The organism is Archangium sp., from assembly GCF_045802675.1.
In the GTDB taxonomy this organism is placed as follows: Bacteria; Myxococcota; Myxococcia; order Myxococcales; family Myxococcaceae; genus Archangium.
Window position 1 is genome coordinate 1 of record NZ_JBJMQO010000108.1, and the last position, 55,593, is coordinate 55,593.

Genomic DNA, 55,593 nt, shown 5'->3' on the forward strand with positions numbered 1-55,593 from the left:
CCGGAGTCCCCCGCGAACAGCCCCCGGCGCGGCACTGAGGAAGTCTGGGAAAGCGTCTACCGGGTGCGAGACTTGTCCCGGGCGAGCGCGGCGGCGGTGAGCGGATCCTTCAGGTGCTCCAGCTCCGCGGGGAGGAGCCAGTCCACGGGCTCCACCTCGTAGGCCTCCCGAGCGGCGTCATAGCCGAGGATGAGCGCCTTCTCGCCACGCTTGAGCTGATTGTCCTTGTCGCACACCACGTGGAGGAGGAGGCCGGCGCCGCCGTCCTCGAAGGTGGCGTGGCCGAACTTGCCGTTCACGCTGCCGCTGGAGATGACACAGACGCGGCCCAGGAGCGCGGCGCGGCGAGGCGCCTGGTGCACGGCGAACATGGGCCGCAGGGGCCGCACCGCGAGGCCCGCGAGCACCAGCCCCACGACGAGGCACAGCGCGGCGAGCCCACCGCTCACGAGAGCGCTAGGCAGCGCGCCGAGCGCCTCCTTGGCCGGCCGCGCGAACCCGAGCGACAGCAACCAGGAGAGGAACACCACGAAGCTGACGGACACCGTCACGGGCACGCCGCCGAAGCCCAGCACCTCGAGGAAGGAGCTCCCGTGCTCGGCGCTTCCGTCGTGGCCCGCGGCGTGCGCATCCGCGTGAGCGTGAGCGTGAGCGTGGCCATGGCCCTCCAGCGCGCCCTTCAGCCCGCCCTCCACCGCGCCCTTCACGCCGCCCTCGATGGCTCCGGCCTTGGCCCCGAGCGCGAAATCTCCGAGGTCTCCGTCGAGCAGATCGACTCCCACAGCCCCCACGATGACGGTGAGCCAGTAACCGACGACGACACCGAGCGGGATGGTGAAGAGGACGGTCGGGAAGGCGAGGATGGCGGCGAGGAACTCGGTCATCGGGCCTGCAAGCAAGAGGGTGACTGGGACTCTATTCCAGGATTGCTGGATGGGGACAGGGCAGCCCGCCGATTCTGGCCCGCCTGGTCTCCATGCGGGCGAGGCGGGGCTGCGTTGACGGGGTGCGTCCGGCTGCACAGCCATTGCAGAGACGGCGCACGGGGCGCACGTGGGAGCAAGGGCACGGCATGACGCACATCGAGAGACTCCGGGAGAACGGAATCCGCCGGCTCGGGAGCCCCAAGAGCGGCTTTCGCTACAAGCTGGCCAATGGCAGGCCGCTGCCGGCGAAGGAGCGCGAGCGCATCGACGCGCTGAAGCTTCCCCCGGCGTGGACGGACGTGCTCATCAGCCCCTCGGCGACGTCGAAGCTGCAGGCCCTGGGAAAGGACGGCGCGGGGCGGTGGCAGTACCGCTACCACGAGTCCTTCACGAAGCGGCGCGAGGCGGAGAAGTACAGGCGCATCGTGGCCTTCGCGCGCTCCCTGCCGAAATTGCGTCGGAGGGTGGCCGCGGATCTGCGCAAGCCGGGGCTGGGGCGCGACAAGGTGATGGCGTGCCTGCTGCGGATTCTGGGCACGTGCTTCATCCGGGCGGGGAGCCAGCAGTACGCGGACGAGAACCAGAGCTTCGGACTGGCCACGCTGCGGGCGAAGCACGTGAAGGTGAAGGGGGACACGGTCATCTTCGACTTCCCGGGCAAGAGCGGGAAGCAGCAGCACCGCGAGCTGAGGGATCGGCAGGTGGCGCGCATCGTGCGCGAGTGCCTGAAGCTGCCGGGGCGCGATGTCTTCAAGTTCCAGCTGGATGACGGGTTCGTGGTGGACGTGCGGCGGCGCCACATCAACGAGTACATCCAGGAAGTGATGGGGGCGCAGTACAGCGCGAAGGATTTCCGCACGTGGGGCGGGACGCTCATCTGCGCCTGCGCGCTGGCGCGGGCGAAGGAGCGGGTGCGCAAGGCGGCCGAGAAGGACGGGCCGAAGGCCGCGAAGAAGACGATGGTGGCGGCGGTGAAGGAGGTGGCCGAGCACCTGGGGAACACGCCCGCGGTGGCGAGGGACTCGTACATCTACCCGTCGGTGCTGGCGATGTTCGAGAAGGGGCGCGTGGTGGAGCGCTACTTCGACTCGGTGGAGGAGTTGGCGGCGCACGAGAAGCCGGGGCTGCACCGCGCGGAGAAGGCCCTGCTGGAGATGCTCGACGAAGGCAAGCAGGCATGCGAGGGCGGGTGCGCCACGGTGTAGTCCCCTCCTCTTCCAAGCCGCTAAGCTCGGGCGCGTGAGCGAGTACGTCACCCACCGGAGCGCCCTGACGGGGCCGAAGCTGGAGGCCCTGCGAGAGGCCCTGCTCTCGTCGCGCTTCGTGGCGCGCAGCCCGCTGATGGGAACGTTCCAGAGCAGCCGGGGCTTCGCGTTCATCTTCACGGACGTGGGACGGGCGAAGCTCGAGGAGCGCTTCCCCTTTCTCCGGGACTACCTGGCGCTGGCGATGGATCCGGCGAGCTCGCGGGGACTGCTGCCCTGGCGCGAGCGGCTCTTCGGCTCGAAGCAGGAGCGGCGGAGGCCGAACGCCTTCTATCTCAACCTGCTGCTGCTGGAACCCGGGCGGAGCGTGGGCCGGCACATCGACGCCACGCTGCAGGAGCCGAGTGGCGTCCCGGGCGCGACCCCCGAGCACGTGAGCGTGCTCTACCTGAACGTGCCCGAGGGCGCGAAGGGAGGCGCGCTGGTGTTCTCGCGGGGACAGCGGCCCGCGGGCGAGGTGCGCCCGAAGCCGGGGAAGCTGGTGCACTTCCGGGGAGACCTGACGCACGAGGTGCGGCCCTTCACGGGAGGCCCGGAGAACGCGCTGCGGGCGAGCCTCGTGTGCGAGCAGTACGCCTTCGAGCCCGAGGTGCTCGCACGCCTGCCCGAGCTCCGCATCCAGTCCAAGGCGGGCTTCGCGGCGTACCTCGAGGAGCACCGCGCGCGCGGCACGTAGGCGCTGCCCGCGAGCCCCCTACCTCAACCGGGCCGCCAGCGAGCCCAGCTCGCGCGCTCTGTGGCTGTCCGTCCGCGTCACCTGGAGCGCGAGTGCCTCGGCCCTCGCGGCCACCTCCCGCCGCACGTCCGCCGCCAGCTCCGCCTCCACCAGCAACTCGGGCACCTCCGCGAAGCGGCCATGCTCGTCCGCCACGTAGGCCGCGAGCAGTTCCTCCGCCACCGCGCGCGCCGCTCCGGCCACCCGCGAGGCCAGTCCCAGCGTCACCCTCGCCAGCTGCGCGCAGAAGAGCGCCAGCTCATCCTCGTCCGCGACGCTGTCGAACACCCGTGGAAGCGTCCGCACGAAGTATCGGAGCACCGTCACTCCCTCCGCCGGATAGCCCTCGGCGAAGGAGCGGATGTCTCCGAGCAACCGCTCCAGGCGGCCGATGTAGCTGGGGACCTCGCGCCAATCGATGTACCGGACCGACACGGCCTCGTCGATGCTCCGGCGCAGCTGCCGGGACAGGTCCGACTCGGCTCCAGGGGGGCCCTCGGGCCGCGCCAGCAACCGCCGCAGCTCCGGATCCACCAGGAGCCGCTCCACGGCGAAGTCGAGCAACCGCTCGCGGGGCCACGCCTCCAACTGGGCCCGGAGCGCCGCCCGCAGCGCTGGCACTCCTCCGTCCTGGCCATGGGGCTTCCGGTTCATCGGGCCAAACATAAGCAGCCCGACTGCGGAAGTCACCTGCGGGAGCTGACTCCGGAAGTGGCGTCGCCCCGGCGCGAGCGCACGCGAGAACGCGGGAGCCCGGAAACGACAAAGCCCCGCCGACTCATCGTCAGCGGGGCTTCCTCTACGAGTTGCGGGGGCAGGATTTGAACCTGCGACCTTCGGGTTATGAGCCCGACGAGCTACCAGGCTGCTCCACCCCGCGATACCGTTTACGGCTGCTGCTCTATGTCAAACACCAGAGACCCTGTCTATCATTTCCAACAGGGTCTCTGGCCTGTTGAGTTGCGGGGGCAGGATTTGAACCTGCGACCTTCGGGTTATGAGCCCGACGAGCTACCAGGCTGCTCCACCCCGCGGCGAAGTGGGAGGGTAAGTACCGCCCTCCCCCGGGAGCGTCAACTGTTTTTATCGAACGCCCGGAGGCGCGGTTTGCATTCCCCGCGCCTCCGCGTGCGAGCGATTCGGACGCCTTACTTGCCCTGCTTCTGCTTGAACAGATCGGCGAAGGTTCCGAGTCCCTTCTTGCCACCGCCGACCGGCTGCTGGGTCTTGGTCCACGCCTCGACCTCGGCGCGCTCCTCGGCCCGCTCGGCGGCGGTGATGGAGAGGCGAACCTTGCCGGACGCGTCGATATCGACGAGGGCGACCTTGAGCTCCTGACCGAGCGAGAACTTCTTGCGCAGGTCGGTGCCGCGCTCGGTGCCCGTCTCGGCGGCGGGGATGAGGCCCTTGCCGCCCGGGAACACGAGGAACACGCCGTAGGGCTCGATGCGGTCCACCTTGCCCACCACCACCTGGCCCACCTTCGGGCGAGACGCCGCGGGCTCGGCGGGCTTCTTCTCCTGGGCGGCGGCGGCGGCCGGACGCTCTTCGGCGGGGCGCTGGGCCTCCTCCTCGGTGATCCGGCGCAGGCCGATGCGCTTGTCGCTCGGCTCGATCTTCTCCACCTGCACCCAGATCGTCTCTCCCACCTGCACCACGTCGCGCGGGTGCGCGATGCGGCGCTCGGAGAGCGCGGAGATGTGCACCAGGCCGTCCACGCCCGGACGCAGCTCCACGAAGGCGCCGAAGGGCTGCAGCCGCACCACCTTGCCCTGCAGGCGGTCGCCCTCCTTGATCTCCGCGATCGCCGTCTTGAAGGGGTCCTCCTGACGGGCGCGCATGGAGAGCGTGATCCGCTCCTTCTGCTTGGCCTTGTCGGGCGAGTTGGGCTGAGCGGCCTCCATGCGGAGGATCTCCACCTCGACCTCGTCGCCCTGCTTCACCACGTCGCTCGGGTGGGCCACGCGCATGTAGGACATCTCGGAGACGGGAATCATGCCCTCGATTCCGCCCAGGTCCACGAAGGCGCCGAAGTCACGCACGCCGGTGACCTTGCCCTTGACGACCTTGCCCTCGGCGAGCGTCTCGCGCGTCTTCGCGGCCAGCTGCTTCTGCTCGTCCTCGAGCAGCGAGCGGCGCGAGAGCACCACGTTGCGATCCCTCACCTCGGTGACGCGGAACGTGAGCTTCTCGCCGATGAACTGGTCCGGCTTCTCCACGAAGCGGATGTCGAGCTGGCTGATGGGGCAGAAGGCGCGCACGTCGCCGATCGCCACCTCCACGCCGCCCTTGTTCACGGAGAGGACCATGCCCTCCACGGGCATGCCGGAGGCGCGGGCCTCGGCGAGCATGGCCATGTTGGCGCTGCCCTTGGCCAGCGCGCGGCTGAGCAGGATGCCCCGGGCGCCCGCCTCGATGACGTGCGCCTCGATGGTGTCACCCACGCCGTAGCGCAGCACACCCTCGTCGTCCTTGAGCTCGCGCAGCTCGATCATCGCCTCGCTCTTGGCGTTGGACAGCGTCACGAAGGCCGTGTCCGCGCCGAGCTGGAAGATGGTGCCGGAGACCTTCTCGCCGATGCGCACCGAGCGCCGGGCCGGCACGCCGCCGTCCTTCTGCTGCGCCTCGAACATCTCCGCGAAGGACTGCGACTCGGCGACCTCCTCGAAGAGCGCGCTGGGAGCCGGCGCGGGCGTGGGCCTGGGCGTCGGGGCCACCGGAGCGGCCGCCTGCACAGGAGCCTCGGAGGAGGCCTCCGCGGGCTCGGCCGGAGCGGTCGACGCCGCGGGCGGGGTCACCGGACCGCGCGTCTCCACCGCGCCCGAGGCGCGCTTCACCACCACCATGGGGCCCGAGGGACGGCGCTCGCCGCCCTTGCCACCGCGCTCGCCACCACCGCGGCCACCCCGGTCGCCACCACCGCGCGGCGGACGCTCCTCACGCGGAGCGCCCTCGCGGGGAGCAGCCTGCTGGGCCGCACCCTCGGGCTTCGCCGGACGGGCCTCACGCTCGCCGCTCCGCTCACCGCGCGGGCGATCCGAACCGCCGCGGTCCCGGCCACCGCGCTCCTCGCGCTCGCCGCCACGGCCCGCCGGGATGCCGAGCATCACGTCGCCAAAGGTGGCCTTCGGCTTCTTCGGACCGAAACCCCCCGGACCGCCGCCGCCACCAGAACCCACGGAACCGTTCTTGTCGTCGCTCACTGCCAGGACCTTCCTGAACGAAAATCGGAATCCAGCGCCGGGAGACCATGCTCCCCCCGCTGGGGAAAAAGGCGGCGCACTCTATACACGCGCAATGCTCGGACGGAAGACGCATGTCGTCATCTTCCGTCCGGTTCGCCCGGATCCCCTCCATAACGCGACACGTCGGATGTGCCATCCCCCCCCGGTCCCAGGCAGGCACGCCCGCCTGCTCCCGGGTGGAGTCATGGGTCAAACTGGCAACGTTTGGAGGGAGGGGAACCCCTTACCGGGGACGGGGAGCGGATGCCCGGCTAGCGGGCGGGCCTGCGGCGCAGAACCCGTTGGAGGACGGACTTTGCCTCGGGGACACCCAGGGCGCCGGTGATGCCGAAGTAGACGGCCCCGAAGGGCAGCACCACCGCCAGGAACAGGAGGATGGGGTGCAGGTGGGGAGGCGCCAGGAAGCCCCCACCCCACTCGGCCGTGACCCCGGGCATGGGGCCGAGCACGTGCGTCAGCGCCAGTTTGATCCCCAGTCCCGTCAGCCCCGCGGCGACCGCCGCGCCCCACAGCTTGCCCATGCCCTCGGGCAGCCGCAGGTGGCCGATCTTCACGGAGAGCATCCGCCGCAGCATGGTGGACTCGAACCAGGCCATCAGCCCGCCGGAGATGGGGAAGAAGGCGGTGCCCAGGTGGGCCGGCAACCCCAGCAGGCCGGGCAGCTTCAGCGCGAGGAAGTAGGCCAGCGTCGCGTCCATCACCACCCGAAGGGCGGCGAAGCGCAGGGGCGTGCGCGTGTCCTTGAGCGCATAGAAGGCCGAGGCATACAGGCGCCCGAGCGCCGCGCCCACCAGGCCCACCGACGCGCCCATCAGCACGTACCAGAGGAAGCGCGTGTCCGCGGAGGTGAACCGACCCGTCTGGAACAGGCCGCCCGCCACCACGTCGCCGATGAAGAGCAGCGCCATGGCCGAGGGCACCACGAAGAAGGCGATGCGGCGCGAGCTCGCTTCAATCCGGGAGCGCAGCCTGGTGGCCACCGCCTCCCCGGCTCCGGCCGCGCGCGACATCTCCGGCAGCTCGGCCGCGGACACCGCCGCGCCGAAGAGACTCACCGGGATGAGGTAGATGGTCTGCGCGTACGTCAGCGTGGACAGCGCCCGGTCCGCGATGAGCGACGCGTACGAGGTATCGATATAGGCGCTGACCTGCACCACGCCACGCCCGATCACCACCGTGCCGAAGCTGCGCAGCACCTGGCGCACGGACTCGTTGGCGGTGGACAGCGCGGGCCGGAAGTGCCCGAGCACCTTCATCACCGAGGGCACCTGCACGAGGAACTGCAGCGCGCAGCCCGCCACCACGCCATAGGCGAGCACCACCGCGAGCGGCTCCTCGGCCATCCCGCGCATGCCCGCCACCACCAGCGTGGTGATGATGGCCACGTTCCACACCACCGGCGCCAGGTACGACAGGAGGAACTTGCGGTGGCTGTTGAGCACGCCCAGGCACCACGCCGACATCACCAGCATGCCCGTGCCCGGGAAGAGGATGCGCACCAGCCGGATGGCCATGCGCCGCGCCTCACCGTCGAAGCCCGGGGCGATGGTGTCCACGAAGAGCGGCGTGGCCAGCATGCCCACCGCCACCATCACGCCCGTGGCCAGCGCGAGCAGCCCGAACACCGCGCCCGCGACCCGGTCCGCCTCCTTCTCGTCGCCCTTGCCCAGCAGCCCCGCGTACACCGGGATGAACGAGCCGGAGAGCACGCCCTCGCCGAAGAGGTTCTGCAGGAAGTTGGGGATGCGCAGCGCGGCCTTGAACACGGCGGCGGCGACGCCGTTGCCCAGGTAGTGCGCGAAGACGCGCTCGCGCACCAGGCCCACCAGCTTCGAGGCGAGGATGCCCGCCGCGACGAACAGCGCGCCCCCGCTCTTCGCGGAGCCTCGCGGCGGAGAGCCCGCGGGCGGAGCGGGAGGTGTGTCGGAAGCGGGAGAGGCCTCGGGACGTGCGGACGAGACGGTCAAGGGGCTCGCACTCTACGCGGAGCGTTCACCTGCTTGAAGCTTCAAGGCGCTGGCCATGGTTTCCCTTGACGGTCCCCCCTGCGGGCCGCAATGGTCAGCGCTCCCATGGCCGGTCCCCCAGACAACGACCTCTCGACCGATGTGGCGCTCGTCCGCCGCGTGCTGGCGCGTGAGCTGGAGACCATCAACGAGTACGAGGCCCATGCCCGCGCCGCCTCCACCCCGGAGCTGCGCGACTTCTTCCAGCACCTGGCCGCCGAGGAGAAGGAGCACGTCGCCGAGGCCGTGCACATGCTGCGTCTGCTCGATGCTGGACAGGAGGCGCACTTCAACAAGCCCGTGACCGAGGGGCACTTCCAGGGAGCCCTCGAGGGCCGTCCCTCCCCCACTCCGGCCCGGGCTCCCGCCGCCGCGCCCCCGCCTTCCGCGCCCGCCCCCGCCGAGCCCGCCCGTCCCGCGGGCCCTCCGGCGCGTGGCGGACGCAATGGCCCGGCCGCCGAAACGCCTTCCCTGCTTCCCCCCGAGCGCGTCCTGTATGGCGTGCCCGCCCCGCCGCCCAGCCCGGGCGCCCAACCCTTGACCGTCGGCTCGCTGCGGCGCAGCCGCTGAACCCATACCTCCCCTGGAGCTTCCCCATGCCTGACTTCCTTGGACATGCCGAGAACCCGCTGCGCGAGGACGAGTGGGCTCGCCTCAACGAGACGGTGATCCAGGTCGCCCGCCGCTCGCTGGTGGGCCGCCGGATCCTCGACATCTACGGGCCGCTCGGTGCCGGCGTGCAGACCGTGCCCCATGACGAGTACACCGGCGTCACCCCGGGCGCGGTGGACATCGTCGGCGAGCAGGAGACGGCCTCCGTCTTCACCGACGCGCGCAAGTTCAAGACGATCCCCATCATCTACAAGGACTTCCTGCTGCACTGGCGCGACATCGAGGCGGCGCGCCTGCACAACATGCCGCTCGACGTCTCCGCCGCCGCCGGCGCCGCCGCCCTCTGCGCCCAGCAGGAAGACGAGCTCATCTTCTACGGCGACCCCAAGCTCGGCCACGAGGGGCTGATGAACGCCACCGGCCGGCTCACCGTGGGGCTCGGTGACTGGACCACGCCCGGCGCCGGCTACCTCTCCATCGTCGAGGCCACCCGCAAGCTCAACGAGTCCGGCCACTACGGCCCCTATGCCGTGGTGCTCTCGCCCCGCCTGTTCTCGATGCTGCACCGCATCTTCGAGAAGACGGGCGTGCTGGAGATCGAGACCATCCGCCAGCTCGCCGCCGATGGCGTCTTCCAGTCCAACCGGCTGCGCGGTGACTCGGGTGTCGTGGTTTCCACGGGCCGCGAGAACATGGACCTCGCGGTGGCCATGGACATGGTGGCCGCCTACCTGGGCGCCTCGCGGATGAACCACCCCTTCCGGGTGCTCGAGTCGCTCATCCTGCGCATCAAGCACCCCGACTCCATCTGCACCCTGGAATCCCAACAGGCCCGGCTCTAGCCCGGCCGGAGCGCCCGCCAGCACCCCATGGCGAAAATCCTGGTCATCGACGACGAGGCGAACCTCCGCAAGGTGCTCGCCGCCATGCTGCGCCGTGACGGCTTCGACGTCACGGTCGCGGAGAATGGCGAGCAGGGACTCGCCGAGTTCAACAAGAACGGCGCCGACGTCGTGGTGACGGACCTGGTCATGCCCAAGGCCGGCGGCATGGAGGTGCTGCGCTCGGTCAACGCCGCCAACCCCGACGTGCCCGTCATCATCATCACCGCGCACGGCACCGTGGACTCCGCCGTCGAGGCCATCAAGGCCGGCGCCTTCGACTACGTCACCAAGCCCTTCGAGCAGGCGGAGCTCTCGGCCGTCATCGCCAAGGCCACCAAGGCGCACGACATCGCCCAGCGCTCGGTGCGCGCGGACGCCAAGGCCCGCGCCGCCATCATCGGCGAGTCGCCCCAGCTCCACGAGGTCTTCAAGATCATCGACAAGGTGGCGGACACCCCCTCCACCGTCCTCATCACCGGCGAGAGCGGCACGGGCAAGGAGCTCGTCGCCTCGGCGCTGCACGGCGCCTCCAGCCGCCGCGACAAGCCGTTCATCAAGATCAACTGCGCCGCCATCCCGCACAACCTGATCGAGTCCGAGCTCTTCGGCTACGAGCGCGGGGCCTTCACCGGCGCCGTCACCTCCAAGCCCGGCCGCTTCGAGCTGGCCGACGGGGGCACGCTCTTCCTCGACGAGATTGGTGAGATTCCCGTCGAGATGCAGGTGAAGCTGCTGCGCGCGCTGCAGGAGGGCGAGTTCGAGCGCGTGGGCGGCATCAAGACGACGCACGTGGACGTGCGCCTCATCGCCGCCACCAACCGCGACCTGCAGGCGGAGATCGAAGCCGGGCGCTTCCGCAAGGACCTGTACTACCGGCTGGCGGTGGTGCCCCTCGTGCTGCCGCCGCTGCGCGAGCGCCGCGGGGACATCCCCATGCTCGCGGGGCACTTCGTGGAGAAGTACAACCGCAAGCTCAACAAGAAGATCGAGGGCATCGCCGACGACGCCCTGGCGCTGCTGCAGGGCTACAACTGGCCCGGCAACATCCGCGAGCTGGAGAACCTCATCGAGCGCGTGCTGCTCTTCGCGGACGGCCCCTCCATCACCGCCAGGGATCTGCCCGAGCCCGTGCGGCAGGGGTCCCCTTCGGCGCCTGCTCTCTCGGCCGCTCCGCTCGAGGCCTCGACGAGCGAGGGAGGGCTCAAGGACATCGTCCGCATGAAGGCGGCCGAGCTGGAGAAGGACCTCATCACCAAGGCCCTGGAGGAGACAGGCGGCAACGTCACGCGCGCCGCCAAGCTGCTGCAGATCAGCCGCAAGTCCCTCCAGACGAAGATGAAGGAATTCGGCCTGCGTGACACAACCGCCCAGGACGGGCGCGACGAAGCCGCCGACGACTGAATCCCGGTGGAATCACGACGGCGAAATATCGCCGCGAAACCATCGGTTCGGTCCCGGCCACCACCCCTTTTGACTCTGGGAGCCTGAATGCGGCCGCCTCTTCCCACCCTCGGACCACAGCCGAAACGGCGCCCTGCCGGGCCGGTGATGGTCGTCTCCTTGCTGCTCGGCCTGAGCGCCGGAGGCGTGTGGTGGTGGAAGCAGCGACTCGCCTCCGAGACGCCCTCCACCACCCCCGCCGCTCCTGTCGCCACCGCGCCCGCGGCCCCCGGTTCCGAGGCCCCTGGCGCCACCGCCGCGGCCCCTGCCCCGGGTGCCACCGCCGCGGCCCCGGCTCCGGGTGCCACCGCCGCGGCTGCTCCGACGGCCGCCGCTGCCCCCGCCGCCGCGGATCCGCTCAAGGCTTCCGGGCTGTCCCACGCCTCCATCCGCATCGATGGACCGCTCGAGACGGCCATCACCACCGCCGCGGGCCCCTCCGTGGGCCCCGCGCTCGCCCAGGTGGTGACGCGCACGCTCGTGTGGTGGATCGACGTGCCGGGCGACATCCGCCGCGGTGACACGCTCGACGTGCTCTACGAGGTGCGCTCCAACGAGGAGCCCCTCGTGTACGCGGTGCGCTTCACCAGCAACAAGACGGGCCAGACGCACCGCGCCTACCGCTTCCAGGCCGAGGGCGACAAGAACCCCCGCTACTACCTGCCCAGTGGCGAGGAGCTCGAGCTGCGCCTGGAGAACTCGCCCCTGGACGACTACGAGCAGGTGACGTCGCTGCTGCGCGATGGCCGCCGGCACAAGGGCGTGGACTTCAAGACGCCCGTGGGCACCGCGGTGAAGGCGCCCTTCACGGGCATCGTCCGCCGCAAGAACTGGAGCTTCCGCTTCAACGGCAACTGCCTCGACCTCGAGGAGGCCGGTGGCAAGGGCCGTCACGCCCTCATGCTGCACATGGAAGAGCTGCCGCGCTCACTGAAGGTGGGCGATCGGATCGCCGCGGGCACCGTGCTGGGCCGCAGCGGCAACAGCGGCCACTCCTTCGCGCCCCACCTGCACTACCAGCTCGAGGCCGCGGACGAGCGCGTGTTGGATCCCTACGAGAGCCACCGCACCTACCGCCGTTCCTTGGTGCCCTCGCAGCGCGCGGCCTTCGAGGCCGAGATGCGCCGGCAGGACGGACTGCTCGGCACCACGGTCGCGGGCGGTTGAGCCGATCCGTTTATTGACACCCCCGCGAGCGGCGGATAGCGTCCCCCGACAATTTCTCAACATTTCTCGGGGGTTGGGTGGTGTGGGCCGGGCGCCCGAGGGTGTGGTTCCGGAGGTCGGATGTCCAGGCTTCGCGCTGTTGTCGCCGCGCTGACGCTGGGTGCGCCGTTCGTCGCCACCGCGGCGGATATCACCCGGGTCGCTTCGTCCTTCGAGGACGACAAACCGTTCGGGATGTTCATCGATGTGGGCTTCGAGCACTCGCAGCGGCGCGCGAAGATTCTCCGTGAGGTGCTCCCCACGGGCACCTCCACGCAGCCGAGCGACACCCGGCAGCTCGTCCCCGAGCTCTGGTACAGGGGCTACGACACCCGGCTGAACATGGACCTGGCCATCGGGATCTCCCCGGATGTGGAGCTCTCGTTCGGCCTGCCCATCGTCCTGGCGAGGAACGAGAACCTGAACTTCGTCGCGGGGCGCACCGCGGAAAACTCGTCCATCACCACCAACCGCGTCCGCAACGACTGCGCCACGTCGCCGGGCCAGCCCTGTGTGGCCTCGGCCGCGGAGCCGCTCTTCGCCGTGCCGCTGGAGACGTTCCGCGGGGGCCTGGGCAACATGCGCTTCGGGCTGTCGTGGGCCGCCTTCAACCAGCGCAACGACGAGACCAAGCCCACGTGGGTGCTGGGGTTGGACTACGAGGCGCCCACGGCGAAGCAGCTCGACCCGAGCCTGCTGACGGCCTCGGACAACCGGAGCCCCGTCGGGGACCGGGTGCACAAGTACACGCTGTACACGGCGCTCTCGCGGAAGATCGGCCTGGCCGAGCCGTACTTCAAAATCCACTACACCATTCCGGTGCGGGGCCCGGGCTACTACTCCAACTGCGACAGCCGCAACGTGGAGCCGCAGAACCTCGGCCGGCCGGAGAACTGCGGCATCGACGGGTGGGATCGCAAGACGACGGGCATCCAGCCGGCGCACGTGGCCGGGGTGACGTTCGGCACCGAGTTGCAGGCGATCGACACGCCCCGGCGCAAGATCAAGTTGGACCTGCGCGCCCTCACCCAGTACGTGTCCGAGGGCCGCTACTACAACGAGCTGAGCGGCGCGCTGCGCAAGCTGCTCTACACGGGGGACTACCTGCAGTTCGGCGGCCAGTTCGGCCTGACGCTGCAGCTCTCCGACGTGTTGTCCGTCCGGGGCTCGGGGATGATGCTCTACAACACGGACCACGTCCTCACCGACGAGAAGATCGGCAAGGACATGGACGGCAACGGCACGGTGGACATCTCGGCCAACCCGGGGGAGCTCAACCCCAACTTCGACTACCGCACGGACTTCGTCTCGCGGCGCTTCTACGCCTCCGAGAGCAAGGACTTCCGCCTGGACGTCACCGCCACCCTGAGCTTCTAGGGTGGCGCACGGTGGCCGGGCTCACCGCTTCTTGAGCCCGAGCCCCAAGCGGTACACGTCCTGACCGGACCAACCGGCGCGGCGGGCCAGCTCGGTGCTGAGCACCTTGAGCTTCTCGCCGCGCCCCAGTCCCTCCTCCAGCGCGCGCCGCAGCTCGTCCTCGGACCAGCGGTGCTCGCCGGTGCGGCCCTCCACCAGCACCACCACCTCGCCCCGGGGCTCCTCGGAGGCGTAACGCCCGGCCAGCTCGCTCAGCGAGCCGCGCACGAACTCCTCGTGCACCTTGGTGAGCTCCCGCGCCACCACCGCGCGCCGCTCTCCCAGCACGTCCTTCAGGTCCACCAGCGTCTCGGCCAGTCGGCGCGGGGACTCGTAGAGGGCGATGGTGGCGGACAGCGGGGCCACCTCCTCCAGCATGGCCTGGCGCTCGGGGCCCTTGCGCGGCAGGAAGCCGAGGAAGTGGAAGCGCGCGGTGGGCAGCCCCGAGGCGCTCAAGGCCGCCACCAGCGCCGTGGGCCCCGGCACGGGCACCACCTTCACCCCGCGCTGGAGCGCCTCGGCCACCAGCTTCTCACCGGGGTCGCTGATGCCGGGACTGCCCGCGTCCGTCACCAGGGCGCAGTCCTCGCCGGCCTCGAGCCGGTCCAGGATGCGGCCGGCGCGCTGGCCCTCGGCGAAGGCGGGCAGGCTCACCGTGTCCGCGGCGATGCCGAAGTGGTCCAACAGCACGCGAGAGTGGCGCGTGTCCTCGCAGGCCACGAAGGACACCTGCCGCAGCGTCTCCAGGGCTCGCGTGGAGATGTCCCCGAGGTTCCCGATGGGCGTGGCCACCAGGTAGAGCGTCCCAGCCATTCGTGCCTCACATGCCGGCGTCGAAGGCGCCCGGCAGGTGCTCCACCGTCGCGCGCTCGCCGCGGCCCACCACCGAGATGACGTCGAAGCGCAGCATCTTGTCCCGCAGCCGGTGGGCCACCAGGAAGTGCAGCGCGGCCTTCACGACTTTGCGCTGCTTGGCGAAGGACACCGTGTGCGCGGGGTCTCCCCACACGGCCGTGGAGCGCATGCGCACCTCCACGAAACAGACGGTGTCCCCGCGCTCGGCCACCACGTCCAGCTCCCCGTGGCGGCACGAGTAGTTGCGCGCGTGCACCCGGTAGCCCCGCCCCTCCAGGAATCGCACCGCCGCCTCCTCGCCCTCGTCCCCGTACTCCTTGCGATCCACCTCCGCCCCTCGCCGTCCCAACCCACCCCTCCCCGGGCCCCCGGCACGGAGGCCCTCTCGCTACAGGGTGACAGTCCCGTCCGACATCGGCGGGAAGCTGGCGAGCGGGGTGACGTGCAGCACCTGCGTGAGCGTGCCCAGGTGCTTGAACATGCGCCCGAGCAGCGGCAGCCGGGCCTCGTCCACGCCCACCAGCGCGTCCTCCACCAGCAGCGGCAGCTTCACCCGGGGGCTCACCTTCTCCACCACCGTCAGCCGCAGGCTGAGGAAGAAGAGGTCCACCTCGCGCGGAGGCAGCTCGCCCACGGGGATGCGTCGGCCCGAGGCGCCCACCACCATCGTCCGCCCCTCCTTGTCCCATTCCACGCCCACGTAGCGGCGCTCGGTGAGCGCGCTGAAGTACTGCACGCAGCGGTCGCGCAGCATGCCCACGACGGAGGACAGGTCCGTGGCGAGCAGATCCGCCGCCAGGCCGATCACCATCGGCGAGGGATCCTCCAGCGCCTCCATTCCAGCGGCCTCGGCGCCGGGCATCACCCCCATGGCGGCCAGCTGCGGATTGCGGGCGAACGCGATGGACTCCTTGAGCCGGAGGAGCTCCCGCTCCACCTCGCGCACGTCGCGCACGAAGTTGCCCTTCTCGGCGATCTTCGCGTTGAGCAGCTCGATCTGCTGGCGGAGCACCGGGAGCTGCTGGGCGGCCTCGACGAACTCCGGATGATTCTCCATGGAGAGAAGCTCGGCGCGCAGCCGGGCCACCTCGGCCCCGAGCTGCTCGCGGCGCTGCAGGCGGGGGGCGATCTCCCGGGGCGTGTCCACGTCGAACACTTCCAGCGCCTTGCGCACCGGCCCGGCCTCGGCCTCGAACTCCTCGAGGATCTTCTTCTCGCGCGCGGCGAACTGCTCGCCCCGGCGGCTCAGCCGGTCCTTCTCCTGGAGCTCGTCCACGTAGCGCAGGGCGAGCACCGCGGCGAAGCCGAACGCGGGGATGTCCAGCAAGCCCACGTAGCGGGCCGCGTTGGTGAAGAAGAAGCTGGCGATGAAGCTCACCACGCCCGCGGCCACGGCGATCCAGAAGTTCTGGTTGCGCACCAGGGGCTGCACGTCCGGCAGCCGCTGCGCCTGCTCCTCGGCCACCTCGCGGTCCGAGTTGAGACGCGCGAGCGCCTCGTCACGCCGGGCGAGCGTGCGCGGGTAGCGCTCCGCGCGGGCCACGATGTCCTGGGGCAGGCCCATGGACTCGGGCGTGGGCTCGGTGTTCCAGGCCGCCTCGGCCTCGCGCACCTTCGCTTTCATGCCGTCGGTGCCGCGCAGCTTCGACTCGAGGTCGAACACCTGGGAGTTGAGCCCGTCCACCTCGAACTGGAGGTTGTCGACCTCCTTGCAGAACAGGAGCTCCTTCTCGAGCTCGCGCAGCTTCGCCTCGGCGGCGGGGATGTCCGAGACGGGCATCACCGTCTGCAGGCCGCCGAGCCCCGTGCCGGAGACCGCCATGCCCGGGGACGACGCGGGCATGCCGGGCGACGAGGCCGTGCGCAGCGCGGGCATTCCGGGAGAGGAGCCCATGCCGGGAGCCGTGCCCCTGCGCAGCCCCGAGATCGAGGCCTGGCCACCGCCGCGGGGCTTGCGCGAGGGCAGCTGCGCGGCCTGGAGGCAGAAGAGCTGCTCGAAGGTGGTGCGGGGCGGAAGGCCGGCCTGGCCGCGGAGGAACTGGTTGGCCTCGGCGGTGTCCTGCGTCACCAGCTCCGGCTGCTTCGTGGCGGGATTGAGCCGGTGCAGCGAGCCACCGCCACCCAGCTCACGCAGGATGCGGTAGGTGACGGAGTCCTGCCCCACGAAGGTGAGCGCGGCCTTGGCCGGCTTCTGCGTGGAGGCGGCGAGGGACGCATCCCCACCGCGCCCATCCGCGTAGAGCAGCGCGAGCGACAGCGTCGCCAGCGGGCTCATATCCGCGGGGGGATTGAGCACCAGATACCCAGGCTTCAGGGCGAAACGGCCCGCCGGGGAGAACCCGCGGACGTTCTGGACGGCAACCTCGACGAAGTGCATGCGCTCCCCATTCTAGCGCGCATGGGCATGAAAAAAGGGAGCGTCCTCGAAAGGAACGCTCCCCGGAACCAGCACCAGCCCCAGAGGGCTGGCGAGGGCTCAAGCGTTGGCCTTGCCCGCGGCGGCGTGGTGGCTCGCGGCGGCGCGGCGCATCTCCGCGTCCTCCATCGTCTCCACGCGGGAGGCCTTGCCCTTGAGGGCGCGGAGGTAGAACAGGCGGTTGCGGTTCACGTTACCGCGGCTCAGGACCTCGATCTTCTCGTAGCGGGGGCTGTGTATCGGGAAGATGCGCTCCACGCCCACGCCGAAGGAGACCTTGCGGACGGTGAAGGAGGCGCGGTTGTGGCCCTTCTTCTTGCGGATGACGGTGCCCTCGAACGCCTGCACGCGCTCCTTGTCGCCTTCCTTGATCTTCCAGTGGACGCGAACGGAATCACCGGTACGGAACTCGGTGATGTCCTTGCGAAGGTTCTTGGCCTCCACGTACTCGATAGCGCTGCGACGCATGACTTGACTCCAGTAATCCCGTGAAGCTCGGACTCGGGGTACGAAACTTGAGAGCGGGCCGTACTACCAGAGAGCCGGGGGTCGGACAAGCCCGCAGAACACCGACCCCAGGCCCAAAAACCATCGGAGGGGTTACAACTCCTCCTCTTTCTTCGCCAACAGCTTCGTGTCCGCCTTGCCGAGCTCCAGGCGGGCGTACAGGTCCGGGCGCCGTTCCCGGGTGAGTTGCAGGGCCTTCCAGCGGCGCCAGCGGGCAATCCGCGCGTGGTCTCCGGACTGGAGGGCGGCGGGCACCTCGGCGCCGCGGAAGACGGGGGGCCGGGTGTAGTGGGGGTGCTCCAGGAGGCCTTCCTCGAAGCTCTCGGTGACACTGGAGGTCTCGTTGCCCAGCACTCCGGGCAACAGCCGGGCCACGGCGTCCACCACGGCCAGGGCGGCCACCTCGCCCCCGGTGAGGATGAAGTCCCCCAGGGACACCTCCCCGTCCAGGTAGGGCATGACGCGCTCGTCCACGCCCTCGTAGCGGCCGCAGACGAGGATCAGCCCGGGCTCCTTCGCCAGCTCGCGCGCCTTCGCCTGGGTGAAGGCGGGGCCGCGGGGGCTCATCAGCAGCACCTTGGCGCCAGCAGGAGCACGGGCGCGGGCGGCCTCGATGGCGGCCACCAGGGGCTCGGGCTTCATCACCATGCCGGCGCCGCCCCCATAGGGCGTGTCGTCGGTGACGCGGTGCTTGCCCTCGGCGAAGTCCCGCACGTAGGTGACGGTGACGCCGAGCAGCCCCTTCTCCCGGGCCTTCCCGAGGATGCTCGCCCCGAGGTAGCTCGAGACGCTGTCCGGGAACAGGGTGATGACCTCCACGGCGTACATCAGCCCTCGCCCTCCTCCCCGTCCTTGCCTTCCCCGCCCTGCTCGCCGCCGGTCTCGAGGTACTCCGGAGGCTTCACCACGAGGCGCCCGCCGGGGATGTCCACGGTGGAGACGAAGTCGTCGGCGAAGGGCACCACCAGCTCTTCCCTGCCCTCGGCGCGGATGACGAGGTTGGGCACCTCGCCGGTGGCCCAGAGCTCCTCCACGCGGCCGAGCACGTTGCCGGCCTCGTCCACGGCGGTGAGCCCCACCAGGTCGCCCTGGAAGTACTCGTCCTCGGCGGGAGGCTCGAGGTCCTCGCGGAAGGCCAGCACGGTGGCTCCCACGAGCGCCTCGGCGGCGGTGCGGCCGTCCACGTCCTCGAAGACGACGAGCATCTCCTTGGGGGTGGGGCGCACGGACTCGATCCGCAGGACGCGCTCCTGGCCGGAACGCGGACGCACGAGCACCCGCTCGACGTAATCGAGCGTCTCGGACTCGGGGTCGAAGGGGCGGATGGCCACTTCGCCCTGGAGACCGTGGGCGCGGGCCACGTAGCCCAGCTCGAGGTGCGGTTTGAGGTTCACTGGCCTTCGGGGGCGGTGGTGGACGCGGGGGTCGGCTGGCGCCGGTCGTCCTGGATTTCCAGGCGGACCTTCTGGCCCTGCTTCTGGGCCGCGGCGCCGAGCAACGTCCGGAGGGCACCCACGGTGCGCCCATCACGGCCGATGACCTTGCCCACGTCCTCGGGGGCGACCTTCAGCTCATAGAGCCGGGCCCCCTCCACGTCGGACGCGCGCAGGCTCACCTGGTCCGGTGAATCGACCAGGGCCCGCGCGAGATAGATGATGAGTTGCTCCACGCGGTCCGCTCAGCCGGAGAAACTAGGCCTTGGGCGTGGCGGCGGCGGCGGCGCGCTTGTGACGCTTGATGAGCTCGCCCACCGTCTCGGACGGGGTCGCGCCGGACTTCAGCCAGTACTCCAGGCGGTCCGCGTCGAACTCGACCTTGGCCGGGTTGAGGTTCGGATCGTAGGCGCCCACGGCCTCGATGAACTTGCCATCCCGGGGGTTACGGGAGTCGGTGGCCACCACGTGGTAGTACGGCTTCTTCTTGGCGCCCGCGCGGGCAAGACGGAGAACAACGGCCATTTCTGATGCTCCAGGTGAAAACTGAAGGTGAGACGAAGGTGATCAGCTTGGAGGGGGGCGCTCTTAACGCCCCGCGAAGCGGATTGTCAAGGAAGCTCGGGGCTTTGGGGCGATTCTGACGCGTTTTCCCCACCCCGGTTGGCCAGCTGGCCACACGCTCCGGCGATATCCCGGCCCCGGTTCTGCCGGATGAAGGCCGCCACGTGGCCCTCGCACAGCAGCTCCCGGAAGCGCTCGGCCCGCTCGTCCATGGTCGTCTTGAAGCCCAGCCCCGGGTTCTCGTTGTAGGGGATGAGGTTGACCTTGGCGGGGATGTCCTTGAGCAGCTCGATGAGGCGCCAGGCGTCCTCGTCGCTGTCGTTGAAGTCGCGCAAGAGGACGTACTCGAAGGTGATGCGGCGGCCCTGGCGCAGGGGGAACTTGCGGCAGGCGTCCAGCAGCGCCGCGATGTTCCACTTGCGGTTGACGGGCATCGTCTTGGAGCGCTGCTCGTCGGTGCTGGCGTTGAGCGAGATGGCCAGCTTCACGTCCGTCTCCTGGCCGAAGCGCTCGATCATCGGCACCAGGCCCACCGTGGAGACGGTGATGTGGCGGTGGCTGAAGTTGGGCCCGTCCTCGGACTGGAGGATGGAGAGGGCCGTCTTCAGGTTCTCGAAGTTGTGCAGGGGCTCGCCCATGCCCATGAAGACCAGGTTGGAGAGCGGGCGCAAGGTCTCCAGGTGCTCGTTCTTGCGCACCTCGCGGTTGACCGCGTGCACCTGGGCGACGATCTCCCCGGGGGTGAGGTTGCGCTTGAGGCCCAGGGTGCCCGTCATGCAGAAGCTGCACGCCATGGCGCAGCCCACCTGGGTGGACACGCACAGCGTCTTGCGGTCCTCCGAGGGCATGTAGACGGACTCGATGTAGCGGCCGTCGCGGGTCTTCCAGCGGTACTTGATGGTGCCATCCACCGAGCGCTGCTCGGCGTCCTTCACCAGGGGGACGATCTCCGCGCGCTGCTTGAGCTTCTCGCGCAGGGCCTTGGAGAGGTCCGTCATCTCGTCGAACGAGGTGGCGCCGCGCTGGTGGAGCCACCGGTACAGCTGGCTGGCGCGGAACGAGCGCTCACCGAGCTGCTCGGTGAAGAAGCGGGTGAGGCCCTCCAGCGTGAGGCTGGAGACCTCCACGAGCTTGGCGGGCGCGGGGGCCGGCTCGGGCGCGGGCGGGGCCGCCTGGAGCTCGGCGATCGCGGCGGGGATGTTGGAGGACTCGGGCTGCATCGTCATGGTTCCAACGGGGGGAAGGACGGTGTCCCTTCCCACAAGAGAGGACGCGGAGTCAAAGGAGGGCTCGTTCCCTCCCCTGCCCTGGCGCGGGAAAGACGACGGCCCGACCCCGCGGAGGAGCGCGGGAGCCGGGCCGTATCCCGGGCCATGAGGCCCTGCCAGCTACTTCTTGCTGGTGTACTCGTAGGGGGCGAGCTCGGTCTCGCGGAAGAAGTACGCGATCTCGTTCTTCGCGTTCTCCAGGCTGTCCGAGCCGTGCACCGTGTTCTGGTCGATGCTGGTGGCGAAGTCGCGGCGGATGGTGCCCGGGGCGGCGTTGGCCGGGTTGGTGGCGCCCATGATGTCGCGGTTGGCCAGGACGGCGTTCTCACCCTCCAGCACCATGAGGACCACGGGGCCGGAGATCATGAAGTTCACCAGGTCCTTGAAGAAGGGGCGCGCCTTGTGGACGGCGTAGAACCCCTCGGCCTGGGCCTGGGACAGGTGCTGCAGGCGGATGGCGACCGGCTTGAGACCCTTCTCCTCGAAGCGGGAGATGATCTTGCCGATGACGCCCTTCTGGAGCCCGTCGGGCTTGATGATGGACAGCGTACGCTCGATGGCCATGGTGATGGTCCTCGGTATGTCGGGTGTGGGTGGGACTAGCGCTTCTTCTTGGGAGCGCCGCGCTTGACGGCCTCCTGCAGCGTGGTGCCGAGCTCGGCGGGGCTGGCGGCCATGACGAAGCCCGCGGCCTCCATGGCCTTCATCTTCTCCGAGGCCGTGCCCTTGCCACCGGAGATGATGGCGCCGGCGTGGCCCATGCGCTTGCCCGCAGGGGCGGACTGACCGGCGATGAAGCCGGCGATGGGCTTGGTGAACTCGCGCGCCACGTACTCGGCGCCGCGCTCCTCGGCGTCGCCGCCGATCTCGCCGATCATGATGACGGCGTCCGTCTCGGGGTCGGCGTTGAAGAGCTTGAGCACGTCCACGAAGTCCGTGCCGTTGACCGGGTCACCGCCGATGCCCACCGCGGTGGACTGGCCCAGGCCCAGCTGGGTGAGCTGGTACACGGCCTCGTAGGTGAGCGTGCCCGAGCGCGACACCACGCCGATGCGGCCCGGCTTGTGGATGTGGCCCGGCATGATGCCGATCTTGCACTTCGCGCCCGGGGTGATGACGCCGGGGCAGTTGGGGCCGATCAGGCGAACGCCCGGCTTACCCTGGAGGTAGCGCTTGGCCTTCACCATGTCGTTGACGGGGATGCCCTCGGTGATGGTGATGATGAGGGAGATGCCCGCGTCGGCGGCCTCCATGATGGAGTCGGCGGCGAAGGGGGGCGGAACGAAGATGACCGAGGTGTTGGCGCCGGTCTGCTTCACCGCGTCGGCCACCGAGTTGAAGACGGGGACCTTGCCCTCGAAGTCGGTACCACCCTTGCCCGGCGTGACGCCAGCAACGAGCTTCGTTCCGTACTCCAGCATCTGCTTGGAGTGGAACGAGCCCGCCGAGCCGGTGATGCCCTGGCAGAGGACCTTCGTGTTCTCGTTGACGAGGATGCTCATGGCTTGAACCTTTCTCTGCCTGGACTACTTCAGCGCCGCGACGGCCTTCTCGGCGGCCTGGCGGAGGTTGTCGGCGGGGGTGATGGCGAGGCCGGAGGTGCGCAGCAGCTCCTTGCCCTTCTCCACGTTGGTGCCCTCGAGCCGCACCACGAGCGGAACCTTGAGTTGCACTTCCTTCGCCGCGGCGATGATGCCCTCGGCGATGACGTCGCACTTCATGATGCCGCCGAAGATGTTGACGAGCACCGCCTTCACCGCCGGGTCGGCGAGGATCAGCTTGAAGGCCGCCGTCACCTTCTCCTTGCTCGCACCGCCGCCCACGTCGAGGAAGTTGGCCGGCTGGCCGCCCACCAGCTTGATGGTGTCCATGGTGGCCATGGCCAGACCCGCGCCGTTCACCATGCAGCCGATGTTGCCCTCGAGCGCGATGTAGGCCAGGTCCCACTCCTTGGCCTGGGTCTCGCGGGGCTCCTCCTCGGAGGTGTCGCGGTACTCCAGCAGATCCTTGTGCCGGTAGAGCGCGTTCTCGTCGAAGTCCACCTTCGCGTCGAGCGCCACCACGCCGCCGTCCTTGAGGATGACGAGCGGGTTGATCTCCACCAGGGAGGCGTCCGTCTCCACGAACATGCGGTAGAGCGCGGAGCAGAACTGGACGAACTTGTTCACCGTGGGGCCGGAGAGGCCCAGGCCGAAGGCCAGCTTGCGGCCCTGGAAGTCCTGGAAGCCCACGGCCGGGTCCACCCCCTCGCGGAGGATCTTCTCGGGGCTGTGGGCGGCCACCTCTTCAATCTCCACGCCACCCTCGCGGGAGGCCATGAAGGTGATGCGCGAGGTGGCGCGATCCAGCGTCACACCGAGGTACAGCTCCTGACCGATGGCCAGGCCCTCCTCGATGTAGACCTTGTGGACCGTCTGGCCCTCGGGCCCGGTCTGGATCGTCTTGAGCTTCATGCCCAGCATCTGCTTGGCCAGATCCTTGGCCTCGGCGGGGCTCTTGGCGAGCTTCACGCCGCCGCCCTTACCGCGGCCACCGGCGTGGATCTGCGCCTTCACGACGACCACCGGCGTGGCCAGCTGCTTGGCGGCCGCCTCGGCCTCGTTGGGCGAGAGCGCGAGGATGCCGCGCGGCGTGGGGACGCCATACTTCCGGAAGAGTTCCTTGCCCTGGTACTCGTGGATCTTCATCGAAGCTCCGGGTGACGCGAGTGACGCGAAACTGGCACCCGGGAATCAGCCCCGGGGCGGGACGGTGCGGGTGCCTCTCTCGCGCAGAATGGCCCGATTGGCAAGGCCCTACTGTCAAGGGCCAAACCCATGGACCGGAAACGAACCGAGGCCCCGGCCCGGCGAGGAGCAGCCGGACGTGGGGCCTCATGAAACGGGGGTGTGACGGGGACGGCCTTCTACCCCGGGCCGCTGGACGCCTTCTTCTCGGCGCTCTGGTCGAAGAAGATGTCCTTGATGATCTGCTTGGTCACCTCGCGGTTCATCACCGCGATGGAGGTGGTCAGCGGGATCTCCTTCGGGCACACCTTCACGCAATTCTGCGCCTTGCCGCAGTCCTGGATGCCGCCCGGCCCCATGAGCCCCCGGACACGCTCCTCGGCGTTCATCTTGCCGGTGGGGTTCATGTTGAAGAGGCGGGCCTGGCTGATGGCCGCGGCACCGATGAAGTCGTTGTCGATCGTCACCTGCGGGCACGCCTCGACGCAGCTGCCGCACGTGATGCACGTGGACAGCTTGTACATCACCGTCTGGTCATCCGGGGACTGGCGGGGACCGGGGCCCAGGTTGTGCGTGCCGTCGATGTTGATCCACGCCTTCACGCGCTTGAGCGCGTCGAACATGCGGTCGCGGTTGACCGCCAGGTCGCGCGTGACGGGGAACTTCTTCATCGGCTCCAGGGTGATGATGGGCTCCCCGTCACCGATGATGCGGTCGATCAGCGCCGAGCAGGCCATGCGGACCCGCCCGTTGATGTTCATGGCGCAGCTGCCGCACACCTCCTCGAGGCAGGCGGCGTCCCAGATGACCGGGGAGACCTTGCGGCCGTCCACGGTGACCGGGTTGCGCTGGATCTCCATCAGACAGGAGACGACGTTCGCGCCCTTGCCGTAGGGAACGCGGAACTCGTCGTAGTGCCCCGCCCCGTCCGGGCCGATCTGGCGCCAGACGCGGAAGGTGACGTGCTTGGAATTGGTGCTGACAGGCGCCTGCGCGGTCGCGTTGTCCATGTCGTTCCCTCCTGATCAGGCGTACCAGCGCGGCTCGGGATCGAGCACGGGCGTGGGGATGTCCTCGTAGCTGATCTGCGGGCCCTCCACCGCGTACTTCGCGATGGTCGTCTTGGCCCACTTCTCGTGACGCTTCTTCCACAGGCCCATCCAGTTGGGATCCTTCGTCGGATCCTTCGAGGCGGGCTCGGGCAGCGAGAACTCCGGCTTGTAGTGGGCGCCGCGGCTCTCGTCGCGCAGCAGCGCGCTCTTGGCGATCACCTCGGCCAGCTCGAACATGTTCCAGAGCTGGTTGACGTACGAGATGCTGCGGTTGGCCACGTTGCCGGTGTCCAGGGCGTTGATGTTCTTCCACCGCTCCTTGAAGTCGCGGATCTTCTCCACCGTCTTCTTGAGCCGGTCGTTGTAGCGGACGACGGTGCAGTTCTCCGTCATCAGGTCGCCGAGCTCGCGGGTGAGGCCGTACGCGTTCTCCTTGCCGTCCATCTTCTTGATGGTGGCGAAGCGGTCCTCCCAATACTTCTTCGAGTCGGCGAAGTAGGGCTGGTGGCTCGCGTCGTCGGCGCTCTTGGACTGGCTCTTGGAGAAGGCCACCATGGCCGGGCCGCCGATCATGCCGCTGTAGATGCAGGACAGCAGCGAGTTGGCGCCCAGGCGGTTCGCGCCGTGGTAGGCGTAGTCCGCCTCGCCCGTGGAGTACAGGCCGGGGATGTTGGTGGACTGGTTGACGGGGCTGCCGACGAGCGGCGTCTGCGTCTGGGAGTCCGCCTCGAAGCGCACGTACAGGCCGCCCATCGAGTAGTGCATGCCCGGGAAGATCCGCATGGGCACGTAGCGCGGATCATCGCCCACGAACTTCTCGTAGATCTCCATCACGCCGCCCAGCTTGGCGGTGAGCACGTGGGCCGGGATGTGCGTGACGTCCAGGTACACGGCGTCGCCGCCGTCGAGCCCCAGGCCCAGCTCGCGGCACACGCTGAAGATCTCGCGGGTGGCCACGTCGCGCGGCACGAGGTTCTTGTACTTGGGGTACTTCTCCTCGAGGAAGTAGAAGCGCTCGCTCTCGGGGATGTCCTTGGGGCTGCGGTTGTCGCCCTTCTTGCGCGGCACCCAGACGCGGCCCCCCTCGCCACGCACCGACTCGCTCATCAGGCGAAGCTTGTCCTCACCCGGGATGGAGGTGGGGTGCACCTGGATGAACTCGCCGTTGGCGTAGATGGCGCCCTCCATGAAGGCGCGGCCAGCGGCGGTACCGGTGTTGATGATGGAGTTGGTGGAGCGCCCGAAGACGATGCCCGGACCACCGGTGGCCAGGCACACGGCCTCGGCCGGGAAGGTGCGGATCTCATTGGTGCGCAGATCCATGGCCACGCTGCCGATGACGCGGCCCGCGCCGTCCTTCACCGTGCCCAGCCACTCCCAGTACTCGTACTTGGTGACGCGGCCCTCGGCCTCCCAGCGGCGCACCTGCTCGTCCAGCGCGTAGAGCAGCTGCTGGCCGGTGGTGGCGCCCGCGAAGGCCGTCCGGTGGTGGAGCGTGCCGCCGAAGCGGCGGAAGTCCAGCAGGCCCTCCGGCGTGCGGTTGAAGGTCACGCCCATGCGGTCGAGCAGGTAGATGATGCCCGGGGCCGCGTAGCACATGCCCTTCACGGAGATCTGCTCGGCGAGGAAGTCACCGCCGCGCAGCGTGTCCTTCACGTGGATGTCCGGGGAATCCCCCTCACCCTTCGTGTTCACCGCGCCGTTGATGCCTCCCTGGGCGCAGACCGAGTGGGAACGCTTCACCGGCACGAGCGACAGGATGTCGACCTGATGGCCGGCCTCGGCAAGCTTGATGGTGGTCATCAGCCCGGCGAGTCCGCCGCCCACCACCGTGAACCGCGCTGCTGCTGCCATGCTGCGTCTCCTTGGTGACCGGAAGTCCAGACGCGTCCTGGACGTGACCGGTGCGCCACCCGACTTCGCGAGTGCGCGACCCGGCCCCCCGGTGCGAATGCGTCACACTAGTTAACTGGCGAATTCAGCGAGCCGCAAAGATTACCGGAATGGAGGGATAAGAGCGCTCCATCTCCGGCATCAGCCCCGCTCAGTCCGGCCCGCGCGGCGGCAAGCACCGCGCGGGACCGGGCCGGCTCGCGGCGGGAAGGACTACAGCTTCACTTCGCCGACGGTCTTCTTCACCGACTCGAAGGACTTGGTGAGCTCGGCCTTCTCGGCGTCGTTGAGCTGCACCTCGACGACCTTCTCCACGCCGCCCGCGCCGATCTGCATGGGGACGCCGAAGAAGAAGCCGTTGATGCCGTACTGCCCCTCGAGCAGGGCGGCGCCCGGCATGACGCGCTTGCGGTCGAGCAGGTAGCTCTCGGCCATGGCGATGGAGCTGGCGGCGGGGGCGAAGTAGGCGCTGCCCGTCTTGTAGAGGTTCACCAGCTCGGCGCCGCCCTTGCGGGTGCGGTCGATGATGGCGTCCAGCTTGTCCTTGGCGATGAGCTGGGTGAGGGGCACGCCGCCCACGGTGCTGTGGCGCACCAGGGGCACCATGTCGTCACCGTGGCCGCCGAGCACCAGGGCCTCGACGTCGCGGATGGAGCAGCCGAGCGCCTCGGCGATGAAGCACTTGAAGCGGCTGGTGTCCAGCACGCCCGCCATGCCGACGACCATGTTCTTGGGCAGCCCGGAGATCTTGTGGAGCGCGAACACCATCGCGTCCAGCGGGTTGGCCACGTTGATCACGAAGGCGTTGGGGCAGTGCTGCTTGATGTTGGCCGCCACGTCCCGCATGATCTTGAGGTTGACCTCGAGCAGGTCCTCGCGGCTCATGCCCGGCTTGCGGGGCACGCCGGCCGTGATGATGACCACGTCCGAGCCGGCCACGTCCTTCCAGTCGGTGGTGCCGGTGACGCGGCAGTCGTAGCCGTCCACGGCGGAGAGCTGGTTGATGTCCAGGGCCTTGCCCTTGACCAGACCCTCGGCCACCGGGATGTCGTAGAGCATGACGTCGCCGAGCTGCTTCTGCACCGCGAGCAGGGCCAGGTTGCCGCCGATCTGACCGCCGCCGATGAGACCGATCTTCTTCTTGGTGTGAGCCATGTGGGTTGTCTCCCCGTGACGACTACATGTTCTTGATGATGGCCTGGCCGAACTCCGAGCACTTCACCTCGGAGACGTTGCCCTGGCTTTCCTGGCGCATCAGGCGGGCGAAGTCGTAGGTCACTGTCTTGTTCGCGATGGCCTTGTCCATGCCCTTGATGATCAGGTCCGCGGCCTCGTGCCAGCCCATGTGGCGCAGCATCATCTCGCCGGAGAGGATGACCGAGCCCGGGTTCACCTTGTCCTGGTCCGCGTACTTGGGCGCGGTGCCGTGGGTGGCCTCGAAGACGGCGTGGCCGGTGACGTAGTTGATGTTGCCGCCCGGCGCGATGCCGATGCCGCCCACCTGCGCGGCCAGCGCGTCGGAGAGGTAGTCACCGTTGAGGTTGAGCGTGGCGATGACGTCGAACTCGTCCGGACGCGTCAGCACCTGCTGCAGGGTGATGTCCGCGATGGAGTCCTTGATGACGATCTTCCCGGCGGAGACCGCGGCCTTCTGCTCGGCGTTGGCGGCGTCCTCGCTCTTGGCGGCCTTGGTGGCCTCCCACTGATCCCAGGTGTAGACCTTGTCACCGAACTCGCGGGCCGCCAGGTCGTAGCCCCACTTGCGGAAGGCGCCCTCGGTGAACTTCATGATGTTGCCCTTGTGCACGATCGTCACGCTCTTGCGCTTGTGCGCGATGGCGTACTCGATGGCGGCACGGACGAGGCGCTCGGTGCCCTCCCTCGACACCGGCTTCACGCCGATGCCAACGCTCTCGGGGAAGCGGATCTTGCCGAAGTCCTTCGGGAACTCCTTCTTGAGGAACTCGAGGACCTTCGCGGCCTGGGCGCTGCCGGCCTCGAACTCGATACCGGCGTAGATGTCCTCGGTGTTCTCCCGGAAGATGGTCATGTCGACCTTCTCGGGGGTCTTCACCGGGCTGGGCACGCCCTTGAAGTAGCGGACGGGACGCAGGCAGACGTACAGGTCGAGCATCTGGCGCAGCGCCACGTTGAGCGAGCGGATGCCACCGCCCACCGGCGTGGTCAGCGGGCCCTTGATGCCCACGAGGTACTCGCGGAACGCGGTGACCGTCTCGTCGGGCAGCCAGTTGTTGACCGTCTTGAACGCCTTCTCGCCGGCGAGCACCTCGAACCAGGCGATCTTCTTCTTGCCCTTGTAGGCCTTCTCCACCGCCGCATCGAAGACGGCCTGCGAGGCGCGCCAGATGTCGCGGCCGGTGCCATCACCCTCGATGTAGGGGACGACCGGGTTGTCCGGCACGAACAGCTTGCCGTTCTTCAGGGTGATCTTCTCGCCGCTCGGAGGGGCCATGGACGAAGCTCCTGACTGGGAAGGGTGTGACCGTGTGCGTTTGGGCGGCGGATGCTTCGCAACACCGGCCCCTCGCGTCAAGGAGTTTGGCTACCCTCCGAGCGGCCTGACTTATCGGATCCAATCGCCGAGGGCCCTCCCCCCTCGCGTACGGCACCGTGGCCCCTCTCCCACCCTACCTCCGAGGACACCCGGGGTCGGCCGTTGGCTCAGCGACGCTCCACGTCCCACCAGCCGAAGTGCATCGTCCGCTGTTCGCTGAGCTGCACCCAGCCCGGCGCGTGCGTGTAGGCCCGAGGGAGGAGGCCCGCGGCCTCGAGCGCCCGCGCCGTCTCCTCGAAGGAGCTGAAGTACAGCGCCACCTCGTGGTCCGCCGTCTGGATCCGACGCCGTGCGTCCTCGTGCCCCTCCAGCCCCGGGCGCCGTTCGAGCACCGTGAAGAGCAGGCGCCCCCCGGGCCTCAGGGCTTCGGAGACATGGCGAAGCGCTCGCGGCAGGTCATCGCAGAAGTCGAAGCACCCCACCGCCAGCGCCACATCGAACCGGCCGAGCTCTCCGGGAATGGGATCGCGGTAGCTGTGCACGCGGTACCTGCCCGAGGGCCGGCCCTCACGCGCCCGGTCGATCATCTCGGGGGAGAGATCCAGCCCCACCACCTGTACGGTCGGCTCCAACTCGCGCGTGAGCTGCCCCGGGCCACATCCCACGTCCAGCACCCGACAGCCCCGCGTCACCGTCTCCTCGAGGAACCGCTCCACCCTCCCCTCGTACCGGTGCAGCGAGGGGAAGAAGACCTCGTAGACCCCGGCGATCTCCCCGTATACCCGCCGGACCCGCTGCTCCTGTTCGTCGTCGATCGCCATCGTGAGCGGCAGCGTAGGATACTCCCGGCCGTTATTGCGCCGGGGAGGCCGTGGAGCCGTTGGCCGGCTCGATGCCTCCGAGCTTCAGCAGCTCGGACACCGTCACGAAGCGGTAGCCCTGCTCGCACAGCCGGCCGATGACGATGTCCACCGCCTTCAGCGTCCCCGGTTTGTCCTGCCCTCCATCGTGGAACAGGATGATCGAGCCCGGCTTCACCGCGTCCATCACCCGTGACGTCAGCAGCTCCACGTCCTGCGTCTCGTCGTCCCGGGACACCGCGTCGAAGGTGATGTGCTTGCGCCCACCCTGCTTCAGCAGCCAGGGCAGCACCAGCAGCTTCTTGCCGTACGGCGCCCGGAAGAGGAGCTCCCCCTCCACGCCCAGCCCGCGCAACAGCGCATCCGTCTTGTCGATCTCCTCGCGCACGTAGGACGGCGATTTGAAGATCAGCCGGTGGTGCGAGTACGAGTGATTGCCCACCTGATGGCCCTCGGCCAGCACCCTCGCCGCGAGCTCCCGGTGGCGCTCGATGTTCCGCCCCACCATGAAGAAGCTGGCCTTCACCCCGTGCCGCTTCAGCAGCTCGAGCACCGCCTCCGTCTGGCCCGGCCTCGGCCCGTCATCGAACGTCAGCGCCACCACCTTCTCAGACGTCTCCACCCGCGGGTAGAGCTCGCCCATCAGCTGGAAGGTCCACGACCTGGAGAGCAGCCACAGCCCCACCAGCACCCCGAGCACCACCAGCGGCGTCCCCACGGCCCATCGCATCCATCGCTTCCGGCTCATGCCGGGCCCGCCCTGCACGGAGCGCGCCGGAGTGCTCGGGACCTCGGACGCAGTGCCGTGTGGCGTCAGGGACGCACCTCGCGCGGATTCGGGAACGCCCCGTGGCGCCCCGCCCACGCCCCGCTCACTCGAACTCGAGCGCGCGCTGGAAGTCCGCCGGGTTCGTCGCCGCGCTCTGCGCCGTCTCCAGGGTGATGATGCCCTGGCGGTAGAGCTGGCTCAGGTGCTGATCGAAGGACTGCATGCCGAACATGTCGCGGCCCTTCTCGATGACGTCCTTGAGCTCGTTGGCCCGGTCCTCGCGGATGTACTGCTCCACCGACTTGGTCTGGACCATGATCTCCAGCGCCACCGTGCGCCCCTTGCCGTCCGCCTTCGGCAGCAGCCGCTGCGAGATCGTCGCCCGGAGGCTGTCCGCCAGGCGCATGCGCACCATCGACTGCTCCTCGGCCGGAAACACCGAGATGAGCCGGTTGATGGTCCGCGAGGCGTCCGTCGTGTGCACCGTCGAGAGCACCAGGTGGCCCGTCTCCGACGCCTTGAGCGCGATGTCGATCGTCTCCGTGTCGCGCATCTCGCCCACCAGGATCACATCCGGGTCCTGACGCAGCGCGGCCCGCAGCGCGATGGCGAAGTTCTCCGTGTCCGGGCCAATCTCCCGCTGCGAGATGGAGGACTTGTGGTTCTTGTAGATGAACTCGACCGGGTCCTCGATGGTGAGGATGTGCAGGTTCTCGGTGCGGTTGATGTGATCGATCATCGACGCCAGCGTCGAGCTCTTGCCCGAGCCCGTCGCCCCCGTCACCAGCACCAGCCCGCGGTCGTTGCCGGCGATCGTCTTGAGCACCTGCGGCAGCCCCAGCCCGTCGATGGTGGGGATCTCATCCGGGATGATGCGCAGGATGCACGCCAGCGTGCCCCGCTGCCGGTAGATGTTCACGCGGAAGCGCGCCACCCCGGGCAGCCCGTACGAGGTGTCGTACTCCTGCAGGCTGTCGACCTGGGTCTTCGTCAGCGGATCGCTGATGATGTGGAGCGCGACCTGTTTGGTGTGGTCCGGATGGAGCTTCTCCATCTTCAGCGGCCGCAGCACCCCGTTGACCCGGTAGATGGGAGGGTCACCCGGCCGAAAGTGGATATCCGAAGCGCCGTTCTGGACGCCGACCGTGAGCAGCTTGTTGAGCGTTGCCTGATCCAGGGGGATGACCTCTCTCGCCGGCCACGGATTCTAGGCGAAAGCCCCCCGGGCCAGCCAACAACAAGACGCGCCCCCTCCCCTCCTCCCCGGCTTCTTTCACCGCACCGTCACACCCCAGGCCCCTGGCACGAGGTGCGGAATCCGGGTAGAGAATTCCGTTCCCGAGGCTCCGCTCCACCGAGGTTTCCCCTGTTCCAGGTCAAGGTCGATCAGTCGAACGCGCTCGTGGAAATCACCCTGGAAGGTTCCATCCGCGCCGAGGAGATGCAGCAGTTCGTCGAACAGGCCGTCGAGGCCGTGCGCTCCGCCTCCCAGGGCGGCCGGACCGTCCGGGCCCTCGCCGACCTGCGCCAGCTGAAGACCACCTCGCCCGAGGCCGCGGAGATCCTCCGCCAGGGCCAGCAAGCCGCCATGCGAGAGGGCATGAAGCGCATCGCCGAGCTCGTCGGCAGTGAGCTCACCACGCTCCAGCTCAACCGCGTCGCGCGCACCAGCGGCATGGACCGCATCCTCCGCCGCTTCGACGACGAGGCGGCCGCCCGGCTCTGGCTCTTCTCGGAAGGCGACGCGCTCGACGCGGCCTGAGCTCAGGCCACCCGCTGGCGCAGCACCGTGCGCTCCACCTTGCCCATCGCGTTGCGCGGCAGCGCCTCGATGGCCAGGAAGCGCGCGGGGACCTTGAAGCCCGCCAGCGACTCGCGGCACCACGCCCCCAGGTCCTCCGGCAGCGGCGCCCCGTCGCGCGTCGCCACGAAGGCCACCGGCACCTCGCCCCAGCGCGCGTCCGGTACGCCCACCACCGCCACTTCCTGGACCGCGGGGTGCGAGGCCAGCACCGCCTCGAGCTCGGCCGGGTAGATGTTCTCCCCGCCCCGGACGATGAGGTCCGTGCGCCTCGAGAGCACCTTCAGGCGCCCCCGCTCGTCCAGCATCCCCACGTCCTTCGTCCGCAGCCAGCCGTCCCGGACGGTCTCGCTCGTGGCGTCGGGGCGGTTCAGGTAGCCCGCCATCACCGTGGGGCCCCGGACCTCGATGTCCCCTTCCTTCCCCGGGCCCACTGGCGTGCCCTCGGGGCCCAGGATGCGCACCTCCAGGCCCGGAAGGGGCCGGCCCGCCGTGCGTCCATCCGCCTCGTCCGGGTGCTCCGTCGTCACCTGCGAGCACGCCTCCGTCAGCCCGTACGTCTGAAGCGACAGGATGCCCGCCGCCCTCGCCCTCGCCAGCAGCGGCGCCGGTACCGGGCCTCCGCCAATCAGCGCCAGCCGGAACGTGGCCGGCACCGGGCGGTCCTTCCGCGCGTCCAGCACCCGCTCCAGCGTCGTCGCCACGAAGCTCGCGTGCGAGACGCCTTCTTCGTCGATGGCCCGGTTGGTGTCCTCCGCGTCGAAGCGCTCCCTCAACACGAGGCAGCCTCCGTCGTACGCCGTGCGCGTGAGCATCGCCAGGCCGCCCACGTGGAAGAGCGGCAGTGTGCCCAGCCACCGGGGCGAGGGGTGCGCTCCCAGGTTCGCCTCGGAGCAGCGCGCGGACGCCCGGAAGTTCCCCTCCGTCAGCACCGCCCCCTTCGGCCGCCCCGTCGTTCCCGACGTGAAGAGGATGACCCGCGGACTCTCTGGCCGCAGGGGGACACAATATGAAGACGTTGTGTCCGCCCCGTCCATGAAGGACTCCAGGGTCTGCGCTTCCGGGAAGAAGCGATCGGCTACCCCTGCCAAGCGCAACGTGAGCTTCGGGGCCACGTCCTCCAGGAGCGGCTGAAGCTCCGCCCGGGTCAGTCGGGCATTGAGCGGCGCCAACACCGCCCCCAGCCTCCCGAGCGCGAAGAAGAGCTGCGCCACCGCCGCGTGGTTCGTCGCCAACAGCGCCACCCGGTCTCCCGCCGTGACGCCTCGGGACTGGAGCGCCGTCACCCACCGGCCCACCTCCGCGTCCAGCTCTCGATACGTCCACCGCTGGCCCTTGAAGGTCAGCGCCAGTGCGTCCGGCCGCGTCTCCGCGCCAGTCCGGATGGAGCATGTCCACTGCATCAGCTCACTCCCTGGCCCGGTATCCGTGGGAGCTCGATGCGGCCCCTCACCGGGCGGAATGGATGGTTCCCGGGCTCGTCCTTGAAGAGGTGCCCCACTCCGAGCCCCGACGCGTATCGGCCCGACGGCAACGCCGCCGCCAAGTGCGCCGCTCCCGCTCGGGCGATCACTCCGTCCAGCGAGCTCGTTACGTACGCTTCCAGGCCTCGGCTCGCCGCCTCGCGCGCCACCGCCAGCGTCGGCAGCAGGCCTCCCAGTACCATCGGCTTGAGCACCAGGACCTTCACCGTGCTCGGGCGGTCCAGCAGCACTCGGAGGACCTCGGGGATTGCCAGTGACTCGTCCGCGGCCAGCGGGCATGGGGCTCGCTCGCTCAGGCGCGCGAGGGCCTCGTACTCCTCGGGCGCTACTGGCTGCTCGCAGAGCTCGAGGCCGTAGGCGCTCAGGGCTTCCAGCGCCGCTCCCGCCTCGGATTCCTTCCACGCTCCGTTCGCGTCTACTCGCAGGCGTACCGCTGGGCCCACGGCTTCGCGCACCGCCTGGAGTCTCGCGATGTCCTCGGACAGTGGGCGGCCCGCGACCTTGATCTTCAGCGTCTCGTAGCCTTCCGCCACGGCTCGCTGGGCTTCTTGTGCCAGTGCTTCCGGAGATGGGGCTCCGAGCAGCGCGTTGACGTGCACCCGCGCACGGGCTTCAGCCGACAGCAGTTGGCAGAGTGGGATTCCCTGGCGCTTTGCTTGGAGCTCCAGCAGCGCTTGCTCCACCGCGTGTCTCGCCGCCGGGGTCCTGAGTGACAGGCCCACGGATCCCAGATCCAACCCGGGGCCCTCGCTACCCTCACCCCGTCCCTCTCCCGGAGGCAGAGGGGTGCTTGGGGGGAGTGGGTTCCGGAGTCTCTCGAGACTCGACTTCAGCACTCGTTCGCAGTCGCTCGGCGTTTCCGTTCCGAACTCCTGCAACGGCATCGCCTCGCCCTGCCCGAGACGGCCCTCCTCGTCTCGCAGGCGCACCACGAAGCCCTCTCGCGCCCCGTAGGTGCCCCTCGCCGTCTTCAGCGGGTTCACCATCTCCAGCCGCAACGGATGGAGCGTTACCTCCGTGAGGCGCATCAGCTCACCTCAGCAACAGCCCCACCGAGAACAGCAGCCCGAACACCAGCTGCAGCCTCGCCGTCCCGCCCAGCGCCGGATTCAACGCTCCACCCTGCGCGCCCAGCACCCGCTTCAGCGGCGGCACCGCCACCGGCATGCTCAAGAGCGCCAGCAGCACCCACGGGCTCGCCAGCTTCAGCGCCCACATCGCCACCGGCGTCACGTAGGCCGCCACGAGCAGCACCACGTACTCGGCCTTGCCCATCGTCGTGCCGAAGCGCACCACCAGCGTCCGCTTGCCCGCCTTCACGTCCGTCGACGCGTCTCGCAGGTTGTTCACCACCAGCAGCGCCGTGCCAATCGCGCCCACGGGAATCGCCGCCCACCATGCCGCCGGTCCCACCGTCAGCGTCTGCACGTAGAACGTCCCCGGCACCGCCACCAACCCGAAGAACACGAAGACGAAGAGGTCTCCCAGCCCGTTGTACCCCAGCGGGAACGGGCCTCCCGTGTACGCGTACCCCGCCATCACCGACGCCAGCCCGATCGCGACGATCGGCCACCCGCCCACCACCACCAGGTAGATGCCCGTCAGCACCGCCAGCCCGAAGCACAGCAGCGCGCTCGCCAACACCGTCCCCGGCGCGATCAGCCCGCTCTGCGTCACCCGCTTCGGCCCCAGCCGCTCCTCGGTGTCCGCGCCCTTCTTGAAGTCGTAGTAGTCGTTCGTCAGGTTGGTGCCGATCTGGATGAGCATCGCGCCCACCAGCGCCGCCAACGCCGGCAGCCACCGGCCCACGCCCAGTCCGTACGCGAGCGCCGTGCCCACCATCACCGGCACCAGCGCCGCCGTCAGCGTCTTCGGCCTCGCGGCCATCACCCACGTCTTCAAGGTGGGGCGAGGCGCCTCCACCGCGGGAGCAATCGTGTTCATGTCTAGTGATGGCCCCCGGCCGCGTTCTTGTCGGGCACGGAGCTCTCGAACTCGGGGGATTCGTACCAGGGCGTCTGCAGGAAGGAGATGACCTCGCGGGCGTACTCCTCCGGCACTTCCAGATGCGGAGCGTGGCTGCACTCGTCGAACGTGCGGCGCCACACCACCGGCAGCTCCGCCGCCATCCGGCGGGCGATCTGCGTGAACTTGTCGTCCAGCGCTCCCGTCAGCAACAGCGTGGGCAGCCGCTGGCGCTGAAGCTCCGGCCAGTAGTCCGGCTGCACCCCGAGCCCCAGGCAGTCCAGCGCCCCCACCAGCCCCTCCACCGTGCACCCCTGGCGCCGAGCCCGCAGCGACTCCTGGAGCTCCGCGGGCAGCTGGCGCAGACCCACGAAGAGTGGCAGCGATTCCCAGTGCGTCACGAAGGCGTCCACGCCCTTCTGCCGGATGAAGGTCGCCAGCTCCCCGTCCTTCGCCCGCCGCTCCGTCCGCTCCTGGCGGCGATGCAACCCCGGCGAGCCACTCTCCATGATGAGCCGGCCAAAGCGCTCGGGCCTGCTCAGCGCCGCCGCCAGCGCGAACCGCGCTCCCTGCGAGTAGCCCAGCAGGTTCGCCTTCGCCACGCCCACCTCGTCCAGCACGCGCATCAGCGCGTCCACCGTCTCGAGGAAGCCCTCCCGGCCGGTGCGCGAGGGCAGCGGCGTCTGGCCATGCCCCGGCAGATCCACCGAGATGGCCCGCACCTTGTCGCTCATCAGCGGGCGCAGGTGATCGAACGACGAGCGGTTGCCCGTGAATCCATGCAGGAAGAGGAGCGGGTGCGAGCCCTCTCCCCACGTCTCGTATGCCAGCTTCAGAGCCATGGGCCCTCTCCCAGCGAGGCGGCCATCCTCGCGAACAGCTGCCGGTGCAGATCCACGTTCCGGGCGCGCTCGGCCACCTTCACCTCGATGAGGTGCAGGCCGCCCTTGAGTCCCTCGGTCACCGCCGAGCGCAACGCCGCCGGTGAGTCCGGGCGACGGAACCGCGCCTGGTAGAGCGCGGCCGCGTGCGACAGGTCCACCCCGTGCGGCGTGCCCCACAGGGTTTCGTACTGCGAACGGGCCGCCTCGGACTGCGCGATGGGCAGGAAGGAGAAGATGCCTCCTCCGTCGTTGTTCACCACCACCACCGTCAGCGGCACCCCGCTCCGGCGCGCCGTGAGCAGCCCGCCCACGTCGTGCAGGAAGGCCAGGTCTCCCGTCAGCAGCACCGTGGGACGGCTCGAGGCCGCCGCCACTCCGAGCGCGCTCGAGACGATCCCGTCGATGCCGTTGGCGCCCCGGTTCGCCAGCACCCGCAGCCCCCGGCCCATCGACGGCGCGAAGGCATCCACGTCCCGGATGGGCATGCTGCTGGACACGAACAGGTTCGCCCCCTCCGGCAGCGCCGCCACCACGTCGTGGGCGATCCGCATCTCCGTGAGCGACGGATCCTCCGAGAAGGCCGACTCCAACGCCGCCCGCGTCCACTGCTCGGCCCACAGGAAGCTCCGGGCCCAGGGGCCCAGGCCCCTCGAGAGCCCGTGCGCCAGCGCCTCGCACGCCGCCACCGCCGAGCCCTCCACCACGCGCGCCGCGCGGTGCGCCGGATCGAACAGGGCGCCCTCGTCACTGAAGAGCACCACCTCCGCGCCCGAGCCGTCGATCCACGCCTGCGGGCCCTTCGGCGTCAGGCCTCCACCGAAGCGCAGCACCAGCTCCGGGCGGTGCGCCTTCGCGAAGGGCTCGTGACGGAGCATCGCGTCGTAGAGCGACACCGTGGCCGGGCCGCCGCCATAGCGCGCCTGGGACGTGGCCTCGGCCAGCACCGGGTAACCCGTGGCCTCGGCCAGCGAGGCGATGGCCTCCAAGAAACCGTCGTTCTCGTCCCGGGGGCCGCAGACGATGACGCCCCGCTCGGTGGCCGCCACCTTCGCGCGGACCGCCTCCAGCACCTTCGCCTCCGGCTGGCGCGAGGGCGGGCTGACGCGCGTGAGGGGCGCTCCCGGCCGGCCTTCCCGGGCCAGCGAGGACAGGTGCTTCGCGTCGAAGCTCCCCGGCGTGGGGGCGAGCGGCTCGCGGAAGGGCACGTTGAGCTGCACCGCGCCCCTCGGGGCCCGCCAGGCCTGGGCCACGGCCCTCGCCACGGTGGCGCGCAGGTGCATCAGCGCCGCGTCGTCCGCCTCGGGCAGCCCCACGTCCGCGAACAGCCGCGCGAAATCCCCGAAGAACCGCGCCTGCGGCACCGTCTGCGGCGCGCCCCACCCCTGCAACTCCAACGGCCGGTCCGCGGTGAGCACCACCAGCGGCACCTGCGACATGGCCGCCTCGATGACCGCCGGGTAGAAGTGCGCCCCCGCCGTCCCGCTCGTGGCCACCAGCACCACCGGCGTCCTCGACTGCTTGGCCAGGCCCAGGGCGAAGAAGCCCGCGCTGCGCTCGTCGATGATGGACCAGGTGCGCATCCCCTCGGCCTTCGCGCACGCCAACGCCAGGGGCGAGGAGCGCGAGCCCGGACACACCACCGCGTGCCGCACGCCGCTTCGAACCAACTCCTCCAACAATGCCCGCGCCCAGAGTTGGTTCAGGTTGGCGTCAGACATGTCCTCCTCCGAGGGCCCGTAGCATGGCCAGACTCTTCATCTCCGTCTCGCGCCATTCCGCCTCGGCGCTGGAGCCCGCCACGATACCAGCACCCACGAAGAGTCGGGCCTTCGATCCTTTGATGCGCGCCGAACGCAGCGCGACCATCTGGTGCGCCCGCCCGGGTCCTACCCAGCCGACCGGCCCCGCGTACCAGCCCCGGTCCAACGCCTCGTGCTCGACGAGGAACTCCAGTGCGCGCTCCCGGGGCGTTCCCCCCACTGCCGGTGTGGGGTGCAGCGCCGCCACCAGCTCGGCCACCCCCACGCCCTCGCGCAGCTCGGCCCGGATGCCGGTGCGCAGGTGCACCACGTTCTTCAGGGTGAGCAGCGCCGGCTCCGCGTCCGAGTCGATGCTCTCCGCCAGCGGCTTGAGCGCCTTGAGGATGTAGCGCACCACCGCCTCGTGCTCGCGGCGATCCTTGTCGCTGCCGCCCAGCATCCCCGCCTGCGTGGGCGACGCGGATCCGGCGAGCGCCTCCGTCTCCAGCCGCCGCCCCTCCCACCGGCACAGCGTCTCCGGCGTGGCCCCCAGGAAGGCCGTCCCGTCCGGCGCCCGGAAGAGGAAGGTGGCACAGCGCGGGTTCTGCTCGCGCAACCGGGCCAGCACGTCCACGCGATCAAAGGTCCGCTCGCCCTCCACCTCCACCGCCCGCGCCAGCACCACCTTCTGGAGGCCCCCGGCGTTGATCGTCTCCACCGCGCGCTCCACCCGCCCCTCGAAGCCCTCCCGGGACGAGGACATTCGCAGCGCCTGGGCTCCCGTGCCCGCGGCGTGGCGGTACCCGGCCGGGAAGGACGCGGCCACCCGCGCCAGCCGCGAGCGCACCATGTCCTCGGCTCCCGGGCCCTCCGGCGCGAAGGCCGCCGCCGCCAGGCCCGCCCCCTCCCGCCACACCATCACCTCCGGCAGCGTCCACCGCCCGAAGCCGAACGGGCTCCAGCCCTCGTCACCGCCGTCCGTGGCGAAGCGCATGCCTCCGAACCAGGGGCCCGGCAATGACGTGGGGGCCTCGCCCAACCACCGCACCGAGTCCGGCGCCGACAAGTCCCGGAGCACCGCCTGCACCCGCGAGGCGCTCGAGGCCTCCACCGACGCCGCCTCGCCCCAGCCCGCCATCGCCTCGCGCGCCAGCGGACGCTCCCAATAGACGGAGGGCTCGCCCAACACCTCCGCGCCCGCGAGCGGATCCACCGCCGCCAGGGGCATCATCCCCGCCACCCAGCGGCCTCCTTCAGTGGGTCCGAGCGTCGTCATCAGCGGTCCTCACGAGGCCCTGCCACCAGCCGGGGCAGCAACCTCTTGTTGTTCTGTACGCCGGTTTGGCTATACAAGCATCACGGGGTTCAAAACAACGTGAACTCCACATGGGATGGGAGGCGCCCGTGAGTGGCAAGCCAGGTGAAGCGGGCGGGAGTACGCCCCGTGAAGGTACCCCTCGGGTGACCCGGGCCTGGAGGCCCGAGGGCACGCGCGTGCGGGTGGGACGGGTGGAGATTGGCGGCCCCGGTTTCGTGGTGATGGCCGGCCCGTGCGCCGTGGAGGGCATGGAGCAGACGGAGCAGACCGCCGCCGCCGTGGCCCACGCCGGTGCCCAGGTGCTGCGCGGGGGGGTATTCAAGCCGCGCACCAGCCCCTACTCCTTCCAGGGTATGGGCGAGCCGGGCCTGCGCGTGCTGGCCGAGGCCGGGCGCAAGGTGGGCCTGCCCATCATCAGTGAGGTGATGGAGTCCGCGCAGATTCCGCTCATGGCCGAGCACGTGGACATCCTCCAGGTGGGCGCGCGCAACATGCAGAACTTCCCGCTGCTGCGGGCGCTGGGGAAGGTGCGCAAGCCGGTGCTGCTCAAGCGCGGCCTGGCGGCGACGTTCCAGGAGTGGCTGCTGGCCGCCGAGTACCTGCTGGACGGCGGCAACGAGCAGGTCATCCTCTGCGAGCGCGGCATCCGCACCTTCGAGACGGCCACGCGCAACACGTTGGATCTGGCCATCGTGGCGCTCGCGAAGCAGCGCACGCACCTGCCGGTCATCGTGGACCCGTCGCATGCCACGGGCGAGCCGGAGCTGATTCAACCGATGGCGCTGGCGGCGGCGGCGGCCGGGGCGGACGGGCTGCTCATCGAGGTACACCCTCGGCCCGAGCAGGCCCTGTGCGACGGGCAGCAGGCCCTCACGCCCGAGCGTTTCCAACAACTGATGCGGCGGCTGCCCGGTGTGCTACACGCGGTGGACCGTCACCTTTGGCGGCCGGAAATCCCGGCCCATGTCGCGGGGGCTCGATGAGCACCGAAGTCCGTCAGATGTTCTCCTCCATCGCCACGAAGTACGACGTGACGAACGAGGTCATGTCGTTCGGCATCCACCGGCTGTGGCGGCGCGCGGCCGTGCGGCTCAGCGGCGCCCAGGAGGGCAGTGCCGTCCTCGACTGCGCCACCGGCACCGGTGACCTGGCGCTGGCCTTCAAGCGCAAGGTGGGCGCCTCGGGCCGGGTGGTGGGCACCGACTTCTGCAAGGAGATGCTGGACAACGCTCCGGCCAAGGCCGCTCGCGAGGGCCTGCAGCTCGAGTTCCAGGTGGCCGATGCCATGGATCTCCCCTTCGCGGACAACTCCTTCGACGTGGCCTCCATCGCCTTCGGCATCCGCAACGTGGATGATCCGGTGAAGTGCCTCGAGGAGATGGGCCGCGTGGTGCGCCCCGGCGGCCGCGTGGTGGTGCTCGAGTTCGGCCAGCCCACCGGCCTCTTCGGCGCCCTCTTCCGCCTCTACAGCAAGGTCGTCATGCCCACCATCGGCGGCCTGCTCACCGGCAACCGCGCCGCCTACGAGTACCTGCCCCGGACCTCGGCCGCCTTCCCCGCGGGGGACAAGTTCCTCGCGCTGATGGATCAGTCCGGCGCCTATCAGGAAAGAGTGGCCCACCCGATGACGTTTGGAACATCCTACGTCTATGTCGGGACCGTCCGCTGATCAGAGGCGTCAGCTCATCGAGAGCATCCTCGCGTCCGTGGATCCACGGCTCGCACCCTCGGTGCGCGAGGAGCTCGGCCGCCCCGGTCCCCGTCCCCTGCCCGCCGAGGGACAGACCGTCGTCCTCGGTGGGCACCGGGCCGCGGGCAAGACACGGCTGTTGCCCCTGGTGAGCGCCCTGCTCGGCAGGCCGGGGTTGGACCTGGATGCCGAGCTGGAGCGGCGCTCGGGCCGCTCGCTCCGGGATTGGGTCGCCGAGGACACCGCCGGTTTCCGTGCCGCCGAGCGCGGCCTGCTGCTGGAGCTGCCTCGCGGCTCCGTGGTCGCCGTGGGCGGTGGGTTCCTCTCGAATCACCCGGACGCCCTCGCTCCCTGTTACACCCTGCTCGTGCCCGTCTCCTTCGAGACCTACCGCGAGCGCCTTCTCGCCGACTCCTCCCGCCCCCGGTTGCATCCAGGCATGTCCCTGGAGGAGGAGCTGCACTCCATCTACAACGAGCGACAGGAGCTCCACGCTCGCGTCCCCACCGTGAGCCTCGCCGAGTTCCTCCGCGCCTTCGCCGCCCTCGGGAGCCAGCCATGACGCAGGCCCGCCGCGTCGTCACCCTCCCCCCGAGCCTCCGTGGCCCCGAGGCCCTCCGCTTCGCCACCGAGGCCCGGAGCCGGGGCGCCGAGGTGTTGGAGGTGCGGACGGATCTGCACCCGGCGGAGGCGGTGGACGCGGCGGCGCTCGCGGGAGTCATGGAGCTGCTGGTGTCCGAGCGCGGCACGCCCCTGCCTCCCGCGTGGGTGGCCGCCGCCCGGTGGGTAGATCGGGATGTCGTGCATGCCGGAGCGCTGGATGCTCCCGCGGGGAAGTTGCTGGCCTCGCACCACGCCGAGCGCGCCTTGTCCACCGAGGAGGCCCTGCGCCTGTGGGACGTGACGCTCCCGAGTGGGGCCCTGGTGAAGCACATCGAGCCGCTCGGGGAGGTGTCCCGTGAGCGGATCTCCGTGCTGCTGGAGACCCAGGCGCGGCTGCGCTCCCGGTTCGGTGAGGGGCGTGTCACCGTGCTCGCGATGGGTCCGGTGGCACTGCCTGTTCGCGCCGTGCTCGCCCGGCGCAACGTGCTCGATTACGTCGCCCTGGGTGGTGACTGGAAGGCGGCGCCCGGACAGAGGCTGCTCGCGGATGCAACCCGGGAGGCGAAGTACCCTCACCCCGTCCCTCTCCCGGGGGGCGAGGGGACATCGGGCAGATTGGGGATCCTGGGGACCTCGATCGTTCATTCGCGCTCCCCGCGCATCCACCTCCAGCCCTTCGACCGCATCGACATTCCCGAGGACGCTCCCGTCGAGGCCCTCGTGGATGCCCTCCTGCCCCACTACCGCGGCTTCGCCGTCACCAGCCCCTTTAAAATCCGCCTTGCCCGCCACACCGGCTCGCCGCTCGATGCCATCAACACGCTCGTGCGCCGCGGCGACCGCTGGGAGTCCTTCAACACCGATACCGAGGGCGCTCGCACCGTCCTCGAGCGGCTCGGCGCCAAAGAGGCCTTCGTCCTCGGAGATGGTGGTGCCAGTGCCGCCATCCGCGCCGTGGCCCCCGAGGCCGGCTGTTCGCTCCGCTTCCTGCGGCGCGCGGAAATCTCCGGGCCCCTCGGCGGTTCGGGTCTCTGGACCTGGCCCGATCGCATCACCCCGCCCGACGCCCTCCGCTTCGACGGAGCCCGCGTCGCCGTCATCGCCTACGGAGCCCCGGCACGCCGTATCGCCGCCGACATCACCCGCCGCGGAGGCACGCCCGTGTTGCTCGGCGCGGCATGGTTCATCGCACAGGCCCGCCGGCAGCGCGCCCTCTGGGAGACTGCTTCATGAATACGCTCGGCACCCTCTTCCGCCTCACCACCTTCGGCGAGAGCCACGGCCCCGCGCTCGGCTCCATCATCGATGGTTGTCCCGCGGGCATCCCCCTCGAGCGCGAGCTCATCCAGGCCGCGCTCGACCGGCGCCGTCCCGGCCAGTCCGCCATCACCACCGCGCGCGCCGAGCCGGATCAGGTGGAAATCCTCTCCGGCGTCTTCGAGGGCAAGACGCTCGGCACCCCCATCGCGGCCATCGTGCGCAACACCAACCAGCGCTCCGGTGACTACGAGAAGCTGAAGACCGAGGACCGTCCCGGCCACGCGGACGCCGTCTGGCGCGAGCGCTTCAAGCACCGAGATCATCGCGGGGGCGGACGCACCAGCGGCCGCGAGACGCTCTGCCGCGTCATCGGAGGCGCCGTCGCCGAGGCCTACCTCGCGCAGGCCTTCCCCGCGATGCGCACTGTCGCCTGGGTGTCGCAGGTGGGCAACCTGATGTCCGCCGTGCCCGAGCCCGGCCTCACCCGAGCCATGGTGGATGCCCACCCGACGCGCTGCCCGGATCCCGTGGCCCGTGAGGAGATGTCCCGGCGCATCCTCGCCGCCAAGGAGGCAGGAGACAGCCTCGGTGGCTCCATCGACGTGCGCGTGGACGGCCTGCCCGTGGGCCTCGGCGAGCCCATCTTCGGCAAGATGAAGGCCCTGCTCGCGCACGCGCTCGGCAGCGTGGGCGCCGTCACCGGAGTGGTCTGGGGCCCGCCGGATCTGCTCGCTCGCATTGAGCAGCCCGGCAGCGTGTTCCACGCGCAGAAGGACACCTACGGCGGCATCCAGGGCGGCCTGGCCAATGGCGAGCCCGTGGCCCTCCGCGCCTTCTTCAAGCCTCCGGCCACGCTCGCGGACCACGCGAAGGGCGGACGCCATGATCCCTGCATCATGCCCCGCGCCGTGCCCGTGCTCGAGGCCATGGTGTCGCTCGTCCTGGCCGACCTCGTCCTCCAACTGAACGCCCGGCCCCACTCCTCATGATTCAACTTCCTCCTGGCGCATACCGTCCCGCCTCCGACCGGTGGGGCTCCTTCAAGCGCCTGTGCGCGGGCCTCCCCGAGGGCAGCATCGCCGTCGTGGATCGCCGCGTGGCGCGTCTGCACCCCGCCGTGCTGTCGGCCCTCAAGGCGCGCGAGCCTCGCGCTGTGGTGCAGCTCACCGGCGGCGAGGTGGCGAAGACCTTCGAGGCCCTCGAGCAGGTGATGGCCGCGGGCCTGTCGATGCCGCGCTCGGGCACGCTGATCGCCATCGGTGGAGGCACCATCGGCGACGTGTCCACGGTGGCCGCGCACCTCCTCAAGCGGGGCGTGCGGCTGGTGCAGGTGCCCACCACGCTGCTGGCGGCGGTGGACAGCAGCCTGGGCGGCAAGGGCGCGGTGGACATGACCGTGCGCGGGCGCGTGGTGAAGAACCCGGTGGGCGTCTTCCACTACGCCGAGGAGGCGTGGCTGTGCCCCGAGCTCTACGAGAGCCTCTCGGATACGCAGCTGCGCGAGGGCGCGCTCGAGGCCTGGAAGATGGTGGCGAGCCTCGACGCGGAGCTCTTCCACGCGTACGTGCGCCGGGCGCCCTCGCTGGAGCGGATGGTGAAGGACGCGCGCCGCCTCAAGGAGTTCGTCTGCGCGAGAGACCCCTACGAGCACCAGGGCCTGAGGCGGGTGCTCAACTTCGGCCACACCTTCGGGCACGTGCTGGAGAGCCTGTCGGACTTCACGCTCTCGCACGGGGACGCGGTGGGCATCGGCATGCTGTGCGCGCTCGACGTGGGCCGCGCCATGGGCGTCACCCCCGAGGACGTGGCCTGGCGGGTGGAGGACGCGCTGCACCAGGGGCCCGGGGTGCTCGGCCGTGAACGGATGGCGGACCTGCTCGAGCGCGCGAAGCTCAAGGACGTGACGGCGCTGCTGTCCGCGGACAAGAAGGCGGGCAGCGCCGGGGAGCTGCGCATGGTACTGCTCACCGGCATCGGCAGCGCCGAGGTACGGGACGTCTCCGCCGATGTGTGGCGCAAGCTGTGGCCGTTGTGGACCGAGGGAAAACGCGCATGAGCCAGCTCCATGTGGATCCGAGCCACCTCGTTCCCGAGGTGCTCACCCCGCCCATCTCCAAGTCGGACGCGCAGCGGGCGCTGGTGCTCGCGCACCTCACGGGTGCCTGGCCCCTGCCCGTCCTCCAGGAGGAGCCCGAGCACTTCCTCCCCGCGGACGTGCGCGTGCTGCGCCGGGGCATTGAAGCCCTGCGCCTGCCTCCGGGCCCCGTGCGCGACGTGGACTGCGCGGACGGTGGCGCTCCCTTCCGCATCCTCGCCACCCAGGCCGCGGTGACGCCGGGCGCGCACGTGCGCCTCACGGGCACGCCCCGGCTCGGCGAGCGGCCTCATGGTCCCCTCTTCGAGTCCCTGCGCCAGACGCTCGGCCCCTCGGGGCTCGTGCTCACCGAGGGCAAGCCCTGGCCGGTGGAGATCCGCGCCCCAACGTCCCTCACCGGCGAGCCCGTCTTCCGCGTCCCGGGCGAGCAGAGCAGCCAGTACGCCTCCAGCCTGCTGCTGGGCTGCGCGGCCCTGTACCTGCGCGAGCGCCGCCCATGGCGGGTGGAGATCGTCGGCGCGCTGACGAGCGCGGGCTACCTGGGGCTCACCGTCTCCTGGCTGCGCCGCTTCGGCTTCACCGTGCGGGAGTCCGAGGGCCGCTTCGAGGTGACGGGCTACACCGCCCCCGAGCGCACACCGGCGATGCCGGGCGACTGGTCCTCCCTGGGCTACCTGCTGCTCATCGCCTGGCACACCGGCGGAAGCGTGGAGCGGGCGGACCTGACCAGCGCGCACCCGGATCAGGCGCTCGTGAAGCTGGTGGAGCGCGCGGGCCTCACCCCGGTGCCCGGCGCCAACAACACCCTGCGCATGACGGGGAAGGCCCGGGACGGGCTGGTGGCCTCGGGCAAGGAGTGCCCGGACCTCTTGCCCACGCTGGCGGCGCTCGCGTGTGTGCTGCCGCGCCCCTCCACGCTCACGGACGTGGGCATTTTGCGCCTCAAGGAGAGCGACCGGCTGGAGGGCATTCGCACGCTGGTGGACGCTTTCGGCGGCAGAACGGAGCTGGAGGGCGAGACGCTCACAATCCACCCTCCTACCTCCCATCCGCCGCGCTTCTCCATGGACAGCAAGGGGGATCACCGGCTCGCAATGGTGTCGGCTACGCTCTCTGTTCTGTCCGGTGTACCCCTCACACTCACCGGACCTGAGTGCGTGGAGAAGAGCTTTCCCGGTTTCTGGCGGCAGTTGGAGCGCGCCGGAGTCCGACTCTCGTAAAACGGGCGTTGCCCGGGGGGAAACGCGGCCTCCCCGGGTGCCGTACTTTTTAGTTGAAAGCGCTCTGCCGCCTGTGAAAAGTCCCGCCCATGCCAAAGGACACGCTGACCATTACGGATAACCGTACCGGGAAGACGTATGAGGTCCCGATCGAGAACGGCTGCATTCGGACCAACAATCTCAGGCAGATCAAGGTCTCGGACGAAGACTTCGGTCTGATGGGTTACGACCCGGCGTTCCTGAACACGGCCAACTGCAAGAGCGCCATCACCTTCATCGATGGCGACAAGGGCATCCTCGAGTACCGGGGCTACCCCATCGAGCAGCTCGCGGAGCGCTCGTCGTTCCTCGAGGTCGCCTACCTGCTGCTCAACGGCGAGCTGCCCACGCCCAAGCAGCTCGAGGAGTTCACCTACCTCGTCACGCACCACACGTACGTGCACGAGAACATCAAGACCTTCATGGACGGGTACCGCTACGACGCGCACCCCATGTCCATGCTCTCCTCCACGGTGGCGGCGCTCTCGGGCTTCTACCCCGACGCCAAGAACACCAAGGACGAGCGCAGCCGCCGCATCCAGATGACGCGGCTGATCGCCAAGATGCCCACCATCGCGGCGTTCTCCTTCCGCCACAGCATGGGCCTGCCCTACGTCTACCCGGACAACGAGCTGTCCTACGTGGGCAACTTCCTGGCGATGATCCGGAAGATCGGCACCACGACGTACAAGGTGCACCCCACGCTGGAGAAGGCGCTGGACATCCTCTTCATCCTGCACGCCGATCACGAGCAGAACTGCTCGACGACGTCGGTGCGCACGGTGGGCTCCTCCGAGGTGGATCCCTACTCGGCGGTGTCCGCGGGCATCGCGGCGCTCTACGGCCCGCTGCACGGCGGCGCCAACGAGGCCGTGCTGCGCATGCTGCGCGAGATCGGCCACGTGTCGAAGGTGCCGGACTTCATCAAGGCGGTGAAGACGGGCGAGGGTGAGAAGAAGCTGATGGGCTTCGGTCACCGCGTGTACAAGTCCTACGATCCGCGCGCCAAGGTCATCAAGCGCGTGGCGGACGAGGTCTTCGAGGTGACGGGCAAGAACCCGCTGCTGGAGATCGCCGTGGAGCTCGAGCGCATCGCGCTGCAGGACGAGTACTTCGTCAAGCGCAAGCTCTACCCGAACGTGGACTTCTACTCGGGCCTCATCTACGAGGCGATGGGCTTCCCCGTCGAGATGTTCCCGGTGCTGTTCGCCATCCCGCGCACGGTGGGTTGGGTGACGCAGTGGGAGGAGATGGTGAAGGACCCCGAGCAGAAGATCGCGCGTCCGCGTCAGGTCTACACGGGTCCGAAGCGCCGCGATTACATCCCGATGAACGAGCGCAAGAGCACGAAGTAGTACCCTGTGCCTCGAAAGGGAGGGCTGGGGTGAAGGGTCCAACGACCCGTCACCTTGGCCCTCTCGGCGTTTCAGGCAGTCCTCACGAGCGCCCGAGCCCCCGCCCTACCCCGCGCGGGCAGGCGCATCCTCCTCGTCCTCGTACAGCGAGTCGATGAGGGAGGCGTGGCGGGACTCGAGCACCTGGCGGCGCATCTTCATGCTCGGGGTGAGCGTGCCGCTGGCGATGGTGAAGTCCTCGGGAATGACGGCGAAGCGCTTGAGGGTCTCGAAGCGGGCGAGGCGCGGATTCACGTCGCGCTCGATGGCCGTGTGGAGGTGCTGGCGCAGGCGGGGATCCGCGGCGAGCGTGGCCAGGTCCTCGGGCCAGCCGTGCTGGCGCGCGAGGACGCGGGCGCGCTCGGGGTCCAGGGTGAGGAGGGCCACGAGGTACTTGCGGCCCTCGCCGATGACGAGCGCGTGGCCCACGGGGGCCACGGCCTTGAGGAGCAGCTCGATGTGGGCGGGGGAGGTCTTCTTGCCGCCGGAGGTGACGATGAGCTCCTTCTTGCGGCCGGTGATCTGGAGGTAGCCCTCGGAGTCGAACTGGCCCACGTCGCCCGAGTGCAACCACCCGCCCTCGAGCAGCTCGGCGGTGCCGGCGGAGTCCTTGAAGTAGCCCTGGCACACGCCGCCACCGCGCACGAGGATCTCCCCGTCCTCGGCGATGCGGACCTCCACGCCCAGCAGGGGCCGGCCGAGCGTGCCGAGCCGGGTGGCCCCGAGGGTGTTGAGGGTGGTGGGCCCGGTGACCTCGGACTGGCCGTAGACCTCGCGGATGACGATGTCGAGCGAGGCGAAGAAGTCGAGCACGTCCCGGCCGATGGGAGCGGCGCCACTGACGAAGAAGCGGACGCGCTCGAGGCCCAGCTTGCCCAGCAGCGCGGGGAAGACGGTGCGCCGGGCGAGCTGGTACTGCCCCTCCAGGTGCAGGGGCACGCGCTCCTGACGCAGGGCACGGGCATTGCGCTCGGCGGCCACCGTGCGGGCCCAGCCCACGGCCTTCTGGCGGGAAGCGGGGGCCTCGCGCAGGGCCTCCTCGAGGCGGCCCTTGAACTTCTCCCAGACGCGCGGCACGCCGAAGAAGAGCGTGGGCCGGGCGTCGCGCAGGTCCTCGGGCAGCGTCTCCAGGGCCCGGGCGAAGTACACCTCCGCGCCCACGTAGAGGGGGCCGTGCAGGCTGAGCATCTGCTCGGCGATATGGGCCAGCGGCAGGTAGGAGAGCAGCACCTCGTCATCCGAGCCCACGTCCGTGGCGCGCATCAGGTGCTCGGCCGTCCACACGAGGTTGGCGTGGCTGAGCATGACGCCCTTGGGGGTGCCGGTGGTGCCCGAGGTGTAGATGAGCGTGGCGAGCCCCTCGGGACGCAGCGCGTTGACGGCGCTCCAGTAGGGCCCCTCGTCGGCGCCGGTGCCGCGCGCCAGCACGTCCGCGTAGCGCAGCACGCCCTCGGGCAGGGGCGCGTCCGGGGCGTCCAGGAGGATGATGTGCCGCAGCCGGGGCACCCGCTCGCGCACGGCGAGCGCGGTGGCCAGGTGCAGCTCGTTCTCGACGACGAGGTGCTGGGCCTCGCAGTGGTCCACGAGGTACTGCACCTGCTCGGGGCTGCTGGTGGTGTAGACGCCCACGGGGACGCCCCCCAGGGCCATGGCGGCCAGGTCCGCCACCAACCACTCCTCCCGGTTGAAGGAGAGGATGGGCAACGTGTTTCCCATCTGGAAGCCCAGCGAGGCCAACCCGAGGGCGAAGCGCTTCACCCGAAGGGCATAGTCGTGCCACGAGGTGGGCACGTAGGTACGGCCCTTGCGTGTCCAGAGCGCCGGACGGTGCTGGCGGCGGCTGGCTTGATCGTGAAGCGCATGCACCATCGTCCGGGGAGTGTCCATGGGGGGTCCGAGGGTACTGAAACCGGGTGGCTGCTCGCTACGGACGTTGACAGGCAACCGGACCCCTATGTATTCCGCGCCACGAACATGACGATCGATCTCACTTGCCAGAAGTGCGAGGGCACCTTCGAGCTGGACGCCCAGGATGTTATCGAGGGCACGGAGAAGCTCGTGTGCCCCCACTGCGGTCAGAAGGCCCCCACCAACATCCAGGAGGACTTCGTCTCGGCACTCACCGAGATGCGGACCCAGGTGGCGGCGCTGGGCAAGCGCTTCGCCGTCTCCATGTCGCTCGAGACCGAGGAGCTGGAGGACGAGCTCGACGAGGACGAAGAGACCGATGACGACGAGGAGTCCGACGACGACGAGCTCGACTTCGACGAGGACGAGGAGAGCGACGACGAAGAGGACTACGACGAGGACGAGGACGAGCGTTAGGCCGTCTGGTCACGCTGTGCGTCAGGTGCAGGGGAAGCAAGCGGAGTGCGGCTGGGGAGCAGGCAGGCACGTAGGGAGTGCCCTCCCGCCCCCGGCGCACATGCACACGTTTGCAGGGTGAAAACGCCCATCCCAGCCAGTTTCCTCCTTGCTCCGCTGTCCGCCGCGCTGCTTGCTCTGGGTGCACTGGTGCTCCCGGGCTTTACTGGCGCCCCACCCGCTCCTCCGAAGCCACGGGCCGCCGTCACCGCCGATGACAGCAAGGCCTGCGTGCCGAAGCAGGGTGGAAACCCCTCCGCCTGCAGGGAGCTGGTGGAGCTCGAGGTGCGGGACGTCATCCCGCTCGTCGAGGCGCAGACGCACGCGGTGGTGCTCACCACGTCGGACGGGCAGATGGTGCTGCCCATCTTCGTGGACGAGTCGGCCGCGGTGGCCATCGCCTTCCGGCTGGCCCACATGCAGCCGCCCCAGCCGCTCTCGCAGGATCTGCTCGGCTCGGTGGTGACGCAGCTGGGCGCCCGCGTCGTCGAGGTGCGCATCGACGACCTGCGCGATGACATCTACACGGGCCGCGTCTTCCTCGAGCAGGGCAAGCGCAAGGTGACGCTGGACGCGCGGCCCTCGGACTCCATCGCCATGGCGCTGGATGGCAAGGCGCGCATCCTGGTGACGCGCAAGGTGCTCGACGAGGCCGGCATCAGCCGCGAGGAGATCGACTCGCTGCAGAAGGGCGGCCCCGGCGTGGGCGGCAGCGGCGAGCCCGACATGGACATGGAGCCCCCGGAGGATCCGCACCACGGCGCCATGCCGCCTCCGGGCCTGGCCCCGAAGCTGACGCCCAACAAGACGGACGAGATCAGCCTCTAGCGGCTCGTCCCCAGGACAGCGGAAAGGCGAAAGCCCGGCCCCCCCTCCCAGGGAAGCCGGGCTTTCTCGCAACAGTGGGGACGAGCCCCTGAGTAAAAAAGACCGCTGCGCCGACGCCGTCGCCTCCGCCCGCGCGTGGCCGCAAGTATTCCCGAGGACGCGAAGCTGTCAAGCCAGCGCCGGACGCCTAGGATGTGCGCCCATGCGCAAGGCGAAGATCATCTGCACGCTGGGGCCGTCCTCGGACTCGGCCGAGGTCATCGAGGGACTCATCCGCGCCGGGATGAACGTGGCCCGGCTCAACTTCTCGCACGGGACGCACGAGCAGCACCGCCGCCGGGTGAATCTCATCCGCCGTGCCGCGAGGAAGCTGGGCATCCCGGTGGCCATCCTCCAGGACATCCAGGGCCCGAAAATCCGCCTGGGTAGGTTCGAGGGCGGGTGCCTGGAGGTGAAGACGGGCCAGACGGTGGTGGTGACCACGCGCGAGCTGCTGGGCCACGACAACCTCATCCCCACGCCCATCCGTTCGCTGCCCAAGGACGTGAAGCCGGGCCACCCCATCCTGCTGGACGACGGGCGGGTGCGGCTGAAGGTGCGGAAGGTGCAGGGCCGGGACGTCACGTGCGGGGTGGAGCTGGGGGGCCTGCTGAAGGATCACAAGGGCCTCAACCTGCCGGGGGCGCACGTGTCGGTGCCCACCATCACCGAGAAGGACATGGAGGACCTGGCCTTCGGACAGGAGGTGGGCGTGGACTTCGTGGCGCTCTCCTTCGTGCGCAAGGCGGACGACATCCGGCAGGCGCGCAAGCTGGTGTCCCAGCGCAACACGCCGCTCATCGCGAAGATCGAAAAGCCGCAGGCGGTGGCGGACCTGGAGGCGATTGCCCGCGAGGCGGACGGCATCATGGTGGCGCGCGGGGACCTGGGCGTGGAGATGCCGCTGGAGAAGCTGCCGGCCATCCAGAAGCACATGGTGCGCACGGTGAACCAGATGGGGGGCCTGGTCATCGTGGCCACGGAGATGCTGGAGAGCATGGTGAACAACGCGAGGCCCACGCGTGCCGAGGTCTCGGACGTGGCCAACGCCATCCTGGACGGGGCGGACGCGGTGATGCTCTCGGGGGAGACGGCCGCGGGCAAGCACCCGATTCAGGCGGTGGCCACCATGGCGCGCATCGTCGAGGAGACGGAGACGGGGGTGGTGCGGGACAGGACGCTCTCGCCCTTCTCGCATGCCAAGGACGACATCTCCACGGGCGTGGCGGCGGCGTCGGTGGCGGCGGCCGAGCAGATGGGCATCGGCACCATCGTGGCGTACACGGAGCGGGGCCTGACGGCGCGGCTCATCTCCGAGCTCCGGCCGCGGGCGCAGATCATCGCGCTGACGCCCAACCCGGACACGGTGAACCGCATGGCGCTCTACTGGGGCGTGAGGGCGCTGCAGGTGGGGCGGCTGCAGTCCACGGACGCGATGCTGCGGCAGGTGCGGCGGCTGTGCCACGAGCAGGGCGTGTGCGAGAAGGGCACGCCGGTGGTCATCGTGGCGGGCGTGCCGCTCAACGAGCCGGGCCGCACCAACATGATGTCGGTGCACCGCATCTGAGCCCGCTGTACGCGGGGGGCCTGTGCCGTGGCCCCCTGCCCTGCTCTAGCTCGCCGAGGCGAGCCAGGGCGTCGTCTGCGAGAAGTCGTAGATGCGCTCGATGGAGATCTGCTTGTAGCGCTCGACCTTCACGGCGCGCCGGGCGCACTCCCAGACGAGCTCCACCGGCGGACGATCCGGCTCCTTCTTCTTGCGCCGCTTCACCTCGGCCTTGATGGACTTCAAGGCCACGCGCGGATGGAAGCAGAAGGCCGTGGAGAACAGCAGGTGCCCGGCGAACGGAATGAGCCGGGCCTCGATCACGTCCCCCGTCTCCAGGCCCGCCACGGTGCGGCGCTCGGTGACGTCGAAGTCCTTGCCCGAGAACAGCTCGCGCAGACGCACCAGGCCCTTGCCCAGCTTGCGCACCTCGAAGAGGCCGTGGACCGTCTCCGTGAAGCAACGGAAGGCGTTGGCCTCCTCGGGCGAGGCGCTCTGCAGCCGCAGCTGGTACAGCTCCGCCGCCGGCGTCAGCTTGGAGATCGGCGAGACGCGGTCATACAGGTAGTAGTCCAGGAAGGACGCCATCCGCAGCTCGAAGATCTTGTCGTCCTCGAAGACCTCGCCGGTGAGGCGGAGGTACTCCGCCTTGGCATCCAGCAGGTCCGGCTTGCGCGACTCCTGGCTCCCGAAGGCGATGAGCTGATCGAGAAAAGGCTGGTACGACAGCGGCGAAAGGGGGGAGTCCATGGGGCTGCGAAATCCTTACTCTCCGGCCATCAGCTTCGCGAAGCGCGAGAACAGATAGCGGGCGTCATGCGGACCGGGCGAGGCTTCCGGGTGGTACTGCACGCTGAAGGCACGGGCGTCGGGGACGACCAGGCCCTCCACGGTGCCGTCGTTGAGGTTGATGTGGCTCACCACGGCCTTGCCCTTCACGCTCGCATCATCCACCGCGAAGCCGTGGTTCTGCGAGGTGATCTCCACCTTGCCGGTGGTCAGGTCCTTGACCGGCTGGTTGGCGCCCCGGTGGCCGAACTTCATCTTGTACGTCCGGCCACCCAGGGCCAGGGCCATGATCTGATGCCCCAGGCAGATGCCGAACACGGGCACCTTGCCGAGCAGCGTGGCCACCACCTTGTCCGCGCCCTTCACGGCCGCGGGGTCTCCCGGGCCGTTGGCGAGGAAGATGCCGTGGGGCTTCTCGGCGAGCACGGCCTCGGCGGACGTGCCGGCGGGCACCACCTTCACGCGGCAGCCCACGTCCACCAGGAAGTGGAGCATGGAGCGCTTGAGGCCGTAGTCGTACGCCACCACGTCGAAGCGCGGCTGCGGCGCGGGGCGAGCGTCCTCATTGAGCAGGTTCGGAGTCGGCTCGGTGAAGAGGTAGGGCTGCGCGGTGGACACGCCGGTGGCGAGGTCCAGGCCCTCCATGCCACGGGCCGTGCGGGCGCGCTCCACGAGGGCGGCCGCCGTATGGCCCTCGGTGGAGATGACGCCCATCTGCGCGCCGTGCGTGCGCACGTGACGCACCAGGCGCCGGGTGTCGATGCCCTCGATGCCGACGATGTTGTGGCGCGCGAGGTAGGCGTCGAGCGTCTCGGCGGCGCGCCAGTTGGAGTGCTGCGAGGACGAGTTGCGCACCACCATGCCCACGGCGTGCGGCTTCACCGACTCCTGATCGCCAGGGTTGGCGCCCACGTTGCCCATCTCGGGGTACGCCATGGTGACGATCTGCCCGACGTAGGAGGGATCCGTGAGGATCTCCTGGTAGCCCGTCATCGACGTATTGAAAACGACCTCGCCCACCGTCTCGCCGGACGCGCCGAGCGCGCGCCCCTCGAAGGTGGTGCCATCCGCCAATGCCAGCACTGCCCTCTTCATCACCTGGACTCCTTGATGTGACCGTCCTCGAAGACGAGCCGTCCGCCGACCCACGTCTGGGCGACCCGGCCCGGCAAGCGCCGGCCATGGAAGGGGGTATTCCGGCTGCGGGAGAAGAACCGCGCCGAGTCCACCGTCCACTCCACGTCCGGCTCTACGACAGTGATGTCCGCCGGGGCACCAGGGGCCAGATGGCCGCCCGGCAGCCCGAATGCCTTCGCCGGCCCGTCCGTCAGCAGGGCGACCGCCCGCTGGAGGCTCAGCGCGCCCTCGCGCACCGTGGCCAGGGTGAGGCTGAACGCCGTCTCCAGGCCCACCACGCCGTTCCACGCCTTGTCGAACTCCACCTGCTTCTCCAGCACGCCGTGGGGCGCGTGGTCCGTGGCGATGGCGTCGATGGTGCCGTCGGCGAGGCCCTCGCGCACGGCTTCGATATCGCGGCGGGTGCGCAGGGGCGGATTCATGCGGGCATGGGTGTCGTAGGCGCCCACGGCCTCGTCATCCAGCGTGAAGTGGTGCGGCGTGGCCTCGGCGGTGACGTTCAGACCGCGGCGCCTGGCCTCGCGGATGAGGCGCACGCTGCCCTCGCAGGACACATGGGCGACATGCAGCCGGCCCTTCGTCTCCTCGAGCAGCACCATGTCGCGCGCCACCATGGCCACCTCGGCCGAGGGCGGAATGCCGATGAGGCCCAGGCGCGTGGAGGTGCGGCCCTCGTTCATCACCCCCTTGCCCGAGAGCGTCAGGTCCTCCTCGTGCACCATGACGGGGAGGTTGAAGAGCTGGGCGTACTGGAGGGCGCGGCGCATGAGGCCGGCGTTCATCACCGGGCGGCCGTCATCCGTGATGCAGATGCAGCCAGCCGAG

At 69.7% G+C, this 55,593-nt stretch carries 52 protein-coding genes and 2 tRNA genes (1 of these 54 only partly in view); 19 read left to right on the top strand and 35 right to left on the bottom strand.

The genetic code is table 11. The annotated features are described in order from the left end of the window. Positions 1-56: 56 nt before the first annotated feature. Positions 57-884 carry a hypothetical protein gene (locus tag ACJ8AN_RS30060; protein WP_407758954.1) on the bottom strand — a complete coding sequence of 276 codons (828 nt, stop codon included), beginning with the start codon at positions 882-884 and terminating at the stop codon, positions 57-59. A gap of 188 nt (positions 885-1,072) precedes the next feature. Between ACJ8AN_RS30060 and ACJ8AN_RS30065 the strand changes: the two genes are divergently transcribed. Together ACJ8AN_RS30065 and ACJ8AN_RS30070 are read left to right on the top strand one after the other, a co-directional pair. After that, positions 1,073-2,131, top strand: coding sequence for a DNA topoisomerase IB (locus ACJ8AN_RS30065; protein ID WP_407758955.1), 1,059 nt, complete (start codon positions 1,073-1,075; stop codon positions 2,129-2,131). A gap of 34 nt (positions 2,132-2,165) precedes the next feature. Next, positions 2,166-2,867: a 2OG-Fe(II) oxygenase gene (locus tag ACJ8AN_RS30070; protein WP_407758956.1), complete on the top strand. Its 702-nt coding sequence runs from the start codon at positions 2,166-2,168 to the stop codon at positions 2,865-2,867. A gap of 18 nt (positions 2,868-2,885) precedes the next feature. Here the strand turns inward: ACJ8AN_RS30070 and ACJ8AN_RS30075 are convergent, their stop codons facing one another. From ACJ8AN_RS30075 to murJ, 5 genes are all read right to left on the bottom strand, one after another. After that, on the bottom strand, positions 2,886-3,560 hold the full coding sequence (locus ACJ8AN_RS30075) for a hypothetical protein (protein ID WP_407758957.1): 675 nt from the start codon (positions 3,558-3,560) through the stop codon (positions 2,886-2,888). Between the two features lie 152 nt (positions 3,561-3,712). After that, positions 3,713-3,786, bottom strand: a tRNA-Met gene (locus tag ACJ8AN_RS30080). 80 nt (positions 3,787-3,866) lie between these two features. Beyond that, a tRNA-Met gene (locus tag ACJ8AN_RS30085) sits at positions 3,867-3,940 on the bottom strand. Positions 3,941-4,054: 114 nt separating this feature from the next. After that, positions 4,055-6,109 (bottom strand): S1 RNA-binding domain-containing protein, encoded by a 2,055-nt coding sequence (locus ACJ8AN_RS30090; RefSeq protein WP_407758958.1) that lies wholly within the window; start codon positions 6,107-6,109, stop codon positions 4,055-4,057. 293 nt (positions 6,110-6,402) lie between these two features. Next, entirely contained in the window at positions 6,403-8,118 is a 1,716-nt protein-coding gene (murJ, locus tag ACJ8AN_RS30095; protein WP_407758959.1) for a murein biosynthesis integral membrane protein MurJ, read from the bottom strand. A 105-nt stretch (positions 8,119-8,223) separates the two neighbouring features. Between murJ and ACJ8AN_RS30100 the strand changes: the two genes are divergently transcribed. The 5 genes from ACJ8AN_RS30100 (at position 8,224) to ACJ8AN_RS30120 (ending at position 13,676) form a co-directional block, all read left to right on the top strand. After that, positions 8,224-8,727, top strand: coding sequence for a ferritin (locus ACJ8AN_RS30100; RefSeq protein ID WP_407758960.1), 504 nt, complete (start codon positions 8,224-8,226; stop codon positions 8,725-8,727). A gap of 26 nt (positions 8,728-8,753) precedes the next feature. Then, positions 8,754-9,611, top strand: a complete 858-nt coding sequence (locus tag ACJ8AN_RS30105; protein ID WP_407758961.1) for a family 1 encapsulin nanocompartment shell protein — start codon at positions 8,754-8,756, stop codon at positions 9,609-9,611. A gap of 27 nt (positions 9,612-9,638) precedes the next feature. Beyond that, complete coding sequence (locus ACJ8AN_RS30110) at positions 9,639-11,054, top strand: sigma-54-dependent transcriptional regulator (RefSeq protein ID WP_407758962.1); 1,416 nt, start codon at positions 9,639-9,641, stop codon at positions 11,052-11,054. Between the two features lie 147 nt (positions 11,055-11,201). Next, positions 11,202-12,260 carry a M23 family metallopeptidase gene (locus ACJ8AN_RS30115; RefSeq protein WP_407758963.1) on the top strand — a complete coding sequence of 353 codons (1,059 nt, stop codon included), beginning with the start codon at positions 11,202-11,204 and terminating at the stop codon, positions 12,258-12,260. Positions 12,261-12,380: 120 nt separating this feature from the next. Beyond that, positions 12,381-13,676: a hypothetical protein gene (locus tag ACJ8AN_RS30120; protein WP_407758964.1), complete on the top strand. Its 1,296-nt coding sequence runs from the start codon at positions 12,381-12,383 to the stop codon at positions 13,674-13,676. Positions 13,677-13,697: 21 nt separating this feature from the next. Here ACJ8AN_RS30120 and rsmI read toward each other — a convergent pair whose 3' ends face one another. The 19 genes from rsmI to ACJ8AN_RS30215 form a co-directional block, all read right to left on the bottom strand. Further along, positions 13,698-14,528, bottom strand: a complete 831-nt coding sequence (rsmI, locus tag ACJ8AN_RS30125; RefSeq protein ID WP_407758965.1) for a 16S rRNA (cytidine(1402)-2'-O)-methyltransferase — start codon at positions 14,526-14,528, stop codon at positions 13,698-13,700. 7 nt (positions 14,529-14,535) lie between these two features. Beyond that, complete coding sequence (locus ACJ8AN_RS30130; protein WP_407758966.1) at positions 14,536-14,898, bottom strand: YraN family protein; 363 nt, start codon at positions 14,896-14,898, stop codon at positions 14,536-14,538. Positions 14,899-14,958: 60 nt separating this feature from the next. Then, positions 14,959-16,947 carry an ATP-binding protein gene (locus ACJ8AN_RS30135; protein WP_407758967.1) on the bottom strand — a complete coding sequence of 663 codons (1,989 nt, stop codon included), beginning with the start codon at positions 16,945-16,947 and terminating at the stop codon, positions 14,959-14,961. Between the two features lie 99 nt (positions 16,948-17,046). Next, positions 17,047-17,454, bottom strand: a complete 408-nt coding sequence (gene rplS, locus ACJ8AN_RS30140; RefSeq protein ID WP_407758968.1) for a 50S ribosomal protein L19 — start codon at positions 17,452-17,454, stop codon at positions 17,047-17,049. 132 nt (positions 17,455-17,586) lie between these two features. Further along, positions 17,587-18,321, bottom strand: coding sequence for a tRNA (guanosine(37)-N1)-methyltransferase TrmD (trmD, locus tag ACJ8AN_RS30145; protein ID WP_407758969.1), 735 nt, complete (start codon positions 18,319-18,321; stop codon positions 17,587-17,589). Further along, positions 18,321-18,887 (bottom strand): ribosome maturation factor RimM, encoded by a 567-nt coding sequence (rimM, locus tag ACJ8AN_RS30150; protein WP_407758970.1) that lies wholly within the window; start codon positions 18,885-18,887, stop codon positions 18,321-18,323. The genes trmD and rimM overlap by 1 nt, the downstream gene beginning before the upstream one ends. Beyond that, positions 18,884-19,162: a KH domain-containing protein gene (locus ACJ8AN_RS30155; RefSeq protein WP_407758971.1), complete on the bottom strand. Its 279-nt coding sequence runs from the start codon at positions 19,160-19,162 to the stop codon at positions 18,884-18,886. The genes rimM and ACJ8AN_RS30155 overlap by 4 nt, the downstream gene beginning before the upstream one ends. 22 nt (positions 19,163-19,184) lie before the next feature. Then, positions 19,185-19,451: a 30S ribosomal protein S16 gene (gene rpsP, locus ACJ8AN_RS30160; protein WP_407758972.1), complete on the bottom strand. Its 267-nt coding sequence runs from the start codon at positions 19,449-19,451 to the stop codon at positions 19,185-19,187. A gap of 86 nt (positions 19,452-19,537) precedes the next feature. Then, positions 19,538-20,710, bottom strand: a complete 1,173-nt coding sequence (gene rlmN / locus ACJ8AN_RS30165) for a 23S rRNA (adenine(2503)-C(2))-methyltransferase RlmN (protein ID WP_407759035.1) — start codon at positions 20,708-20,710, stop codon at positions 19,538-19,540. Positions 20,711-20,878: 168 nt separating this feature from the next. Then, complete coding sequence (ndk, locus tag ACJ8AN_RS30170; protein ID WP_407758973.1) at positions 20,879-21,322, bottom strand: nucleoside-diphosphate kinase; 444 nt, start codon at positions 21,320-21,322, stop codon at positions 20,879-20,881. Positions 21,323-21,357: 35 nt separating this feature from the next. Then, on the bottom strand, positions 21,358-22,260 hold the full coding sequence (gene sucD, locus ACJ8AN_RS30175; RefSeq protein WP_407758974.1) for a succinate--CoA ligase subunit alpha: 903 nt from the start codon (positions 22,258-22,260) through the stop codon (positions 21,358-21,360). Positions 22,261-22,284: 24 nt separating this feature from the next. Next, positions 22,285-23,445: an ADP-forming succinate--CoA ligase subunit beta gene (sucC, locus tag ACJ8AN_RS30180; RefSeq protein ID WP_407758975.1), complete on the bottom strand. Its 1,161-nt coding sequence runs from the start codon at positions 23,443-23,445 to the stop codon at positions 22,285-22,287. A gap of 218 nt (positions 23,446-23,663) precedes the next feature. After that, positions 23,664-24,494 (bottom strand): succinate dehydrogenase iron-sulfur subunit, encoded by an 831-nt coding sequence (gene sdhB / locus ACJ8AN_RS30185; protein WP_407758976.1) that lies wholly within the window; start codon positions 24,492-24,494, stop codon positions 23,664-23,666. A 15-nt stretch (positions 24,495-24,509) separates the two neighbouring features. Next, positions 24,510-26,390, bottom strand: a complete 1,881-nt coding sequence (gene sdhA, locus ACJ8AN_RS30190) for a succinate dehydrogenase flavoprotein subunit (RefSeq protein ID WP_407758977.1) — start codon at positions 26,388-26,390, stop codon at positions 24,510-24,512. Between the two features lie 252 nt (positions 26,391-26,642). Then, a complete protein-coding gene (gene mdh, locus ACJ8AN_RS30195) occupies positions 26,643-27,584 on the bottom strand; it encodes a malate dehydrogenase (protein ID WP_407758978.1) in 942 nt (313 codons plus the stop codon). Positions 27,585-27,606: 22 nt separating this feature from the next. Next, on the bottom strand, positions 27,607-28,902 hold the full coding sequence (gene icd, locus ACJ8AN_RS30200; protein WP_407758979.1) for an NADP-dependent isocitrate dehydrogenase: 1,296 nt from the start codon (positions 28,900-28,902) through the stop codon (positions 27,607-27,609). A 209-nt stretch (positions 28,903-29,111) separates the two neighbouring features. After that, positions 29,112-29,765 carry a class I SAM-dependent methyltransferase gene (locus ACJ8AN_RS30205; protein ID WP_407758980.1) on the bottom strand — a complete coding sequence of 218 codons (654 nt, stop codon included), beginning with the start codon at positions 29,763-29,765 and terminating at the stop codon, positions 29,112-29,114. Positions 29,766-29,796: 31 nt separating this feature from the next. Continuing rightward, positions 29,797-30,534 (bottom strand): polysaccharide deacetylase family protein, encoded by a 738-nt coding sequence (locus tag ACJ8AN_RS30210; protein WP_407758981.1) that lies wholly within the window; start codon positions 30,532-30,534, stop codon positions 29,797-29,799. A 142-nt stretch (positions 30,535-30,676) separates the two neighbouring features. Continuing rightward, positions 30,677-31,750, bottom strand: coding sequence for a type IV pilus twitching motility protein PilT (locus ACJ8AN_RS30215; RefSeq protein WP_407759036.1), 1,074 nt, complete (start codon positions 31,748-31,750; stop codon positions 30,677-30,679). 225 nt (positions 31,751-31,975) lie between these two features. On the opposite strand from ACJ8AN_RS30215, the gene ACJ8AN_RS30220 reads away from it, so the two are divergent. Beyond that, complete coding sequence (locus tag ACJ8AN_RS30220) at positions 31,976-32,335, top strand: STAS/SEC14 domain-containing protein (RefSeq protein ID WP_407758982.1); 360 nt, start codon at positions 31,976-31,978, stop codon at positions 32,333-32,335. 2 nt (positions 32,336-32,337) lie between these two features. Here the strand turns inward: ACJ8AN_RS30220 and menE are convergent, their stop codons facing one another. From menE to ACJ8AN_RS30250, 6 genes are read right to left on the bottom strand one after another with little or no spacing between them, the layout of a single operon-like run. Next, positions 32,338-33,777 (bottom strand): o-succinylbenzoate--CoA ligase, encoded by a 1,440-nt coding sequence (gene menE, locus ACJ8AN_RS30225; protein WP_407758983.1) that lies wholly within the window; start codon positions 33,775-33,777, stop codon positions 32,338-32,340. Continuing rightward, positions 33,777-34,886 carry a mandelate racemase/muconate lactonizing enzyme family protein gene (locus ACJ8AN_RS30230; RefSeq protein ID WP_407758984.1) on the bottom strand — a complete coding sequence of 370 codons (1,110 nt, stop codon included), beginning with the start codon at positions 34,884-34,886 and terminating at the stop codon, positions 33,777-33,779. The genes menE and ACJ8AN_RS30230 overlap by 1 nt, the downstream gene beginning before the upstream one ends. Positions 34,887-34,890: 4 nt before the next feature. Further along, entirely contained in the window at positions 34,891-35,802 is a 912-nt protein-coding gene (locus ACJ8AN_RS30235) for a 1,4-dihydroxy-2-naphthoate polyprenyltransferase (protein ID WP_407758985.1), read from the bottom strand. Between the two features lie 2 nt (positions 35,803-35,804). Continuing rightward, positions 35,805-36,665 carry a 2-succinyl-6-hydroxy-2,4-cyclohexadiene-1-carboxylate synthase gene (gene menH / locus ACJ8AN_RS30240; protein WP_407758986.1) on the bottom strand — a complete coding sequence of 287 codons (861 nt, stop codon included), beginning with the start codon at positions 36,663-36,665 and terminating at the stop codon, positions 35,805-35,807. After that, positions 36,656-38,425 carry a 2-succinyl-5-enolpyruvyl-6-hydroxy-3-cyclohexene-1-carboxylic-acid synthase gene (gene menD, locus ACJ8AN_RS30245; RefSeq protein ID WP_407758987.1) on the bottom strand — a complete coding sequence of 590 codons (1,770 nt, stop codon included), beginning with the start codon at positions 38,423-38,425 and terminating at the stop codon, positions 36,656-36,658. The genes menH and menD overlap by 10 nt, the downstream gene beginning before the upstream one ends. Continuing rightward, a complete protein-coding gene (locus tag ACJ8AN_RS30250; protein ID WP_407758988.1) occupies positions 38,418-39,722 on the bottom strand; it encodes an isochorismate synthase MenF in 1,305 nt (434 codons plus the stop codon). Before ACJ8AN_RS30250 ends, menD begins: the two co-directional genes overlap by 8 nt. Before the next feature lie 185 nt (positions 39,723-39,907). Between ACJ8AN_RS30250 and aroF the strand changes: the two genes are divergently transcribed. The 8 genes from aroF (at position 39,908) to ACJ8AN_RS30290 (ending at position 48,026) form a co-directional block, all read left to right on the top strand. Next, positions 39,908-40,747 (top strand): 3-deoxy-7-phosphoheptulonate synthase, encoded by an 840-nt coding sequence (gene aroF, locus ACJ8AN_RS30255; protein ID WP_407758989.1) that lies wholly within the window; start codon positions 39,908-39,910, stop codon positions 40,745-40,747. Then, a complete protein-coding gene (ubiE, locus tag ACJ8AN_RS30260; RefSeq protein WP_407758990.1) occupies positions 40,744-41,433 on the top strand; it encodes a bifunctional demethylmenaquinone methyltransferase/2-methoxy-6-polyprenyl-1,4-benzoquinol methylase UbiE in 690 nt (229 codons plus the stop codon). Before aroF ends, ubiE begins: the two co-directional genes overlap by 4 nt. Further along, entirely contained in the window at positions 41,414-42,016 is a 603-nt protein-coding gene (locus ACJ8AN_RS30265) for a shikimate kinase (protein ID WP_407758991.1), read from the top strand. Before ubiE ends, ACJ8AN_RS30265 begins: the two co-directional genes overlap by 20 nt. Further along, positions 42,013-43,290: a shikimate dehydrogenase gene (locus tag ACJ8AN_RS30270; protein ID WP_407758992.1), complete on the top strand. Its 1,278-nt coding sequence runs from the start codon at positions 42,013-42,015 to the stop codon at positions 43,288-43,290. Before ACJ8AN_RS30265 ends, ACJ8AN_RS30270 begins: the two co-directional genes overlap by 4 nt. Then, a complete protein-coding gene (aroC, locus tag ACJ8AN_RS30275) occupies positions 43,287-44,306 on the top strand; it encodes a chorismate synthase (protein WP_407758993.1) in 1,020 nt (339 codons plus the stop codon). The genes ACJ8AN_RS30270 and aroC overlap by 4 nt, the downstream gene beginning before the upstream one ends. Next, positions 44,303-45,373 (top strand): 3-dehydroquinate synthase family protein, encoded by a 1,071-nt coding sequence (locus tag ACJ8AN_RS30280; protein ID WP_407758994.1) that lies wholly within the window; start codon positions 44,303-44,305, stop codon positions 45,371-45,373. Before aroC ends, ACJ8AN_RS30280 begins: the two co-directional genes overlap by 4 nt. After that, positions 45,370-46,632, top strand: coding sequence for a 3-phosphoshikimate 1-carboxyvinyltransferase (locus ACJ8AN_RS30285; protein ID WP_407758995.1), 1,263 nt, complete (start codon positions 45,370-45,372; stop codon positions 46,630-46,632). The genes ACJ8AN_RS30280 and ACJ8AN_RS30285 overlap by 4 nt, the downstream gene beginning before the upstream one ends. An 89-nt stretch (positions 46,633-46,721) precedes the next feature. Further along, positions 46,722-48,026 carry a citrate synthase gene (locus ACJ8AN_RS30290; RefSeq protein WP_407758996.1) on the top strand — a complete coding sequence of 435 codons (1,305 nt, stop codon included), beginning with the start codon at positions 46,722-46,724 and terminating at the stop codon, positions 48,024-48,026. A gap of 105 nt (positions 48,027-48,131) precedes the next feature. Here ACJ8AN_RS30290 and ACJ8AN_RS30295 read toward each other — a convergent pair whose 3' ends face one another. After that, positions 48,132-49,952 (bottom strand): AMP-dependent synthetase/ligase, encoded by a 1,821-nt coding sequence (locus ACJ8AN_RS30295; RefSeq protein ID WP_407758997.1) that lies wholly within the window; start codon positions 49,950-49,952, stop codon positions 48,132-48,134. 87 nt (positions 49,953-50,039) lie between these two features. Between ACJ8AN_RS30295 and ACJ8AN_RS30300 the strand changes: the two genes are divergently transcribed. From ACJ8AN_RS30300 to pyk, 3 genes are all read left to right on the top strand, one after another. Continuing rightward, a complete protein-coding gene (locus tag ACJ8AN_RS30300; protein WP_407758998.1) occupies positions 50,040-50,390 on the top strand; it encodes a hypothetical protein in 351 nt (116 codons plus the stop codon). Positions 50,391-50,660: 270 nt separating this feature from the next. After that, positions 50,661-51,257 (top strand): bifunctional nuclease family protein, encoded by a 597-nt coding sequence (locus tag ACJ8AN_RS30305; protein WP_407758999.1) that lies wholly within the window; start codon positions 50,661-50,663, stop codon positions 51,255-51,257. 202 nt (positions 51,258-51,459) lie between these two features. Continuing rightward, positions 51,460-52,863 (top strand): pyruvate kinase, encoded by a 1,404-nt coding sequence (gene pyk, locus ACJ8AN_RS30310; protein ID WP_407759000.1) that lies wholly within the window; start codon positions 51,460-51,462, stop codon positions 52,861-52,863. A 45-nt stretch (positions 52,864-52,908) separates the two neighbouring features. Here pyk and ACJ8AN_RS30315 read toward each other — a convergent pair whose 3' ends face one another. The 3 genes in view from ACJ8AN_RS30315 to ACJ8AN_RS30325 are tightly spaced (at most 15 nt apart) and all read right to left on the bottom strand, a layout consistent with a single transcriptional unit that may run on beyond the window. After that, positions 52,909-53,592, bottom strand: coding sequence for a hypothetical protein (locus ACJ8AN_RS30315; RefSeq protein ID WP_407759001.1), 684 nt, complete (start codon positions 53,590-53,592; stop codon positions 52,909-52,911). A gap of 15 nt (positions 53,593-53,607) precedes the next feature. After that, positions 53,608-54,726, bottom strand: a complete 1,119-nt coding sequence (gene carA, locus ACJ8AN_RS30320) for a glutamine-hydrolyzing carbamoyl-phosphate synthase small subunit (RefSeq protein WP_407759002.1) — start codon at positions 54,724-54,726, stop codon at positions 53,608-53,610. Beyond that, positions 54,726-55,593: the 3' portion of a dihydroorotase gene (locus ACJ8AN_RS30325; protein WP_407759003.1), read on the bottom strand. The gene runs 437 nt beyond the window's last position; only the last 868 of its 1,305 coding nucleotides appear in the window; the start codon falls outside the window, past its right edge; its stop codon occupies positions 54,726-54,728. The genes carA and ACJ8AN_RS30325 overlap by 1 nt, the downstream gene beginning before the upstream one ends.

Coding starts and splice junctions, on each gene's coding strand:
- ubiE (WP_407758990.1), top strand. CDS start 40,744: ATGAGCACCGAAGTCCGTCAGATGTTCTCCTCCATCGCCACGAAGTAC.
- menH (WP_407758986.1), bottom strand. CDS start 36,665: ATGGCTCTGAAGCTGGCATACGAGACGTGGGGAGAGGGCTCGCACCCG.
- ACJ8AN_RS30235 (WP_407758985.1), bottom strand. CDS start 35,802: ATGAACACGATTGCTCCCGCGGTGGAGGCGCCTCGCCCCACCTTGAAG.
- ACJ8AN_RS30105 (WP_407758961.1), top strand. CDS start 8,754: ATGCCTGACTTCCTTGGACATGCCGAGAACCCGCTGCGCGAGGACGAG.
- ACJ8AN_RS30280 (WP_407758994.1), top strand. CDS start 44,303: ATGATTCAACTTCCTCCTGGCGCATACCGTCCCGCCTCCGACCGGTGG.
- icd (WP_407758979.1), bottom strand. CDS start 28,902: ATGGCCCCTCCGAGCGGCGAGAAGATCACCCTGAAGAACGGCAAGCTG.
- ACJ8AN_RS30205 (WP_407758980.1), bottom strand. CDS start 29,765: ATGGCGATCGACGACGAACAGGAGCAGCGGGTCCGGCGGGTATACGGG.
- menD (WP_407758987.1), bottom strand. CDS start 38,425: ATGTCTGACGCCAACCTGAACCAACTCTGGGCGCGGGCATTGTTGGAG.
- ACJ8AN_RS30115 (WP_407758963.1), top strand. CDS start 11,202: ATGGTCGTCTCCTTGCTGCTCGGCCTGAGCGCCGGAGGCGTGTGGTGG.
- ACJ8AN_RS30075 (WP_407758957.1), bottom strand. CDS start 3,560: ATGAACCGGAAGCCCCATGGCCAGGACGGAGGAGTGCCAGCGCTGCGG.
- rpsP (WP_407758972.1), bottom strand. CDS start 19,451: ATGGCCGTTGTTCTCCGTCTTGCCCGCGCGGGCGCCAAGAAGAAGCCG.
- rsmI (WP_407758965.1), bottom strand. CDS start 14,528: ATGGCTGGGACGCTCTACCTGGTGGCCACGCCCATCGGGAACCTCGGG.
- ACJ8AN_RS30295 (WP_407758997.1), bottom strand. CDS start 49,952: ATGGACACTCCCCGGACGATGGTGCATGCGCTTCACGATCAAGCCAGC.
- ACJ8AN_RS30100 (WP_407758960.1), top strand. CDS start 8,224: ATGGCCGGTCCCCCAGACAACGACCTCTCGACCGATGTGGCGCTCGTC.
- ACJ8AN_RS30060 (WP_407758954.1), bottom strand. CDS start 884: ATGACCGAGTTCCTCGCCGCCATCCTCGCCTTCCCGACCGTCCTCTTC.
- carA (WP_407759002.1), bottom strand. CDS start 54,726: ATGAAGAGGGCAGTGCTGGCATTGGCGGATGGCACCACCTTCGAGGGG.
- ACJ8AN_RS30065 (WP_407758955.1), top strand. CDS start 1,073: ATGACGCACATCGAGAGACTCCGGGAGAACGGAATCCGCCGGCTCGGG.
- ndk (WP_407758973.1), bottom strand. CDS start 21,322: ATGGCCATCGAGCGTACGCTGTCCATCATCAAGCCCGACGGGCTCCAG.
- sucC (WP_407758975.1), bottom strand. CDS start 23,445: ATGAAGATCCACGAGTACCAGGGCAAGGAACTCTTCCGGAAGTATGGC.
- sdhB (WP_407758976.1), bottom strand. CDS start 24,494: ATGGACAACGCGACCGCGCAGGCGCCTGTCAGCACCAATTCCAAGCAC.
- ACJ8AN_RS30210 (WP_407758981.1), bottom strand. CDS start 30,534: ATGCGATGGGCCGTGGGGACGCCGCTGGTGGTGCTCGGGGTGCTGGTG.
- ACJ8AN_RS30230 (WP_407758984.1), bottom strand. CDS start 34,886: ATGCGCCTCACGGAGGTAACGCTCCATCCGTTGCGGCTGGAGATGGTG.
- menE (WP_407758983.1), bottom strand. CDS start 33,777: ATGCAGTGGACATGCTCCATCCGGACTGGCGCGGAGACGCGGCCGGAC.
- pyk (WP_407759000.1), top strand. CDS start 51,460: ATGCGCAAGGCGAAGATCATCTGCACGCTGGGGCCGTCCTCGGACTCG.
- sucD (WP_407758974.1), bottom strand. CDS start 22,260: ATGAGCATCCTCGTCAACGAGAACACGAAGGTCCTCTGCCAGGGCATC.
- ACJ8AN_RS30315 (WP_407759001.1), bottom strand. CDS start 53,592: ATGGACTCCCCCCTTTCGCCGCTGTCGTACCAGCCTTTTCTCGATCAG.
- aroC (WP_407758993.1), top strand. CDS start 43,287: ATGAATACGCTCGGCACCCTCTTCCGCCTCACCACCTTCGGCGAGAGC.
- rlmN (WP_407759035.1), bottom strand. CDS start 20,710: ATGCAGCCCGAGTCCTCCAACATCCCCGCCGCGATCGCCGAGCTCCAG.
- mdh (WP_407758978.1), bottom strand. CDS start 27,584: ATGGCTCACACCAAGAAGAAGATCGGTCTCATCGGCGGCGGTCAGATC.
- trmD (WP_407758969.1), bottom strand. CDS start 18,321: ATGTACGCCGTGGAGGTCATCACCCTGTTCCCGGACAGCGTCTCGAGC.
- ACJ8AN_RS30250 (WP_407758988.1), bottom strand. CDS start 39,722: ATGACGACGCTCGGACCCACTGAAGGAGGCCGCTGGGTGGCGGGGATG.
- ACJ8AN_RS30300 (WP_407758998.1), top strand. CDS start 50,040: ATGACGATCGATCTCACTTGCCAGAAGTGCGAGGGCACCTTCGAGCTG.
- ACJ8AN_RS30120 (WP_407758964.1), top strand. CDS start 12,381: ATGTCCAGGCTTCGCGCTGTTGTCGCCGCGCTGACGCTGGGTGCGCCG.
- sdhA (WP_407758977.1), bottom strand. CDS start 26,390: ATGGCAGCAGCAGCGCGGTTCACGGTGGTGGGCGGCGGACTCGCCGGG.
- ACJ8AN_RS30110 (WP_407758962.1), top strand. CDS start 9,639: ATGGCGAAAATCCTGGTCATCGACGACGAGGCGAACCTCCGCAAGGTG.
- ACJ8AN_RS30265 (WP_407758991.1), top strand. CDS start 41,414: ATGTCGGGACCGTCCGCTGATCAGAGGCGTCAGCTCATCGAGAGCATC.
- ACJ8AN_RS30270 (WP_407758992.1), top strand. CDS start 42,013: ATGACGCAGGCCCGCCGCGTCGTCACCCTCCCCCCGAGCCTCCGTGGC.
- ACJ8AN_RS30290 (WP_407758996.1), top strand. CDS start 46,722: ATGCCAAAGGACACGCTGACCATTACGGATAACCGTACCGGGAAGACG.
- ACJ8AN_RS30135 (WP_407758967.1), bottom strand. CDS start 16,947: ATGCACTTCGTCGAGGTTGCCGTCCAGAACGTCCGCGGGTTCTCCCCG.
- rplS (WP_407758968.1), bottom strand. CDS start 17,454: ATGCGTCGCAGCGCTATCGAGTACGTGGAGGCCAAGAACCTTCGCAAG.
- ACJ8AN_RS30285 (WP_407758995.1), top strand. CDS start 45,370: ATGAGCCAGCTCCATGTGGATCCGAGCCACCTCGTTCCCGAGGTGCTC.